The sequence below is a fragment of the Marinifilum sp. JC120 genome, assembly GCA_004923195.1.
In the GTDB taxonomy this organism is placed as follows: domain Bacteria; phylum Desulfobacterota; class Desulfovibrionia; order Desulfovibrionales; family Desulfovibrionaceae; genus Maridesulfovibrio.
On sequence record RDSB01000015.1, the window covers coordinates 1 to 57,671 of the forward strand.

Sequence of the window (57,671 nt, forward strand, 5' to 3'; positions counted from 1 at the left end):
CTATTTCATAAATATCCGAGACTCTGATTGCCCCTTCGATCTGCCGTTTGCCCTGCTCCCAGCTACAACCCTCAAGATAGCACCAGTACCGGGCCATACCCTCAAAAGACTTTACGGCCTCCGGTGTCGCCTTTTTATACTGAATCTTTCCCTCTACCGGCGGGACCGTCAGCTTGGCTTCCATGGCGTTGAAGGCCTCAAGAAACTTGATTTTCCACTCCATAGCCTTCTTGCCAGTAAATCCCATGGCGAGAAGAGAGAAACCGTCACGGGTCATGTTAAACGAGGGCTGCTCTTTGTTCTGTTTATTCAAATATGAGGACGGCTCAAAATTGAGCTGTCGATAGTCATCAGGAATTTCTAGTTCATTTATGTCGCGAAGCACGTTCTTGTGCTGCTTTTCAAACAGTTCAGCCACAACTAAAGACGAAGCCATTGGCTGATTGTTTTCCATTACCAATTCTACAACAACTTGCACTTCATTGTTTTTACAAGCCTTTTTATTCATCTCATATACTCCACTTAGTTTGCAGTTAATGTCAGTCCAAAATTGAGCCGTCCTCAATTCCGTCAGCAACATACGTTGAGCCGAAGGCGAATAAGCCAACCTCAGCCGCATGGCTGTGCAGGACGTAAGGTCGACCACTTTGAAAAAGTGGGCCTACCTTACCTGTCCTGCCTTCGGACTCCGGGAGATTATATGTGATTTTCCGTTATTTCGGAACACCATTTGAAAAATATCCTATAATAACAGGTAGTAACGAATAGTAACCGATAATAACCAAAAGTAACCTATGATAACCTAAAAACCAGTTCGCAAACGTCACCACGACTGAGAAGAAAGACAAGCAGCCGTTGATTATTTCAGTATTAAGACTTAAACTAGCAGAATGAACTCTAAGTATATTTCACCATTCCCAACTCTAAATTTTCCAATCTACTCTGGCCCCAGAAAAACGGACAACTTAATATATGAAGCATGGCATGAATATATGTGTCTCTGGCTGGACTCTTCAAGAGAAAGCGAATTTCTGGCAAAACCGCATATCAATATTTACAGTGGGGCTGAAGGGCTCCCAGCTCAGGCACTAGCAACGCTGCATAGTGAGTCGCCGATAGCTCGAATTGATGGAACAGAAAGAGAGTCCTCTGGGACAGAGCATTGGGAAGATTACGATGATGTTGTTGTGCTAGCAGAACACTCATATACACTCTATGCGACTTCTGCCGTGGACAACCAAACCCCAATAGGTTTTATACAACTCAACCTAAGTATTCGGTATTACCCCTTGGAAAAGGATATTTCTGTCAATTGCTACATTGAAAGGATCTACGCTGCTAGAGACAAAAGGCGGCAACACGTTGGGGCCGCTCTGATTTTTGCTACTGCGGAAATTGTTCAAAAGCACTCTGGAGAAGTTCTATCCCAATGCAAACTAATGCCCGAGTCTTGCCCACTTGTGGAAGAATTAGAAATATATTTATACGCCGAGCTCCATTCTGAAGAAGGAGAAAATATGGTCAATTTACTAAAAAGTGAACTTGAAGTTTTTATAGATGATTACAAAATGGAGCATGAGGACGAGCAAATCAAAATTAAAGGAGTTGATTTGGAGGCGGGATATTAAAGCATAGGACAGCTAACTCGAAGGAATGTAAAAAAGCTTACTCCTAATTAAATGAAAAACGTTATTCACATTGACAGAACAATTCCGATAATTGCTTTCCAATTTGCCTATATGCGAACGGAAAAAGACAAGCCATTTAAAGATGATTACCCACAGCACCCAGATCTGACGCCTTGACCTTACTCCCATTGAAATGATCAACCGTAAGCATTTGTTACGTGCTGATGAGGCTGCTTATTGCCTGAGTGTCAGCATCAGACAAGTGTACAAGCTGGCTGAAGCCGGAAAGCTTAGCAGACATGAGGAATCGCCTTTCGGGTTACGGCTCAGAGTGTTAAGGAGCAGATGGAACGGGTTGAGATGAGTTAATTTTAAATTGTGCTTTTTTAGGGCTTTATTCACTCCTAAGATTTGTAGTATGAGACTTTTATCTTGAAGATAAGTTCAAATTTAGGAGTTGGGTATGGCTTGTTGTGTTGGGGTTAAACATGGGTATTGGTGTTCAGATAGAGATGCCTCCTATATTGATGGCGAGGGTAACGAATATTGTATTTTTCATGCACCCGCTGAGCATAAGTATTACGAAAAATATGTTGAAGGAGAAGAGCAGCAACTAGAGCGTATGCCCGACACAGAGTTTAATAATTTAGTCATTTCAAGAATCAATTCATGCATACAAGATGGTAAAGATGAATGGGAAGGCCGATCCACGTGGTGGGGAAAAAATCCTAGATGTAATCTATCTGGGACAATTTTCCCAACAGATATAAGCTTTGAATCAATTAAAAAATTTCCAGCCATAAAATTTGATCATTGTACATTCAAAGGGATAGTTGATTTTTCAGGTTGCGAGTTTGAGACTGAGACATCTTTTTTCTGTACTTTATTTGAGCTATACGTTGTATTTGCAGATAATATATTTGCAGGGAATGTTTCATTCGATGGTTCGATTTTCGACGACCGCGATTACCATCCTGAAGAAACCATAAACTGCTATAGTCTACCTATAGATTTTGAAGAATTAAATATGACTTGTGGTTGTTCATTTTACAGATGTACATTTCGAAACAACGTTTCATATAGAAACTGTAAATTTAAAAAGAAAATTAAGTTTGAAAAATGTAATTTCGAAAAAGGATGCACATTCCTTGATTACAACAGAACTACCTTTGATGATGAATTTTGTTTTATAGATAGTACAGTTAATGAAAGATTTGACCTTGGAAGGTGTGTTTTTAATAGCGCAATAGAGATTTCGAATTGCGATTTTTATGGAATTTCATCTTTTAAAAAAACTATATTTATTGAAGCAAGATTTTTAGGGTCGCAGTTTTATAAAAATGCTGCTTTTGCAAAAGCAACCATATCTAAGCACTTAACAATTGTAGATTGTAAGTTTGAAAAAGAAATTATGTTTGCAAACGCAAATATAAATTTTTTGAAAATTATATACAGCAATTTTAATTGTCCATCATATTTTTCCGGAATGTTTGGAACATGTCGTTTATATATTGGCCATTCTCATTTTGAAGATACAGTTAGATTCAATGGCCATACCTACAATGGATTTCAAATAACAGGTTGCTCCTTCAAAAAACTCGCAGATTTTTCGAGCACCACACACAACAAGATACCAGACCAGCTTTTCAAACATTATTGTTGTTCAATAAAAAACTGCACTTTTGATTCTTGGGCATATTTTAAAGACTGCTATTTCAACGGCATTGCCTCATTTGAAAACACAATATGTGGACAACACATCATTTTTGAACGAGCAGAATTATTCAATGTTTCAATGAAGAAAATGCATATTGAATCCTTCCAGTTTGTTGATTGCTTTTGGCATAAAAACAAAAAACAATATGGCCCCTTATATAATGAAAACCCTAAAAACGAAGTAGATAAACTCGATGACACAGCCTTAGAATCAACCTACAGACGGCTAAAAAAGATTGCTAAAGATGGTTCAGATGAAGTCCAAACTTCCTACTGGCACTTCAAAGAAAAGGAATGGCAAAGAAAAAGAGCAAAACCCAAGGGTTTTTATTATTTATTTTTTATTACCGCTTTGATTATCAATGCCTTCATCGCAGTGATGGCTCCACAAGAACCAACATATGTATACACAGCGATAACTGCAGTACTCCTTATTGTGGGGTTATTTATATATAAAAAAGATGTAAAAATTTTGAGTATAGAAAATGAGTTTGAAAAATTTTACCTACAAACATACTACTATATCAGTGGCTATGGTGAAAAACCTCTTCGGGCTTTTGGGGTCCTCGGATTACTAATCATTTTCCCCTTTTTATTAGATGGAGCTGCTTATATTGCAAATAAGCCAGAGATATTTAATGCTACAGGGTGCTTTCCACTGCTAGACCCAGTCGGAAAAAGTAAGCCATGGGAAGCCGCGTATAAGCTTATCATAACCCTCCAAGCAGCTCTCTTCGCCTTCGCCCTACGCAACAAACTACGTCGATAAAATCAAACACAATGCACATCTACTGACATACACCCAACTATCACCACCCAAATATCAGGAGCTAACACATGGCCTGCTGTACCGGAGAAGAACATAGCAATTGGTGCAAATATTATGATATTGTTTATGTCGATGCAGAAGGTAAGGAATATTGTATCTTTCATGCTCCAGCTGAGCATAAGTATTCCAAACCTTATGTTGAGGGGGAAGGAGAACGTCCTGGGTTGATGGCAGGAGATGCTTTTAATGAGTTGGTTTTTGCACATATTCTAAAATGTTTTGAACCTAACGACTATTTAGATATCCATATATGCAGCATAGCTGGAACTATTTTCCATGAATATATTTCATTCTCAACATTTAATGGCAAAGAAAACCCTAAAATGCCTAATATCCTTTTTAGTAATTGTAGATTTCCTGAGGGGGTCAGTTTTTCCGGCACAAAATTTAAAGAGCTTGCACATTTTACTGGATGTGTTTTTTCAAACAAAACAGATTTCGAGAAGTCTCAGTTTCATAGTGATGTTCTATTTAACGCTTGCTATTTCAAAAACAACTCTAATTTTAAAGGAGTACAGTTTCGTAACACAGTTACCTTTGTAGACAGCCAATTCCAAGACAAAACTAATTTTCAACTGACACAATTCAGAGGAAAGGCATACTTTCAAAGTACTCATTTTTGGAACACTACAGATTTTAGGGGTTGCCAGTTCCGTAGTAGAGCCTCTTTTCGAGGAAGCATTTTTCTAAGCGCAGCTACTTTTGTAGGTAGTCAATTTAGAAAAGATGTTGATTTTGCATTATGCCATTTTTCGACAGTATTATTCAATAATGCCAAGTCCAAGGGAATTTGTAATTTTCACTGCTCTACATTTGATGGAGTCTCATTTTTTGAAATGACTTTTGAAGATGCTGTTTTTTTTAATAATGTTGAATTTTATGAAAACGCTATATTCTCTAGAACCATTTTCAAACAAATTTCAAATTTTATTAAAACTAAATTTCATAAAAAAGCAGATTTTAAACAAACATTTTTTCAAGAATGGTCATATTTTAGAAAAGTTACTTTCAATAGCAAAACATCCTTTTCCGCTGCAATTACAAAAGAAAAAATTTTAATCGATTCAACGAACCTTTCCAACTTTCATTTCACAGAAGTTAATATTGAACTATTCAAATTCATTGATTGTAAATGGGGAGATGAAAAATTTGCCCCTGTTTATGATGAAACTCACCAAAAAGAACTTGAAACAACAGATGAGCAACTCGAAGAAATATATCGCCGTTTAAAAAAAGTTTCCCGAGACAGTTCCGATGAGATGCAAACTTCACACTGGCACTATAAAGAAAAAGAATTTCAAAGAAAAATAGTTAACGATAAAATTCCTTTTTCAACTCACTGGATTAGCTATATTATGGTCCCCGCATTGACTCTATTATCTTTTTGGGCACTAACTAAGTATAAACTGAGTATGCACGCGGCCTTTTTAATATACTTGACAGTACTCTCACCCTTTGTGTTTTTCTGCTATAACTCTCTCACTAATTCAGGAAAATGCTTTTCAAAACATTACTTGAATATATATAATTTAAGTAGCGGTTATGGGGAAAAGCCTGAAAAAGCCCTAGGAGTTCTTGCTCTAATTTTGGTTATCAATGCGATGATTGTAGCTACGCCTATTTTACCCTCCTTATCTCCCGTTAAACAGTCTATGCCTCCTGTTGACTTCATTAGTTCATGCCTATGGTACTTACCATTATCAAAAATTGAAGCTTACCCCACAAGCGGGTGGAACTCATTTTGGAGATTAATAATGAACCTAACCATAACCATCCAAGCCGCACTCTTCGCCTTCGCCCTACGCAATAAATTACGAAGATAAACACAATCACAATTCCTCGCAGCCCTCACACGCCGTCCCCGACATAGGACGCCCCATCAAATAAACTGACCTCCGTAACGCATGAATGCATACGGAGGTTTTTGTGAACTTAAAGAATGCATTTTAAAGACAATCACAAATAAATAACGCAAGATAAATTTAATGAGAAACAACAAGTAGACTGGCTTTACCTGGGCTACTTCAATTTACCAAAGACAAGAGCACTACACAGCTCAACACACATACACTCACCCTAAATCCCCCGATACTCCTCAGTCAGTACTCCAAGGATAAGCCGGGCTAGGCCTTTCTGGATATGCTCATCACTTAAGAACTGCATGGCCATATCTCTATGGGTTTCCATGCTGTCGATGACGGCCTCTTCTACTGCTACGGGAAAATCCCCTTTCATGGCCCATTCCGGTGTGTTGTTATCAAGCTGTGCCATTACCCGATCATTTTCCCGCAGTTTGTCCACAATAGTCCGTAAATAACTAAGCCCGTCACTATCTGTGAAATCTCCGCCGAAAAGTTCATTCATTCTGGCAATAATTTCTTCAAGACTCTCGGTTTTAGGGGCACGGGGTACGCGTGAACCAACGGCAGAAGTCGGTCTAATTTTGATACTTTCACCGGGCTGCAATTTTATTGTTTCTTCTCTTTGCTTGGACAGTCTGTAATGAGTCATGATCACATCAGAAAGATCAACATCTTCATCTAAATGCTGCTCTCTCAATAATGGTTGCAGGTGTCTTGCATAGATATTGAAAGATTCCAATTCACGATCCGCATAATCCAGGATCTGACTTGAAAATTCATAAAATCTGATAAAACTGAGTAAATCCTTTTTAAAAACATCCAGAACATCTTTTGCGATATGCGCTTGTTTAAGGCTGTGTTCCGCGTTTTTAATCATCACGGTGTGACCAGTTGCCTTGGCCTCACGCAACTCTTTATCTGCCCTGCGCAGAACCTCCATGGACTCACGGTAACGCATACGGTATCTTTCTAAAGCCGGACGGCAATGGGACATCAGAACATCTTGTCCTACCTTTTCATCAAAAAAAGCCCTGACAAAACCGTCCACCTCAGACTCCAGATAAATCATTTGGGAGTCTAGCTTTTCCTTAAGATCGCTAGCGAGATTTGGATCAGAAACATCAGCTAGCGCGGCAGTCTGATAAAAAGGCTTAAAAGCCAACAAGATCTCTTCCGGTTTGTTTACGAAATCGAGAACAAAGGTCTGATCTTTACCCGGAAAAATTCTATTCAATCTAGAAAGAGTCTGTACAGCATCAACACCTGACAACTTTTTATCCACATACATCGCGCAAAGTTTCGGCTGATCAAACCCAGTCTGAAATTTATTGGCTACTATCATGACCTGATATTCGGAAGTATCGAAGGCTTTGCGCATATCGCGCCCTCTGAGATCAGGATTCATATTTTTTTCATTAAACGAATCAACACCATTCTCTTCGTCTACAACCTCACCCGAAAAGGCAACCATTGCCTGAATACCTTCGCAATCCTCTCGGTTGGCAGCAATATACTTATCAAAAGCAAGTTTATAGCGCACAGCAGCTTTGCGGGAATCAGTAACCACCATGGCTTTGGCTTGACCATTAAGCATAGAAGCTACCCGTGATCTAAAATGCTCTATAATGACTTCCACTTTCTGACTGATATTGTACGGATGCAACCTTACCCATCTGGCAATTGTACTGGCTCCCTTTCGGGCATCCACTTCTTCAGCAATAGCTCCATCCTTAAGACCCAAACGACACGCCATGTCGTAGGTTGTATAGTTTTTAAGCACATCTAGAATAAAACCTTCTTCAATGGCTTGGCGCATACTATAAACATGAAATGGCTGCGGTATGTTTTCCTTAGAAGGCGGTAAGTCTGGATCAGGAGTACGACCAAAGGTTTCAAGAGTCTTAGATTTCGGAGTAGCAGTGAAAGCAAAATAACTTATATTTTCAGAAGCCTTACGCGACTCCACTGCCGCATCAAGCAAATCTTCAGTTGATAATTCATCACCTTCTTCTCGCTGTTTTACCCCAAGCACTTCCCGCAATTTACGGGCAGTACTTCCGGTCTGCGAGGAATGCGCTTCATCGGCAATAATTGCGTAATTATTTCCTTTTAAGGAAGTTCTCTCTCTTAGAAGTTCCAGCACGTAGGGAAATGTCTGAATGGTCACAATAATAATGCGGGTAGCACTCTCAAGGGCATTTGCAAGCTGTTCTGATTTTGATCCGTCGCCCAGCTCTCGGCTGATACGGCTGACTAGTCCGCTGGCGTGTTCAAACTGATAGATTGTATCCTGCAACTGAGCGTCAAGCACGGTCCGATCTGTAACCACAATAACGGAATCAAAGACCTTGCCACCTTCCCCGTCGTACAGAGAAGCTAGCTGATGGGCTGTCCAGGCTATTGAGTTGGATTTTCCTGAACCGGCACTATGCTGCACCAAATACTTATTACCCGCCCCTTCATAACTGGCTGCTTTGATCAGTCTGTTAACAACATCCCATTGATGGTAGCGGGGAAAAATCAAAGTTTCTTTTATGTACTTCCGTCCTTCCCAATCTTCTTTTTCCTCCTGCTGCAAATGCAGGAATCTACCGAGTATATGCAGCCAGTTATCCGGCAACATCACCCGTTCCCAAAGATAAGAAGTATCATAACCATCAGGATTCAAAGGATTGCCTTTGCCGCCGTCAGTGCTGCCCATATTAAAGGGCAGAAAAAAAGAATCCTTTCCGGCGAGTCGAGTGCACATCCAGGCTTCTTCCTGACTGACCGCAAAATGCACCAAGACCCTTTTACCGAAGGAAAGTAAAGGTTCAGCGCGTCTGGTGGCCGGGTCCACAGGAGGACGATCATGTTTATACTGGCGTATGGCAGCAGCAACAGGCTGCTTGAATTCAGACTTAAGCTCCAAAGTTGCCACCGGAATACCGTTCACAAACAGCACCAGATCCAAACGTCCGCCATATCCATGCGGCGAATAAGTAACCTCCGGCACAACACGTAAACGGTTACAGCCATATTGGCGCAAAGTTTCAGCATTCAAGCCGTGATCGGGTTTAAAACGGCATAGCCGGATACGCGCACCCCGGTCTTTATAGCCATGCCGCAAGACATCGAGTGACCCTTTTTTATCCAGCCGACGTGCCACACTACGAATTAAAGCCGCCTCAGTATCTTTAGGAAACATCTTACAGAACTTATCCCACTGATCCGGATGCGCTTCACGCATAAACCCGACAACGTCTTCATTATACAAAGCATGTTCACGATCATAATTTTCAGCCTTACCAACAATCCATCCATTAGCGGCAAGAGAATCAATAATATCCTGCTGGAACTGTTTTTCGCGTGCGTCTGCCATGTCAAAATCCTTTTTAGCTATTCTGGTAACTCATCTCGATAAGTGGCTTGGCCTTCGCAAGGTCATCAACGTTCCTCAAACGAACTTCAAGATTACCCGTTCCCAAATGCCCGACGTTAGTAACATCGCGGCTGAATCCTTCTTCGAGTTCAACTTCGTATGGATCGACGTTCATGGTCAAAACCAAGCAAGGATCGCCTTTCCCGGCATTTACCTGAACGCACAGAAAATTCTTTAATTTCTTGAAAGCGACATACCACTTCAGCTCTTTCTCCTGCACTTCATCGCCAAAATTCAAAATGAATTCCCGCAAAGATTCATAAAGCTCAGTCAGTTGCTTATTGGCTTGTTGCATATTGTGCTTATGCCCTTCAGACCTATCACCATTGGTCACAACAACGGGACGAGACGCCTTACTTTCCTCAGTACGGTTCACAAGTTCCAGCATCAAGTAATCTTCGCTAAACAGACGATAACGCAACAACTCAATATTGCGGTTAATCTGCTGGACGGCATATTCATCATACTTGGTAAAATCTCCGGCTATACACAACAGACGAGGCGCGGACCAATCAATCTTCCCAGCAACCTCCCGCCCAAGACGCTCCATGACCAGCAATTGGAAATCCGCTTGATGCTCCATAAGCCAGTCTAAATAAAACAGCCCCTGATTGATGACGTTCTCATTCAGATGTCTTTTATATTCGATGATCACAGGGCAATTGTTTTCATCAAGCCCCAGTGAATCAATACGCCCGCCATGGCTCTTGCTGGTGCTGAATTCTGTAGCGAGGAAGCGTACACCGAGAAAAGTCTCCATATTACTCTCAATGAGCTGCTGGAGCCACTTTTCCACCGGAGCGGCTTTGGGAGGCAGCTCAGTTACCTGCTGGGTGTTGTATTGAAATAGTCTGATGTCGGACATGTGCTTTATCCGTTTTGTTTTTTATACATTAAATCATACAATTTATTGGCAATAGATCTGATTTCATCAAGGGAAAAGTTTTGCTCCCAAGTGGTAATCCCCTGTCTATTTTTATTTTCAAATCTAATGCCTTCTATTTTGTCATTGCCTAACAACTGAATATTACAATGTGCAATTGCATTTCTGAATAATCTAATAAAATCATTTAAGTCTTCGCAGTCATCAAAGAGCGGCCAGTTTTTAAGTTCATCTAGAGGTTTATTGGGTATGATAGAATCTGTATGTTCTTTGGGGAAAATTATTAACCCAAGCAATGAATTAATTAGCTGCGTTGCTTCATAAACGGAGTCACCGTTTTGTTTTGCTTTTTCTATGTATTCTAAATTTGCGAAAGTCCTTTCAGAAAAAACTCTTACAAGTTCATCGCTCCCAATCATAACCATGCTAGACCTCCTTTTAATTCTCCGCCTTCCAATCCCGCACATCAATCTTCCCGGTCACAGCTGCTGAGATTAGGGCTGTGCGGCGTTCTTTGAGGAGGGTGATAGCTTTGTTAGCCTTTCCCTCTAGAGAATCGAGTTTGGACAATTTCAAATCAATATTTTCAAGAAGACTCTGCGCTTCATCTACTGGGGGTAATGGAAAGGGCATTTCGCGAATTGTGCTTTGTCCAATGTTCTGCATTGAACTACTTGCCCCAGTTGCTTCAATTTCTATACGTCCACGTGTCATATCTGTTCCCAGAAAGAAGGCTATAAGACGGGGACTAGCCTGACTATTTAATTTTATTCTGTACAGCTTGTCACAAAGAATAAGCTGTGGGTAGACATCCATCACAACAGCCGCACTCCCAACCAATTCTTTGGTATTCGCTCTAGAAATTAAAAGGTCATATTTTTCAAGTAAATACTCCTCACGCGGAGAAAGACTTGATGGTAATTTTTTATTTTCACTTGGGCTGAAAAGCCCTCCGTTTACGGCCCCTACTTTTAAAACTCCCCACTCACCAGCTTCTGCTGGAGTTGTTTCACATTGAGGACTCCAGCCTTGTTCCATTTTAGTGATCACATGCTTGAGTCGTTTAACTTCCCAATGCGCAGGAATCTCCCCCAGCCATTCAACCCCGCTATCCTTCATCTCGACATCAGAATCAAGCCCCTTGGTCACGGCATGAGATATTACCGCCTGCCGCTTTACCTTAAGCAGTTCTATGAGCTTTTCTTGTTTTTCGATTAGAAGGTCGATTTTGGCTGTTTCGTGATTGAGAAACGTAGCTATTTTGTCTTGTTCTATTAGTTGTGGAATTACAAAAGGAAGATTTTCAAATGTATCTTGGTACAAATGATTTATGGTGCTGCCAGTCTGGAAATAGTCGACAAAGTCTGTAAAAATATTTGACTTTAAAATCCAAAACAGAAATTTAATTGTCACATTTTGTCCGTCGGGCCGGATAACGAACACTCCACTATTCAAACAAGCCTTACCTTCAAGCCCGTTAACAATAGCAACCTTACCAATTGTGCCGTCCTTGGTAATCAATAAATCCCCATTTACGAGCTGAATATTGCAATCCTGCTCATATCTAAATTCAGAACAATGACGACATTTTTTCCAATTAATGTCACCATCAAGAAAATCTGTACCAGTAACCAGAAATGGACCTTGATCAGTAAACTCATTTGAATTTAATCCATGCCAGCCAACTCTTGCTTTCAAAAAAAAGTCGTATTTAATGCGTGAATTAATCCAACACTCTGGCACATCCCCCAACCACTCAACTCCAGAATCCTTGTAAGCCGGATACGGCTTATACTTACCCATTAGGAATGAACCTCCCTCAGAAGGTCCATGATCTCGGCACTTACTGCGTCAAGCTCAGCATCAATCTCTTCCAAAGGACGGGGCGGAACGTACTTGTAAAAATGGCGATTGAAAGGAATCTCATAGCCGACAATTCCGGGCTTCTTATCCTTTTCGTCAATCTTCTTCTCATCAATCCATGCATCAGGCACATGCGGCAACACCTCACGAGCGAAGTAATCTTCTACGGATTCAGAAAGAGGGACGTTCTCATAATCGCGAAGAGACGGATCTGGCTCAATCTTACCCTTGGTTTTGCAAACCTCGGCTTCTGGGTCATGTTTGGAAATATGTTTCTGGAGCAATTTAAACTGCGGAGGTGAAAGCTTCAGTCCAGCATCCTTGAGGGCTTTCTTAAACACATCGCGGGAAAGGTATTTCTCATCCAGATCGGCAAGAACATCCAGAGTGGACTCCTGCAACTCATCAGGCCACTTAGCCCATGGCTTGTCTTCAGTAAGCGCGGTAATCCGTGCTTCCTCATGGGGGTAAAAAGCAAGCTGTAAAGGACGCTCTACGGTAATACGGCGGTAGCCAAAGGCGGTGGAATCAAAAATTTTGCAGGTCTCACCAGCTTCAAAATGACCGAACAAACGGACTAATTCATCAATCTGATCATCATCAATCAACCTGCGCTTAGAACCAAGCGACCTACGCATAGGTACAAACATATCAGTAGCGTTAATAAGCTGCACCTTGCCCTTACGCTCTTCACTCTTCCGGTTGCAAAGAATCCAGATATAAGTGGCTATGCCCGTATTATAAAACATGTCTGTGGGTAGAGCGATGATGCCTTCGAGCAAATCACTTTCAAGAATGTGACGGCGAATCTCACTTTCACCGGAACCTGCACCGCCAGTAAACAGAGGTGATCCGTTCAGAATAATACCGATACGGGAACCGCCTTCTTCTGCGGGACGCATTTTGCTGACAAGATGCAGAAGAAACAGCAAAGAACCATCAGAAACACGGGGTAAGCCGGGTTCAAATCGTCCCTTGTCCTTTTCTTTATGTTCATCATTGATGACTTTCTGAACCTTTTTCCAATCCACGCCAAAAGGAGGGTTGGAAAGCATGTAATCAAATTTCTCATATGGCAACTGATCATCTGACAGAGTGTTACCTAGTTTAATCTGAGTAATGTCCTGAGCCTTGATAAGCATATCACCCTTACAAATGGCGTAAGACTCTGGGTTAAGCTCCTGACCGTACACGCGAATAAATGCGTTCTTGTTCATCTCTGACATAAGAGCAGTACCCTCGGAAAGAAAGCCTCCGGTTCCCGCAGTCGGATCATAAAGAGTGCGTACAGCTCCATCTTGAGTCAAACTTTCATCGTCATCCATGAAAACAAGATTTGTTGCCAGATGTACTATATCACGTGGTGTAAAATGCTCCCCGGCAGTTTCATTAGATGATTCAGCAAATTTCCGGATCAGTTCTTCAAATGCCAGCCCCATTTCAAAGTTGCTAATTTTTTGGGGGGAAAGGTCCATTTTAATGAATTCTTTCACCACCAGAAACAATAAGTTTGCCTGATCCAATTGCTCAAGAAAATCTGAAAAATGAAAATGCTCAAAAATTTCTCTGGCTTCGGAACTAAAGGACTGCACATAAGCTTCAAGGTTATCGAGAATCTGAGTTTCACCAAGCTTGCTGAGATTCATGGGAGAAGTATTATAAAATTGATGCTTAGATGCACGCTTAAGCATCTTCGGAAGAGCGTCTTGATCCTCTTTATATCGCTCGGCGGTTTTTAAAACATCCGCCTTTGTCGGCTCCAGAACACATTCAAGACGACGCAACAGAGTAAATGGCAAAATGATACGCCCATATTGAGATCTCTTAAAATCACCACGCAACAAATCCGCGACAGCCCAGATAAGATTCGCAGTAGCTGTGAAATTGACCATTGATAATCCTTATATAATTTAACTTAAAAAGCAGAGCTTTTTTATTTATGCTAATAATAGTATTGGTAATTCGGTACTAGAACTGCTTGTAATGGGAGAACTTGAAAAAAACAATTTTTTTGTTTCAAAACCGGGAGAGGACCGGGAGAGGATATGGAAAGGTATTTTTTAGAAAAAGTAAAAGGGTGCTAGACTAAACGTCTAACACCCTGTATTTACTGTGGTAGGCCACCAAGGACTTGAACCTTGAACCAACGGATTAAGAGTCCGCTGCTCTACCAATTGAGCCAGTGACCCGTGTCGTGAGAAAAGGGTTTAGATATATTCACTGCGGATGTCAATCGGTTTTTCATTTTTTTATTTAAAAAAGGCAACTAAATGCGTTTTAAGCTAATTTGTTTAATTTTATTGAGTTTCATTTCGACCTTTGCGCTTATCTGCCCACAAACGGCTGTTAGTGCCCAGAATCAGAATCCTAATATTGATACCAAATGGAAACTATACAGCCTCACTAAGGATGATCAAAAACAAACCGGACTGAAAACCAATATTCTGGCCGGACTGATGCTCGAGCCTAAAAACGGCTGGTACACATACTCCCATAATCCGGGCAAACTGGGCCAGCCAACAACTCTTAAAGTTACCCTGACCCCGGACAACACCATCCTTCCGCCCATCTACCTTCCGGGTAAGCTCAAGGATGATCCCTTTAACAAAGGGAAAAAAGTTGCCACCTACTCAGGGCCGACCCCGATTCTGGTTCCGGTGCCGCCCTCTTTAAAGTCATTCACCCTCAAGGCCAAGCTGTCCCTGCTCATGTGCTCCAAAACAGCCTGCCAGCCCTTTAAGACAGACTTAAACTTCTTCGGCATGGCTGTTTCCCCGGACAAACTACCGCAAGCGAGCCTGCAACCATGGTGGCCGGAATTCGTGAAGGTACGTAAGGGTGCCAAGACCATCAAAATTTCCCTAAAAGATATCGCTTCCAAGGTTGAAGGGAAGAATACGGCGAAGGCTGCTAAATCCCAGCCGCAAAAAACCGCCCCGCCCGTTCAGACTGTAGAAGAAAGCGGAGCAGAATCCGCATTCTCATTTGATTCCCTCAAGCCCCGCTCTTTTACTCCGGGCCTTGAAGTAACCAACCTGACTACCGCGATTTTATTTGGATTGCTGGCAGGATTTTTGCTCAACTTCATGCCCTGCGTGCTTCCGGTTATCAGCCTCAAGCTCTCCACTCTGCTTGCCGGGGCTGCACACGAAAGTGCGGAAGAACAGAAACGCGGATTCCGGGAACACAACATTTTCTTTGCGCTGGGCATCCTGCTCTACTTCGGTGTCTTAAGCGGAATCCTAGGCATGACCGGAATGGCTTGGGGGCAAATTTTCCAGAAGCCCCCGGTAGTAATCGGGCTGACCGGGGTTGTATTTGCGCTTAGCCTTAGTTTGTTTGGGCTATTCAACCTGCCCATAGTGGACCTAAAGCTCGGTTCTGAAAACAGCGGACCGCGCAGGCAGGCCCTTTTTACCGGAATTCTGGCTACCCTGCTGGCAACCCCTTGCAGCGGACCTTTTCTTGGCGGAGTACTCGGCTGGGCCATGGTTCAACAGCATTATGTGATCAGTTCAGTATTCTTAAGCGTAGGTGCAGGCATGGCTTTGCCTTATATATTGATGGCCTTCTTCCCGGCACTGGCGACACGTTTTCCCAAACCCGGAGCATGGACTATCTGGATCGAGCGGGCCGCAGGATTTTTCCTTGCCGGAACCTGCATCTACCTGTTCAGCATCCTGCCCGAAGATATGTATATCCCGACTATGATCTTTATGTGGTTCACCGCTGTAGGCGCGTGGATGTGGGGACTTTCGTCCGGCACAGATAAAAAATCATCCATGTACCTGCTGCGAATTGCTGCACTGGCAATCTGCATAACCGCCGGATTCTGGGCCGCGACTCCGCAGGAGCGCACCGCGCACTGGATCAGCTTTGAGCAGAAGGACTTTACCGAACGGATCGGACAGGAAGCCATGCTGGTGGAATTCACCGCCGACTGGTGCCCTTCCTGCAAAGTACTGGAACAAACAGTGCTGACCCCGGCTAACCTGAACCGCTGGCAGGAAAAATATAATCTGACCTTCATCAAGGTGGACATAACCGCCCCGGATAAGGTCGCAGATAAATTCCTGCGCGCGCTGGGCAGCCGTTCCATCCCGCTGGCAGCTATCTTCAAGCCCGGAGAGGATTCTTCGTCGCCCACAGTAATTCGCGATCTCTACACTACCGGGCAGATGGATGAAGCATTAGCGCAAACACTGAAATAAGGAAATCACATGCATAACAATTCATCATCACACGGTTTTTTCAGTTGGAACGAACTGCTTACAACCGACCTCGAAGCGGCCAAAAAATTCTATGGCGATCTTCTGGGCTGGACTTTCAAGGAATCGCAAACAATATACGGTGACACCTACCTGACAGCCTTCAAAGACGGGCGCTTGGCAGCAGGAATGATGCTCAAGCCCAAGGATACTCCTGAGCACATCAAAGGCTGCTGGGACCCTTATATCACTGTTGATGATGTGGACGCATCAGCCGCGCAGGTTGAAGAATCGGGCGGTAAAGTGGTGCTTCCGCCAACTAAAATTGAAAATGTCGGGCGGTTCTGCGTAATTCAGGACCCGCAGGGAATTTATTTAAATCTCATCACCTATGAGAAAAAAGACTAACAAAGCCTCAAGTAAGGATTCTCAATTGAACAAGGCGACCTTATATATCTTCTCTGGTTTACCGGGATCAGGAAAAAGTACTCTGGCTCAAAGCCTAAGTTCCGAATTAAACTCTGCCTATCTCAGGATAGATACGATAGAACAGGCAATACGCGACCTCTGCAACTTCAAAGTTGAAGGTGAGGGATACCGCCTTGCTTATCGGGTTGCCTCAGATAATCTTAGAGGTGGCATGAGTGTTGTCACCGATTCCTGTAATCCCATTGAGTTAACCCGCACGGAATGGCAAAATGTTGCTATTAATGCAGGTACAAAATTTATTAATATCGAAGTCATTTGTTCTGACAAAACAGAACACAGAAAGCGGGTTGAAAACCGCCCTTCATTCATAGAGGGATTAAAACTACCCACATGGGAGCAGGTCGAACAACGCGAGTACCACACTTGGAAGTCGGATAGAATTGTGCTTGATACGGCTGGCAAAACCCAAGATGAAAGCCTTCAGGAACTGATTTGGGCGATTAAAAAATGGCATAAAAAGATTTAGGTGGATGCCGCCCTTTACGACAGCTCCGCAGTCAGTTATCACGTGGCTCAACAGCAACATTAAAACAACATATATAAGGTAAGCGCATGCTCAACTTTCAGATATTTATCCCCACCCGCATTGTTTTCGGTCCCGGTAAACTTGCAGAACTGGGAACCCTGCCCCTGCCCAAAGGTAAAAAAGCCATGGTCGTCATCGGTGAATCCGGGGCCATGATTGAGAACGGCTATCTCGATAAAGTTCAGGTCGCACTTGCCAAGCAGGATGTTTCCACTGTTGTTTTTGATAATATTTCCCCCAACCCGAAATCAGATCAGGTTGACGAAGCCGCTAAAATAGCCCGTGAAAAAGAAATCGATTTCATAGTTGCCCTAGGCGGCGGTTCCACCATTGACGCTTCCAAGGCTATCGCCCTTTTGACCACCAACGTGGGCAAATGTTGGGATTACATGCAGGCCGGGTCCGGCGGCGGAGTTGCCCCGGAAAATCCCGCAGCTCCACTCATTGCCATTCCCACCACAGCGGGCACAGGCACTGAAGCAGATCAGTGGGCAGTGATCAACAAATCCGGCGGCATTGAAAAAATCAGCCTCGGTAATGATTCCACCTTCCCTGCAATTTCCATCGTTGATCCCGAACTCATGGTAAGCGTGCCCCCGCGCATGACCGCTTACACCGGGATCGATGCATTTTTCCATGCTGTGGAGACTTTCCTTTCCACTGCGCATCAGCCCATGAGCGACATGCTGGCTCTGGAAGCAGTACACCTGAGCAGCCACTACCTGCCCATGGCAATTGCCGAAGGCAACAACATCGAAGCCCGCACAGTCATGGCTTGGGCCAGCACTGCCGCAGGTATGTGCGAAACCCTTTCCCGCTGCATTTCCCAGCATTCTCTTGAACATGCTTTGAGTGCAAAATATCCTGAACTGCCGCACGGTCTCGGTCTTGCCAAACTTTCCGTGCCCTACTTCAAACGTTTGATCCCGGAAAGCCCGGAACGTTTCGAAGATCTGGCCATGGCTATGGGTTACGATACCCAGCAGTTTGATGAGAACATGCGCGCTACTGTATTTCTTGAAGGTTTGCGTTCCCTGCTCGAACGGGCCGGATTCAACGAGGAATCGCTCAAAGATTACGGTGCAAAAGAAGAAGATGTTGCCGAGCTGGTAGATATAGCCGAGCAGACCATGGGCAAGCTTTTCGAGTTCACTCCCGCAAAGATGGAACGCGAAGATCTCGAATGCATCATGTCCGAAGCTATTGCGGGCTAGCAGCCTTCGGCGACCCTGCCGGGGGCCTTAAACCCTTTTGCATAAGGGTTTAAGAATCCCAAAACCTTTTATTAAGCTTCGCGCTGCTAAACTTAATTATTCAGGGGGAACTCACCTTGTGGGTTCCCCTTAATTTATAAGTAACTGCTGATTGACATTTGAGTGTGGTCTTTTATAAGTATAACCACAGACAATTAAAGAATTTTGGTTAGATCAAAAGTGTAGGTAGATGGGGATCGGAGGAATATACCGCACAATGGCTAAAAAGCAGAAAGCAATAGTTCAATGCCCGTTTTGTGACAGCAACCGCCTATACTTCAGGCGGGGGCTGGTTTCTGACGTGCTTATTTCCCTGCTCGTTCCGGTCAGGTCTTATACCTGTGGCTCATGCAGCCGCAGCTTCCGCCGCTATGGTAACTATTTTACCAGCAAGCAGGCCCTGATCCATATTTTCGGCGTGCTGGCAATTCTCGCCTTTATCAATCCGCAACTACTGCTCCCGGAAAGCTGGCTTCTTCAGGAAGAACAGAAAATGGTAGAGCCTGTTGAACAAACAGAGATAGAACTTATCGAAACTGAGCCGGAGAACGAACTTCCCCTGCTGTCCATGGCTATTGCCAATGCCACCAACAGTTCGGTTATGGTTGAAAACGGGACTGTTGCCATTGTAGCTGCTAACGCGACAGCCAATGCCACACTGAACAATGCAACGCAGGCCAACGCAACTTCGAAGACTATTCTGGCCTTTAACGGCACAGAAGTAGGCAACGCAACCTCTTCAGCTAAGGCTGTAGTGGAAGTCAAAAAGCCAAAAAAAGAAAAGCACGGTTTGCAGGAAGGCAAACTAAGGTCCATCTATTTCAAGGAAGTGGACAACAAAACCAGAATCAGTCTTGATCTCGGCGGTTCACCCCTTTCCTACACATCATTTTTCCTGAAAGATCCCAACCGCCTTGTGGTCGATATTCAGGGCAAGTGGGATTACTTCGGCCCCACCGTCCTCAAGCCGGAGAATCCAATCTTCTCAAGATTCAGGATCGGCATCTACGATGATAAAATCCGCATGGTCATGGATCTCAAAGGCCAGACCCCGGCCCCGGTCATCAACAAAACCGGAAGCGGACTTGATATTGATGTGAAGTAATATTTGTTAAGACTAAGACTTAATAAAATCCCCCGAAACCATTTGGTTCCGGGGGATTTTTTAATTGGTTGGCGTAGCCCGCAGTGATAGGCTAAACTAGCTTGAAAACTTCCAGACAATATTCATACAATTAATAATTTTGAATCTTTAAATGGAGATAAATATGAATCACCCTGTCATCAAAGACCTTAACTTCCGCTATGCCTGTAAAAAATATGATGCAGCCAAACGCATTCCTGCCGACAAGATGGCAATCATCAAAGAAGCCATGCGCTTGTCGCCTTCATCCGTTAACTCACAGCCATGGAAATTTATTATTATCGAAAGTAATGAAGCAAAACAGCGTTTTCACGACACATTCGCCAATAAATTTGAATTTAACCAGCATCATGCCAAAGCGGCATCACATATTATTTTATTTGCCTACAATCCCTACTTCACAGCAGAGCAATACAAAAAAGTTGTAGATGCCGAGGTCAAATCAGGCCATCTGCCTGCGGATAAATATGACGAAATGATGGAGAAAGGCATGTTCTTTGCCGGACTGAATACCGATGAAACCGGATTCAACGGCTGCTGGACCAAAGCCCAGACATACCTCGCACTAGGCAATACCATGCATACAGTTGCAAGACTGGATATCGACTCCACTCCTATGGAAGGTGTTGATTCTGAACTGATCGGCGAGATTTTCAAAGAAGAACTTGGCGGATACATATGCGAAACAGCACTGGCACTGGGATATCATCTGGAAGGCGGAGATTACAATTACGGTCAGCCTAAAGCACGACTGGCGCTGAAAGATATCATAACGGTCCTATAAACCCAAAATCCCCGTAACCATCAGGCTACGGGGATTTTTATTTATAACTTCCGTTCAAATCTACTCAATACAAATAATATCGAAATCATCTCCGGTAATGCACTCTGCCCCATTTGCAGTAACTTCGAAGGTGTTTTCCACCCCGACCATCCCCACTCCGGGGATGCCCTGCTTCGGTTCAAGGGCGAAGACCATACCTTCTTCGATGGGCAGGTCAAAACCCTTGGCAATGGGCGGAAAGCCGTCCACGGTTAAGCCGATGCCGTGTCCGATGAACGGGACCTTGCATTCGCCGATACCCATGAAGCCTTCCGTAAAACCTTCCTTTTCGACCTGTTCCATAACCTTGGCGTAAACTTCGCTGACAGGAGTTCCGGGCATGAGATGATCAGCTGCCAGAGCCTGCATATCCTGACAAAAATATTGGGCGTCCAGAACCTCTTTGGGAATGGAGCTTTTGGGACCGGACCAGTAAACCTGAGTCTTATCAGTATGGTATCCTTCCATCACAAATCCGCAATCAACGGAAAGAGGCGCGTTCTTATCCCAAAATTTATCGCCGCTACCCATGAAAGGTGAAACAGGATGCGCCCCGCGCAGACCAAGTGGACCATTAAAGGAACTGGGGTAGATGCCGGAATCACCTGCTGAGACATGACCCAAGAAAATCTCCTCGTTAAAAGTCTGCATACGCATGTGACCTTCATGGCCAAGTTCAAAGAATATATTCCAGATGTACTTGGAAATCTCCATTTCGCTCATGCCCGTCTGGATTAACTCCGGCAGAACTTCAAACATCGCGGTGTTATGCAGATGTCCCACTTCGCGCATAATTTCCAATTCCCATTCTGACTTCACTGCACGAGACAGGGCCAGCACCTTGTCACCGGGAACAAATTTATATTCGGACATCCGGGAAGTAAGCATCTCCCCTAGTTGCCACGTGAGACCTGCGGTCTCCGCACCCATCACTTCAGTAAGCGGCTGCCCGACCTGTTTGGCAAGTGGTGCGAGATCCTTAAATGACTTGAAGCGAACAATATTTTTGATGGAGCTTTCAATTTTGGCCCGATCATATGATTTACGCACAAAAAGAACAGGCTCACCTTCCAGCGGAAGCCATACTGCGCCGTTGACAAAGGAGCCTGAGAGGTAATAAATCTGCAAACGCGAAAAGCAGAGCATGCCTCCTGCTTGCGGAGCTATTTCGGGCAGGAAACGACGGCACTTTGCCCAGCGGGCTTCAAGCTCACTACGCGGTACAACTACATTGGAATCTAAATCGGACATGAGATTTACTCCTTGGATGTATCGGGTTCATATAAAAAAGATTCTTGGGAAAATAAAAAACCCGCTCGCCGGGTAAAAGAGAACTTTGCAAGTAACCGGGCTTTACTGTAGCATGCTGAAATCAATTGCCCGGAGAGATCAATATATGCTTATCTTTGACGAAAAAAAATTAGCCGTACTTCTTGAAGAGGTCAAGGTCATAGCCGTAATCGGCGCGGTGGATAAACCCGGACGTCCAGTGGACAGGGTCTGCCGCTATATGATTGATGCGGGCTACGAAGTCATACCTGTACATCCCAAAAGAGAGAATGTCTGGGGACTTAAGACCTATAAATCCGTTACAGACATTCCCGTTCCGGTTGATCTTGTAAACCTTTTCAGGGCCTCCCAGTTCTGCGCAGACCATGCTCGCGAAGTTCTTGAACTTGAATCCATGCCCAAATGCTTCTGGATGCAGGAAGGAATTTTCAGCCCAGAGGCGCGTGAACTGCTCTCCGGCAAAGATATCACTGTAATCGAAGACCGTTGTATAATGGTTGACCATAAAAATTTAGCAGGCAAAATATAATGAGTAAGGCTTTTGAATGCCAAATGTGCGGCCACTGCTGCCAAGGCGAAGGCGGCATCATCATGACCGCAAAAGACCGCAATCGTCTCGCCGATCATCTCGGCATCAACGAACAGGAACTGATTGAAAAACACAGCGAAACCGTAAACGGAAAAATCCGCCTTCAGTCACGTGAAGACGGGTACTGTGTATTTTATAATGAAGGTTGTGGAATACATCCCGGTCGCCCTGATATCTGTAGGGCATGGCCTTTTTTCCGGGGCAACCTCGTGGATGAAATGAGCTGGGAAATGATTCAGGATTACTGTCCCGGCGTTAAAAAGGAAGCCGGACACGCCAAATTCGTTGAAGAAGGCAAAGAGTACATCCGCACCGAAGGCTTACGCCAGCACGACCCCGATGTTGCACCCAACGCACTCATTACTGAAGATTAAATTTCGCTATGAATACAAGACAGGCACAGAGCATTCTAAAAGTCGGACATAACGCCAGCGAGGAGGACATCAAACGTTCTTTCCGCAAGCTGGCCTTCAGCATGCACCCGGACTTGAACCCCAGCCCTGATGCCGCCCAAAAATTCCGAGAACTGAACGAAGCTTACGTCTTTCTCAAGAATGTCGCAGGCAACAGCTCAGCAGGTAAAACTTCAGCCGGCAAGCGTTCATACACCCGCCAGAAATCTAACTTCAAATCGCAATCAGACCGCAAGACAGCCAGTGAAGGCGCAAACGCATACCGGGCACAGCAGTCTAAAGCCAAAGCCGAAACTCGCAGCAGCGGAACCTCCAAGGCCCAGCAAAGCCGTTACTTTTTCCAAAAAGAAGAAGACGTACTCAAGGATATTTTAAACGATCCTTTTGCCCGGCAGGTATTTGAGGATATCTACAGCCAGATCAGCAAGGATAAGCCTTTCCAGAAGCCCAGTGCCCCCATTAAAGAACGTAAGCTGAATGTCAACTGGGGAGATAAAACCGCCTCGGTTGATGTTTCATCCGGTATTGGTTCAGGAGTCAAGTCGTGGTTTAAGGGCCAGCTGGATGACGAGCAGACTGTTTACTTCCCTGCTTCAGCTCTGCATCCGGGCCGCAGTGTGCGCATCACCCTGCAACAGGGTATCCGTAAAAAAAGCAAAACCCTTGAGATTACCCTGCCCCGCGACTTCGTCATCGGGCGGCCTATCCGCTTAAAAGGCCAAGGCAGAAAGCTCGGCCCCTTCAAGGGTGATCTTTACTTGCGAATTCTGGCAAAGTAATTTTTCACGCTCTACTTAGTTCCTTTTTTTTAAAAAAAATTACCCGAATTACATTTTCACTTGTTTTCCTTCGCTTTTTTGACTAGCTCCTATAGTTAGAACAGAACCGTAATGCACTGCCTGTATAGGCAGCCATTCTTCCGGATTCAACTCTGCATTCGGAAAATATACCCTCATTAAAGTTACAGACTTCTGCGGTTCAATAAGTATTTAACAAACACAAGGGGGCCCCTCTCATGCTGGCTATTCTTGACTACAAGGCCGGAAACCAGACCAGTGTGCAGCGCGCACTGAACAAACTCGGCATTCCAAACCAGATCACCGCCGACAAGGAAGTCCTGTCCAAGGCCACAGGCATCATATTCCCCGGTGTCGGAGCGGCCGGTCAGGCCATGGATGAACTCACATCCGGCGGACTGGACGAACTGCTCAAAGAACTCGTGCAGCAGAAAAAACCGCTGCTCGGTATCTGTGTCGGCTGCCAGATCCTTCTGGACTACAGCGAAGAAAACGACACCAAGGCACTTTCCGTAATTCCCGGTGAATGCCGCCTCTTCAACCCTTCATGGGAAGATTATGAAGGCGTGCCCATCCGCGTGCCCCACATGGGCTGGAATACAATTGAACTCAAGCAGGATTGCGTTCTCTTCAAAGATATCGATCCCGAAGCACATTTCTACTTCGTACACAGCTACTACCCGGCTCCCGAAGAAAAACACATCATCGGTGAAACCACTTACGGACGTCCCTTCTGCTCCCTGCACGGGCGTGAGGGGCTCTGGGCTGTACAGTTCCACCCCGAAAAAAGTGGTAATCCCGGCCTGAAGCTGCTTTCCAATTTCTACGAATACTGCAAGGAGGCTTCCGATGCTTAGTAAAAGAATCATCCCTTGCCTCGATGTAAGGAACGGAATCCTCACCAAGGGTATCAAGTTCAAAGGCAACGTTGATATCGGTGATCCAGTTGAGACCGCCCGCCTCTACTATGAACAGGGTGCGGACGAAATTGTCTTTTACGACATCACCGCATCTTCCGAAGGACGCGGAATTTTTCTCGACGTGGTCGAACGCGTTGCTTCTGAAATTTTCATCCCCTTCTCCGTTGGCGGAGGCATCAATTCCGTACAGGATATGCGCGACGTACTTCTCGCCGGAGCAGAAAAGGTTTCCGTTAACTCCGGCGCGGTCAAGAATCCCGACATCATCAGCGAAGGTGCTGCTGCATTCGGTTCCCAGTGCATCGTGCTCGGCATGGACGTTAAACGAGTTGAAAAATCCGAGAAGATTCCTTCCGGTTTTGAAATCGTCATCAACGGTGGCCGCAAATTCATGGGCATCGATGCTCTCGAATGGGCTAAAACAGGTGAAGCACTCGGCGCAGGCGAAATCTGCCTCAACTCTATTGATGCGGACGGCGTTAAGACCGGGTACGACCTTGAGTTGACCCGTCTGGTAGCCGAAAGTGTACGCATTCCAGTAATTGCATCCGGTGGAGCGGGAAATCCGCAGCACATGGTCGAGGCCGTAACTGAAGGCCGCGCCACTGCCGCGCTCATCGCTTCCATCGTCCATTACGGCGATTACACCATCCCGCAGCTCAAAGAACACATGACTTCCAAAGGTGTACGGGTTCGTAGCAGCTGGTAAAGACATGCCTCCGGCGGCTCTACCGAGTGCCAAAGAAACTTTTGCAAAAGTTTCTCTGGACTCTTCAAAACCTTTTAGTGTTTGAGAAGTTGCCAGCCTGAAAAATAGTATTATTAAAAATTCAAAAAAGGCGAAGTTGATATTTCAACTTCGCCTTTTTCTATTTATTCAAAGACTCTTCTACTAATTCCAGATACGGCTCAATCCCGCATGGCACATCATCAGGCCACTCAAAGGCTTTCCCGCTCTCCTTCTCTGTAGCAACACGAATCATTGCAGCTAAATTCAAATAATCAGACGGATCATCAATAATCTGCTCTTCGGGCAGGAAGTAGCTGCTCCCATTATCGCGTGAACTGAGAACTGAGACTCCGCAGGCTAAGGCTTCAAGTACAGAATTTGAGCAGGCATCGTAAAACGAGGGAAGTACAAAGATGTCTGACCTACCGTAGAGCGCAGGCATGTCTTTCACTTTACCAAGAAAACGCACTCGCTTGGCTACGCCTAATTCTTCGGCAAGCTTGATGTACTTGGACGGATTACGGCCTCCTGCAATTTGCAAATGGTAATTAGCGGGCAGTTCGGCAAGAGCTTTGATTAGGAACGAAACGCCCTTGAGCGCGAAGTTTGTGGTGGCAGTAGAAATGAGGAAATCTTTCTCAGACAGAGAAAATTCTGCGCGGGACTTTGCTCTTTCCTCTTCGGACAAAGGGCTAAACAAGGACAAGTCCGGCTTGTTGTAGACCACATCGATTTTGCGTCCGGCAAGGGAAGGATGGGAATCAATCATCCAGTCACGCACCCGGTGCGAAACGCAGACCATGCGGCAATCAGATCCGGCCTGTTTGCGCTCAATGTATTTGATGATCATATTGACCAGCGCAGTGCGACGGCGAAACATCTTAAAGGAACGGGCAAAACCAGCAGACCACGCCCGCTGCGAAAGGGACCAGAAGGATTCAAGCGGCCCGCCGCCAATACGCAGGATGTCCTGATTCAAAGATTTACCTAGGCTGATGGTCAAGTCGTAGTTGCCGTTCTTGCGCGCCTTTTCAGCAGCCAGCACAAACCAAAGCAATTTCCCGGCCCGACAGAATCCATAACGACCTACTTTAATGATATTCATACCCTGCGGGGGCGTATCTTCGGCACGGGCGCAGATAAAATCAACGGAATATCCGGCATCGACAAGGGCAGTGCTCAAATTATATCCAAACCGCTCCACCCCGCCGTAGCGGCCGAAACGGGGCAGGATTAAGGCAATTCTTTTCATATTCATCTATGTGAAGTCTCTTGCGGGCTTTTATTTATATTGATACTCGCAAAACATAGTGCGGAAGCGTTAAAGCCGCCTGAAATTTAAATTACGAGCTTAGAATTATTGCAACGGACGGGGATGTTATTCGGAAACAATCGTCTTGCCAAGGAAAACGCTCACACAGGAGAAATAAGTGCCGTTTCTTACTCAACCGCTGGATATGCAGATCTTCATTCTGGTCAACCAGATATTCCGCAAGCACTGGATGGACATTGCCATGCCCCTGCTTTCCTCCGCAGCTCTGCTCTGGGCCATCATCACGGTGGTCACCATTTTCGGGGTCTGGAAAAAGGGAGCCAAATTTCTGGTTATCATCCTGCTCATTTCCGCCACCATGGGACTGGCCGACTTTTCCACTAATCTGATCAAAAAATCCATCGGCAGGGTCCGTCCGCTCAACTCCATTGCCCTGACCTATCTCAAGGAAGACGGAGTCTGGCAGCGCAGGCCGCTGGATTACCAGCAGACCAAAGAGCGCGGCAACTCCTACCCTTCCGCCCATGCCGCAAACTCCATGGCCTTTGCGGTGATGCTCATGTTCTTTTTCCGCCAGCTGCGCCCATGGATGCTCTTCCTACCCATCGGGGTCGGCTATTCGCGCCTCTATCTGGGTAAACACTTCCCCACCGATGTAATGGCAGGCTGGGCCTTTGGGGCATGTGTGGCTATTTCAGTCTGGCTGCTTTGGAGCCACTGGCTGAAGTATAAATTACCTGAAAAGTTTAGGCCGTAAAAACTGAATCCCCCTTGGAAAATTCCGAGGGGGATTTTAAATTTTTCAGCTTCAGTATAAGCTTTGAAGGCAACCTACTGGTTATACCATACGCTCAACCGCCATGTATTTGCATCCGTTTGATAGAACATGTGCCTATTCATTTTAGCAATAGGCACAGGAGATTTAATCTCCAACCTGATAAACGAGGAACTACACATTACGGTTCTAACATCACACGTTCCAGCAGCTTGACCTTGATTGCCAAACATTGTGCCTAGAAAAAAACCGATCCCCAAAACCAATGCGAACACTGCCGCCCGCAGCACTTTCCCTTTCATTGCCCTGCTCCTTGATTGACTGTTTCTCCTATTTACAATGGTACAGAAAAAACAACCTTTGCTCCATATATTAAAAAATCGACTTGATCCTTATGAATCAAGTCGATTTTTTTTAGGGGATGGGGTGATGAAAAATTACCGGGCTGGCTAAAAAAGTTGTTACCCACAAGACAATTTACAATAAAATTTTCAGCCAGCTCCGGTGAGAAATATTTGTCCGGGATTCCCGGGGATGATGGAAATCCCGGACACATTGGAAGGAAGGAGTTTTCAGCTAGATTCCCGGAACCGGAAACCTTGAACAGAAAGATTCAATTTCCGACCGGGTGGTAACGGCCAGATTTTTGTCTTCAGGATTTTGGAGGATGGTGGTCATCCAACCCGCCAACTTGACCATATCGGATTCCTTCATGCCGCGGGAGGTGGCTGCGGGAGTACCGATCCTGATGCCGCTGGGCTTCAGGGGCGGATTGGGGTCATCAGGGATTATCTGCTTGTTGGTGGTGATGGAAACCTCATCGAGCAGCTCCTCGGCAACTTTGCCGTTGATGCCGTAGCTCTTCTCGGTATCGAGGACCATCATGTGATTGTCTGTTCCACCGGTGACCAGGGAAGCACCGGATTTCAGCAGTTCATCCGCGAGTGTTTTGGCATTAAGCAGCACCTGTTTGCCGTATTCTTTGAATTCCGGCTCAAGTGCTTTCTTGAGAGTAACCGCGATACCGGCAATGGTGTTCATGTGCGGTCCGCCCTGCAAACCGGGGAAGACGGCCTTATCGATCTTGGGCGCGAATTCCTTTTTGCAAAGAATCATTCCGCCACGGGGACCGCGCAGGGACTTATGGGAGGTGGAAGTGACTACATCAAAGCCGAAATCAAAGGGATTGCGAAGGACATCGGAGGCAATGAGTCCGCCGTAGTGTGAGGCATCGGTCATGGTGATGGCCCCTACTTCATCTGCAATTTTCTTGAAGGCGGCGTAATCCAGATCGCGGGGATAGGAGGTGTATCCGCAAAGGATCATTTTCGGTTTGTGCTCAAGGGCGGTTTTGCGCAGCTCATCAAAATCAATCGCCCCGTCAACCGGATCGGTTTTGTAGCGGATGAAATTGAAAAGCTTGCCCATGAAGGAAACCGGGGCACCGTGAGTGAGATGCCCGCCATGGGAGAGGTCCATAGCCAGAATAGTATCGCCAGGTTCAAGGAGTCCGAGGTATACAGCCTGATTCATGGGAGAACCGGAGAGCGGCTGCACATTAGCGTGCTCACAGCGAAAGACCTGTTTCGCCCTATCGCGGGCAATATCTTCGATGGTGTCGGTAAATTCCTGACCGCCGTAGTAGCGTCTGCCGGGATATCCTTCGGAGTATTTGTTAGTGAAAACACTGCCAAGGGTACAGAGCACTTCGGGGTAGGTGTAATTTTCAGAAGGGATCAGTTCAATACCGACTTTCTGGCGGGATTCCTCGCCTGAAAGAGCATTAAAAATGTCGGGATCATTTGATTGGAGAAGATTTCGATATTCCTGCATGGGCACTCCTTGTAGATCGCCTCATGAAGAGGCAAGGAAGCACGTCTTGAAAAAGACGAGGCCCAGGCGAGCGGCAGGTAAAATAAATTCCGTGTTTCCCTGTGGTTAATTCCACATTACATCGCCAGTTACACGGAATGTGTGTTCAAAAACTGACCTATAACTAGCAACAGATTCAGCCTCTGTAAACAACTTTTTCAAATTGTACTTAAATTTCAGGTTCACCAAGCTTGTAGCGGATGCGCAGAACACCGTCATCAAAGCTGTGTGAAACCATCTTGAACCCACCGATTTCATTACTATTATCTACATGCTCACCAATACAGGGGCAGGCGTCAAAATCGCCAATATTCACCACCCGCACCTCGGTCACTCCTTCAGGAAGCCGGGTCAGATTGAAGCGTTCGTCGGCCTCTTTAAGACTGATCATCTGTTCAGTCACAACCAATTCTGAAGAAATGGCTTCGTTAACACCCTGCTCGATCTCACCAGCTTCGGCGTCAGTCAAACCGCGTTCAAAATTATAATCACACTTGGATTTCTTCTTGTTGATATGCGCGCTGAAACAACGGTCACAATCAAACTTACGCACCATCACCTGATTCAAAATATGCTCCGCAGAATGCATGCGGGGCTGGTAGTGTTTTGCCATGTTTGGAGGTTCCTTTATTTGCTCGTTAAATTACTCTTGCGCCACCGTATTCCAATTGGACGCACATCTCAAGCTCCGACAAGCAGAGAATTACTCCAGACGCGACATTTGCCGCCAGCACCGGGCAACAGGATAAAGACTTCTTCACACTTGCCCAAAACAAAAAGCCGGAACCACGACCTTAATTCAGATCACGATTCCGGCTTGAATATTTATAATTTAAGTTAAAACTTAAAAGAATCTACGCTTCACGAATCCAACCACGCCCAGCCCGCCGAGCATCAGAAATGCAGCACCCGGAATGGGTGTGGGAGCGACGTTAGAGATATTTGTAACGGTAACAGTGTTTAAATCAATCTTGGAATATCCCCAAGTATTACTATAAGATACTTCATACAGACTGTTAATGGTTGAACCGACATTAAGATTCTGCAAATCCGAAGACCAGTTCTGCCATGCTATTGCAGATTGCTCATTGCCACTCTGCGAATAGAAACCGCTGTAATATGGATTTAAATAATTACTATCACCAGTGGTCATACCACCGAGCACACCGGAATAAAGGGAAGTATAATAAGACCCCTTAACTTCCTTGTTCTTGCCGTTGGGCTTTGTATAAAATCCGGTCCGGTCAGTATCAATCTCAACTACATATCTGACCGTATCTCCAACGTTAATTCCAGCGGCGCTGACCAACCCGCCGCTATCGCTGATAGAACCTACACTACCCTCGAGGGTAAGATAATAGGAAGAAGCAAAGGCCTGTGCCGGAAGGACTAAAATTACCAGCAAAGCCAGAATGCTTAAAATATTCTTCATTAGGACCACCTCCACCGATTTTCCTAGACTGAAAATAACTTCTATAAGAAATCCAGTCAAGAAATCCCGGGAAAACCGCACCAGGTCTACGATAAGCCAACCTGCTAATATTTCGAAACTTTAAATATGCGCAAAAAGACATATATTATATATTATGTATTACTTTCAAAAAAACAAGTCCTCACTGCCATAATACCGACAACCACTAGCTGCATTTATTCGTGCACAAGCTCAATGCCATAAACGGATGACGCAAAAAAATCCCGGCTGAAAAAATCCAGCCGGGACCCTGATGCAAACTTCAAAAATGAAGGCTAACTTAAATCTGAAATTCCCCAGATTTATAGATAATAACTTCACTGCCATCCTTCAATTTTGCATAAACGGTTTTATCCTGAGTATTTACCAGATCCCAGTGCAGAGCGGAGGTGTTGTAGCCCAACTCTTCTTTCATCTGGCTGTTAAGCTCAGCCTGATCTCCGGCATAGGTATCCGGATAAGACGCCCCTACGGCAACGTGGCAGTTACCGAACTCGCCACCGTAGTTCTCATCATAAAGAGTATTAGCCATAAATTTGTCAATGCGGGAAAAACGGCGGTCAGTCAGGGAAAACTCGCCAAGCCGAGATGCACCTTCATCCATGGTCAGCTGTTTTTTAACGAACTCCTCGCCTTCCTTGGCACTAATTTCTTTGACAATGCCATCTTCAAAAACAAGACGCACACCTTCTACGTAATTACCGGAACGATAAGAAGGCTGGTCAGCGTAATAAACGCCGGAAGTTCCCCGCCAGTCAGGAGAAATAAACAATTCAAAGCTGGGAATATTGTGCCCGGAAACGCCGATCCACTGGCGCAGCTCACCGTGTTCCACGGTTAAATCCATATCATCGGTCACAACACGGTAAGATTCTATACCCAGACCGTTGAGCCAGTTCTTAACTTCGGAAGCTTTGTCGAAAACACCTTCCCAACAAGCTGCTGGATCATCTTCATCAAGGTAACAGGCTTTCACAATCTGATCGGTGAATTCCTTGATGGTAAGGCCAGCAGATTCAGCAAGAGCCCTTGTGGGATAGGAACAAAGTGTCCAGCCCAATTCGCCCTTCTGCTCCTTTCTTTCCATTATATCGCGCAGGAATTTACGGGCCACCGCGCATTTTCCCATACGGGAAGGCTCAACCCCGGCCAGATGGGTCAAGGAAGAAGGAGCAAGCAGGACGATCAATCCATTAAGTCCTTCGGTAAATTCCTTTTCACCCGGAGCAATGTAGCTAAGCTGGTCATCATTGCCGCTACCGTAGAAACTCTTCTCCATTTCCGGGGTCAAGGTCATTCTGGGCACAGGATTAAGACCTTCATCAATAAGCCGTTTGAATACAGCTTCGGCGAGAGGCAAAGCTTCCGCTTCATAGCGAACCATGATCACGTCGCCCTTTTCATAAGGCTTTGTACGGGCGGTGCTCAGGCCCCACCACAGAGCATCAACATATTTATCCAGCTGTTCATCAGTCAGCATAAAAACTCCTAAAATTATAACATCTATTATTGTCAGATAAAGCCACCTATTAATTCAATGTTCAGTCAATGTCATCCTCTATAAAATAAAACTTCACCCTGCTGGATTGAAAATCATAATCCGCACTTGAAAATCATAATCTAGATAATTAAGATGTTTCTTGTACTTTTTCGTACGGTCTTCTTGACATGCGGATAGCTTGTGGCTATCCACATTTCAATAGCCCTGAGTCGGGGTCAAAGCTGGAGTAAATCCAGCCCAATCCTAATTGTTGAAAGACTGCGTAGCCTGTGGGCTTTTGTGCGCAGGCTACCAGAGGCTAAAAAATCAATCTTTTTGGAGGGTAACTCTATGAGCTACATTATTACCATTGATAATGACAAATGTAACGGTGACGGCGAATGTGTTGATGTCTGTCCTACCGAAGTTTACGAACTTCAGGACGGCAAAGCAGTAGCTGTTAACGAAGACGAATGCCTCGGTTGTGAGTCCTGTATCGAAGTTTGCGAACAGGATGCTATCACCATCGAAGAGCAGTAGAAAATTCTTCATTAGCGAAGTTTACAAGGCGGGAATCAGGGTCTAGCCCAGATTCCCGCCTGCTCTTTAATTAAGGGTCAGCGAACATTAATTTTGTTCAGTGGACCAGCCTGCCGGAGCCGGATTTCTTTTTTCTCCTCCCCCCTCTCCTTTTCCATTTTTTTAAGCGCCATCCCCGGCATGCTCACTGTGCCGATTTCTGAAACCGCCGCGCGGGTGATGTTTCAAAAAATCAGTAATTATTTTCAAGCAAACGATTGACTGCTGAACAATAAGACTTAGCTTATACGAGTTTACGCGGACATGTCCGCCAAGGCTCTGACACATATTTTTTTACGGAGGTTTTGCTTTGGAGTTCAAAGAAATTTTTAAAAAATATGAAGATCTTGTCGCTGAAGTTGACAAGACTTTCAAGAAGATATCCGATCAGACTGAAGACGGCATCAAATGCGCCAAGGGATGCAGCGACTGTTGTCATGCCCTCTTTGATCTGACCCTTGTGGAAGCTATTTACCTCAACCGCAAGTTCAACGAAATATATAAAGGTATGGAACGTTCCGAGATCATGCATGAAGCAGATGCTTCGGATAGACATATCCACAAGATCAAAAGAAGAGCATTCAAGGCCAGCCAGTCCGGAGCATCCACTGCTGAAATCCTCAAGGAAGTGTCCCTCGCAAGAGTAAAGTGTCCGCTCCTTAAGGAAAGCAACCTCTGTGCCCTCTATGATTTCAGGCCGCTGACCTGCCGCATTTACGGTGTTCCCATGAACATCGGTGGACAGGCTCATTCATGCCAGAAATCAGGATTCACTCCCGGTAAGGCCTACCCGACCATCAATATGGACACATTGCAGTCCAAACTGATGCAGCTCAGTGAAGAACTTGCCGCTTCTGTCAACTCTTCCCTCAAGGAACTGCCTGGAGTACTTGTTCCTGTTTCCATGGCTCTGGTTACCGAATACACTGCGGAATACCTCGGCGCCAACACCGGAAAAAAAGAAGAAGCCCCGGCTGAAAAAGCAGCTCCTTCCGAAGAATGCGGAACTTGTGACAAGGACAAATCCGCATGTGCCACATGCAACTACTCTGTTGAACTCGGCGCAATGCCCGAGCAATAGCAAAATAGGAGACGTAAAGTGGGCACCCTTACTCCGGAAGAATTGGAAGAACAAAAAAAATACATGTACGAAAAACTTTCGCCGCGCAGGCGCAGGTTTGTCGACAAAATCGGTTATGACGAGTGGGAACCATTCGCAAAGCCTTTCGATCCCATTGACCTTCGGCAGGACATTACCGGACGGACCTCACAGCAGTTATGCGAAGAGTTCATCAAGGATGTCCATGTAAGCCGCAACTCGGAATACGCTCAGGCTGCCGCCGAGTTCGGAGTAATGTTGGTTATGAACTTTGAAAAAGTTCGCCCCATTTTCGACTTTTGCGTCTGGTACGATGAGTTGCTGAAAAAAGAAGGCAAGAATCCTTAGCCTTAATTTCGCAGTTAACCGCCAACAAAGACAAACTTTTTTGTAAATATAAGAGGTTTTTTCCATGCAGAAATTTGACAATATCGACGACTACATCGAAGATCTTAAAAAGAAAAAAGAAGCCAGCCCCACCTGTAGTAACACCCGCTACAACCTCGGTGTTGCACACCTCTCCAAAAGAGAGTTCATGGAAGCTGAGCGTGAATTCCTCGTGGCTATCGACGAATCTCCCAAAATGGCAGAAGCATACGTACAGCTCGGCGGTATCGCCATGCAGCGCGGTGACTTTGAAGGCTGTCTGCGCTACAACATCACTGCCACCCAGCAGCGTCCTTTCTTCGCAGTGCCCTGGGGCAACATAGGGTACGTCTACATGGAGCAGGGTGAAACCGACAAGGCAATCAAAGCCCTGAAACGCGCCATCAAGTACGATCCCAACTTCGTACAGGCTCTCTCCACCCTCGGAGCTGCATACTTCAACGAAGGCGAAGTCGACGACTGCATTGAAGTATGCGAAAAAGCCCTTAAGCTGGCTGACAACTTCGGCCCGGCTTGGAACAACCTTGCCCTCTGCTACACTGAAAAAGAAGATTACAAGAAAGCAATCGAATGTGTAGACAAAGCCGTTGAAACCGGATTTGACGTAGCTGATGATTTTCTCAAGGAACTCGAAAAGCATCGTTAGAAATCTTCTTTGCAAACAGAATTTATCAAGCTCCCCGGTCAGTATGGCCGGGGAGCTTTTGTTTTTTACATGTCCAAAATCAAGCCAACACTTACTCTCGTAAACAAAAATAAATTGTGCTAACATTGCAGAAAAGAAATTAAATGAGAAAAATAAGGCACACGACACACGTCTGCCACCTGCGACACATTCCCTAACTGCACAACCGGATTCATATGCATAACGCAGCTGACTTACTTACCTTCAGTGGCATTGTTTGCTTTCTGATCGCCATTCTGCACATAGTAATAATAATTGTCGGCCCTAAAGCTTACCGATACTTCGGTGCTGGAGAGGATCTGACTTCCCTTGCGGAAAAACACTCACCAATTCCCCCGCTTGTAACAGCTTTTATAGCCACAGTGATTGCTGTGTTCGGACTTTACGCTTTTTCCGGAGCTGGAAAATTTGCCCAGCTCCCTCTTCTGGGGCCTATCCTGATCATCATAGGAACCATTTTTAGTATTCGTGGATTTTTCCTGCCCGTGCAACTTTTCCAACTCCTCAAGGCCCCCCACAAAATTGAAATAAAAGAAATATTCTTCTCCATGATAGTGCTGCTGACTGGAGTCTGCATGCTCTACGGGACAGTTCTGAATTGGGATTTTATATTCCGCCCTTAAATTAATTCTATAATTTTCCACCCGCTAACCCAAAAAAGCATCGCCTTTATAAGCCGCTAAACCAGAGCACAAGCTATAAACTAAATCACGACCATACCTGCCGAGAATTATGGACAAAGGGATAATCAACCTGTTAATTGTACAAACAGATTCCTGCTGTAAGGTAGGTTACAATCAGCTGAAAAAGAACTGATAACTATTGTTTTTTTATATTTCTTTGATATTCTTCAGCGGTACACATTAATTCGGAGGATTAAATGGCACTCAGCAAATTAGCAGGACAACCGGCACCAGCCGAAATCCTTGAAAACATCCCCAGACTAGTATCTGCATATTACACCATAAAACCAGATCCTTCCGTTGACTCTCATCTTGTAGCCTTCGGAACTTCCGGACACAGAGGCTCGGCCCTTGACGGCTCATTCAACGAAGCCCACATTTTCGCGATAGCACAGGCCATCAGCGAATACAGAAAATCCAAAGGATTTACAGGTCCGCTCTTCATGGGCAAAGACCCCCACGCCCTTTCTGAGCCAGCCCAGATTTCTGCGCTGGAAGTGTTCGCTGCCAACGGCGTTACCGTGCTGCTCAATGACAAAGGATACACCCCCACCCCGGCTATCTCCCACGCCATCCTCGCCTACAACAAAGGCAGGAAAGACGGTTTTGCAGACGGAGTGGTAATTACCCCGTCACACAACCCCCCGCGCGATGGCGGTTTCAAATACAATCCGCCCAGTGCCGGACCTGCCGGAACAAGAATCACCAGCACCATCCAGAACCGGGCCAATGAAATTCTGAAAGACGGACTCAAAGACGTTAAGCGTATCCCGTTCAACCGTGCGCTGGCTGCTGACACCACTCAAGAATTTGATTTCACCACCCCGTATGTGAACGACCTTGAAAACATCGTTGACATGCAGGCTATTGCCTCAGCGGGCCTGAGCATCGGAGTTGATCCCCTCGGTGGTGCGGCTATAGATTTCTGGGAACCCATTGCCGAAAAATACGGCCTGAACATGAGCGTGGTGAATAAGAAAATCGACCCGGCCTACGCATTCATGCATGTGGATAAGGACGGCAAAATCCGCATGGATTGCTCATCGCCCTACGCCATGGCCGGACTCATTGAGTTGAAAGACAAATACGATATTTCTTTCTCCAACGACCCGGATACTGACAGGCACGGCATTGTTACCAAAAGCCGGGGACTAATGAACCCCAACCACTATCTGGCCGTTGCCATTGAATATCTTTACAAGCACAGGCCGCAGTGGAGTGATAAACTCACCGTCGGCAAAACCCTTGTTTCCAGCTCCATGATCAACAGGGTGGCTAAATCCATCAACCGTCCGCTCATGGAAGTTCCAGTCGGTTTCAAATGGTTTGTGGAACCGCTTCTGGACGGAACCTGCGGTTTCGGCGGTGAAGAAAGTGCAGGCGCATCCTTCCTCAGAAAAGACGGTACAGTATGGACTACCGACAAAGACGGAATTATCATGAACCTGCTGGCAGCAGAAATCACCGCCATCACCGAGAAAGACCCGGGTGAGCACTATACTGCATTGGAAAAACAGTTCGGGCACCCAGTATACAAACGCATCGATACTCCAGCCACTGAAGAACAGAAAAAAGCCTTCAGTATCCTGACCCCGGATATGGTCAAGGCCAAGACACTTGCCGGTGAAACAATTGAAGAACGCCTCACAGCCGCTCCCGGTAACGGTGAAGCTATCGGCGGACTCAAGATCGTCACTGAAAACGGCTGGTTCGCTGCCCGTCCTTCAGGAACAGAGTCGATTTACAAAATCTATGCTGAATCTTTTAAAGGATTGGCCCATCTCGTCGCTATTCAGGAAGAAGCAGGCAAAATAGTCAATGCCGCCTTTGAGGTTGCATTAAAGTAAGCAAATCTCTCATAAAAAAAGAAAAGAGCGGTAGGCATAATGCGTACCGCTCTTTTTTATGATCAAAAATTTAAAAAAGCTAATCAGTCAGTTTTTTACACACCAAGGACGCCTCATCTTCAAATCTGGCGAGAAACTCTTCAACAGCTTGGGAATCTTCCTTTATCAAAGCCTTTTCAAGCAAGACAGCGGCATCACGTGCCCGAGGGGCGCAAATAGCCGCACAGCTGCTTTTCAGGGTATGCACTATTCTTCTGGCAACAGAATCCTTATTACTTTCACGGGCCTGCTTGAACTTTACGATATCATCAGCCACATCATTCATGAACAAACCGCACAACTCATTATATAATGAACTGTCCCCCTGATACATAGCTTGCGCTTTCTCAGGGTCTATTACTTTTCCTGCCGGAGGTGCAGCCTCGGGGGCAGAAACGGACATTCTGGAACAACCGTTCATTGTCCTGAAAACGACTTCCCGCAAAGCAACATACTGCACAGGCTTGGCAATATAATCATTCATTCCAGACCTGGCACACTTATCTTTGACCCCGGCCATAGCATGAGCTGACATTGCAACAATCGGAACATTGCGTGCAGCATCGCCTGCTTTGCCATTTCGGATGCTGATCGAAGCATTAAACCCGTCCATTTCAGGCATTTCCAGATCCATAAGCACAAGGTCGACATCAATTCCTGAAAGCATGCTTACCGCTTCCAAACCATTGGAGGCAACCTCCACGGAATGTCCCATCCTCTCAAGCAGACTCGAAGCCACAAGCACGTTAATAGGATTATCCTCGACCAATAGAATTGAATATACAGCAGAGGCTGTTGAAGCCTCAGCAAGATTATCGACACAATTCTCAATTGCAAGCCTGCTGGAATCCCCACACTTCAAAGTCACATGAAAGGTAAAAACACTGCCGTAGCCTTCAGAACTTTTTACCCCTATCTGGCCACCCATCATCTCCACAAGCTCGCGGGAAATTGCAAGGCCCAGCCCGGTTCCGCCAAACTTTCGGGTAGTGGAATCATCAGCCTGCCGGAAACTTTTGAAAACTATTTCCTGTTTCTCTTCAGGAATTCCGACCCCGGTATCACGCACAGAAACCTGAATAACAACCTCGCCGGAAACCTTGCGGTCCTCAAGCTTACTGACCTGAACAAAAACACCACCATGCTCGGTAAATTTAATGGAGTTACCAATCAGGTTATACAAAATTTGCTTCAACCGCCCCTGATCACCACAGACAGCAACAGGAACATCATCAGCGACATCAATACTCAGAGCCAACCCTTTATCCTTGGCCTGCTGTTCCATACTTCGGACCACACTACGCATAGCCTCACCCAGACTGAAATCAATTTCTTCCAGTGTGAGCATTCTGGCCTCAACCTTGGAAAGATCGAGAATATCATTAATCAAGGTCAACAACTGGTCAGCTGAGATTTTCACCAGCTCAAGATCTTCGGTCTGCTTTGTAGAAAGCTCAGAACGCAAGGTAAGGTCAGTCATGCCGATTATGGCATTAAGAGGAGTGCGGATTTCATGACTCATGGAAGCTAAAAAACGAGATTTAAAACGGTTGGCCTTTTCTGCGGTATCACGTGCTTCGATAATTTCCCGCTCCATCTCCTTGCGCTCTGTAATCTCTATAAAAGAAGCCACTGCTCCGCCGGATTCTCCCTGCATAGGCGTAACTTCCAGCAAGTACCAGCTGGGCAGGCCATCTTGGTCAAATGAATATTCGTAAGAAAATTTTCTGCTCTTTCCTTCCACCACTGAACGCACGCCGTCCACCAGTTCATTTAGGGAGCCACGTAAACAACCAGATGAAAATATAGCACTTTTGAAATCAAGCCCACCCAAAACTTCCTCGCTTGTACCGGGTATGAAAATTTCCCGCCACGATTCATTTGCGGCGATGATCTTCATATCCGTATCCAGCACAGCAATTTTTGCAGACATGGAAGCCAACACGGAACTCAACTGCTCTTCACGGGCAAGCAATTTCCGGTTGGCAACGTCAAGCTGACGAGATTGCAGGAGTGTATTTTCATAGGTTGCAAGCAGCAAATGGAAAACCTGACTGAAATCAGCCTTGAGGACATGCTTGACCCCCTGAAATTCAAAATCCACTTCCTGCACAGTAGAGCTTTCAGCATCAAAATATTTATGTTTAAGGACAGACTCGATACGGGCGAGAAGAAAACCTTCATCATAAGGTTTGGTTACGAAGTTAGTCGCCCCGCTTTTGAGCCCCCGGATAATATCTCCGGGTTCGGAAAGACTGGTCAGCAAGATAACCGGAACATCATTGTACCGGGAGTTCATCCTGATCTTTTCACACAGTTCATAGCCGTCCATTCCGGGCATGACCACATCACTGATGACCAGATCAACTTCTTTTTCCTCCAAAAACTGGAGAGCATTTTCGCCGTTGGACGCAAGGGAAACTTTAAATCCCTTTTCAAATAGGATATATTCCAGTTTAACTGCCTGAGTAAGGCTGTCCTCCACGACCAGAATATGACTACTTTCCACTACTTATCCTCCAGCAATCCCAAAAAAATTCTGCAAAGCTCCCCACCTATACTATCGAGAGGCAGAACAGAAACAGCACCACCGATTTTTACAGCCTCTCCAGGCATACCAAAAACGATTGAGCTCTCTTCGTCCTGAGCGATAGTGTAGCCACCATTGCGCCTAATCTCAAGCAATCCATCAGCACCGTCCCGGCCCATCCCCGTCAACAAGACCCCCACGGCGGACCGTCCCAGATTACGAGAAGCGGAATTGAAAAGTACCGAAGCAGAAGGCTTAATACCATTAACATTGGGTGCGTCTGTGAGAACGATGCGCCTATTGGCTGAAATTTCCATATGGACGCCTTCCGGTGCAAAATAGATCACTCCGGGCTTCAAGTCCTCGTTATGCGAAGCAATTCTGATATCGTGGCCGGTATTGTTCTTCAGCCAGTTAACCATACCTTTGGTGAAGCCATCTGACATATGCTGAACAATCAGTATGGGAGTCGAAAAACCTTGCGGAAGCGCCATAAGAATCTGCTTAATTGCCTGCGGACCTCCGGTAGATGCACCAATGCAAATCACCTTCCCTTTACCGGATGAAGGCTCCGGGTGGGAACCGAATTGAGCAGAAACAACATTTTCAACGACTTCTTCCCTTCTGAAGCGTGTCTTACGGCGTACAACTCTAACCTCAGACATCAGGCGTGCAGATAGGATAATCTCCTGCATCTGCTCTTCGAAATTTTCACTTTTCAATGCAGGCTTATTATGAAAAGCAAGGGCACCGGTATCAATAAGACGAAACCCGATTTCAGCATCTGAGGCCCGGTAGATGGCACTGACAACTACAATGGGGACCGGAGTATCTTCCATAATCATCCGGGTAACCCTGAATCCATCGCAATCAGGAAGGTTAACATCCATGGTGACCACGTCCGGTTTCAAATCCCGGACCATACGCAAAGCAGAGTAGCCGTCCTCAGCACAGCCGACCACTTCAAAATCATCCTCGCGCTTAAACATCTCCGCAAACAATGTGCGCACAGATGCCGAGTCGTCCACTATCAGAACCTTAATCACTTCCTTCCAACTCCATTCCGCCCCAATTAATACATTCGCATGTGAATGTGTCCCCTACACTCTAATTATCCCGCATGCAAAAACGCTGATATTACTTTAAAAATAAAAAAAACCACTTACCTAATTTTGACGACAAAACTATCCCGCCAACCTATCGATAACCTCTAGTAGATTACCTTGATCAAAGCTAGACTTAATAATGTAGGCATCTGCTCCAGCTTCAACCCCACGCTCCCGGTCCTCAGCTGAACCAAGAGAGGTCACCAAAATAATTGGTAAACTGGCACAACTATCCATCTTACGAACCCTTGCAGTCAAGGTAAACCCATCCATCTGCGGCATTTCCACATCAGAAACAAGAATATCCGGCGGCGATGATTCAATTTTTTGCAAAGCGTCCAGACCATTGACAGCTGTGACCACATTGTAACCAGCTGCTTCCAAAACATTTTTAAGCAACATGCGCGAAGTTATGGAATCCTCGGTAACAAGCACTGTTTTCAATTCCTTGATGCCCTGCCTGTGCTGAACTGAACGAACCTTCCCTTCAGCATGCAGACTCAATGCAGTACGAGCCATGTCCGGGGTATGCAAAATGGGAGCGAGTTCACCCGAACCGAGCATGGAAAAACCAGAAACATTACGAACACGTTTCAACAGCGGCCCCATACCTTTAGCCATCACATCCTGTTCACCGGACAAACCGTCGACACTTATAGCCACAGCTTTACGCCCTTTGCCGACAATCAGAACAGGGAAAGCACCATCTTGCTTTTCCTTACTTTTCAGCTCAAGAATCTCAGCAAGGCTGACCAGAGGCAGTGGTCTGCCGAAAACAAAAACAGTCTCATTGCCCCCGACTGAAGCAATATCATCCTGCCGGACCAACATGACTTTGCGGACACTTGATTTAGGCACGACAAAACATTTCCCGGCAGATTCGACAACAATGCCTCTAAATGATGTCAAGGCAACCGGAATATTCAGGACAATCCGGAAACCTTTACCTTGCGGACTGGCTACCACAACACTTCCCCCGAGGGACTCCACCTTGTCACGGACAATAGCCATACCCAAGCCGCGCCCGGAGATATCGGTTATAATTTTGCTGCTGGACATGCCGGAAATAAAAACCAAATCCAGCGCAGAACGGCGGTCCATACTCTCCGCCTCCTCCGCTGAAATAACACCACTGCTGACCGCAACAGCTTTTAATCGCTCAAGATCAATCCCCCGACCATCATCACCATAAATAATTTTGACCACGTCACGATCGATCTGGGTAATGGAAAAAAATATCCGCCCAACAGTTTTCTTGCCCTGAGCAATTCTCTCATCCCTACTCTCAATGCCGTGGTCAATGGAGTTACGCACCATATGCATAAGCGGATCGTGAAGCATTTCGAGGATTCTGCGGTCAATGCGCACATTATCCCCACTACTTTCCATGCGGCACTCTTTGCCTTGCTCCATGCTCAAAGTACGTACCATCCGCGGAAACACGTCCAACAAGGAAGAAAACGGCAAGAGCATGGAATTTTTAAAGTCACCTAACAGGGAATCAATTTTGGAAGTAAACTCACGCTCTGCCTTACGGGCCAACACACCCAGCGCGCTGAATCTTCTAAAAAAATCATCCAATTTTTTGCCCATTAACAAATTCTGTTTAAGCTCTTCACCGGAAAAAGAAGCCCCCCCCTCATTTGCGCCATGATAAAAATTAGTAAATTCAGCCAGCAGCTTATCAAGCTCTGAGATTTCCTGAATTCGGCTGCGCTGCGCATTTCGTGAAGAAATAAGTTCTTCTGTCTGCAAAAGAAGTCCGGTCAGAAAAGAGGAGCTAACCCGGACACTGTCACCCATGGAAGACGGATTCAAGCTACCATCATGCTTACTCTGTCCGGCTTCATCACCCTGCTCAAAGTCACCGGAATCACTTTTATTGACAGCACCGCCCGCCTGAGTAGCGGACTCTGCATTATCCTCAGTTCCCGGCAGTTTACTATCAAGTACCGGATGATCGCCCCCGCTCTCAATCAACTGCGGGGAATCCACAAATTCCTGCATCCGGGAAATAGCCAAAACAATCGAAGGAGAAACCTTAGCCTCCACGGAATCATCTTCCTCGCGGAGCATATCTTCCAGCAGATCCAGCCACCCCAGCATCATGGAACAGGTCTTTCCGGAAGGAATCAACTGCAACTGTTTCAGCACGGCAAAAAAAGATTCAAATGCCTGACAAAATTCTTCAACAACTCCAAGGCCAACAGCCCTTGCAGCCCCTTTAAGACTATGAAGTTCACGGTATGAAGATTCAACAACTACGGCAAGATCTTCGCTACCACACCCTTTTTCCAGCCGTAAAAAATCCGACGAAAGCACCCGCATACGGTCGGAACTTTCCCCCCTGAACGCAGCCTGCAGTCTTTGCTTGAGATCACCGTCAATCATGGGCATATCAACTTCTCCGTGTTCTCCGTTAAGACAGACCGTGCTGGTTGCTGCCTACAAATTCATTGACCATGAGAGATTCATCCCGCAGCAATTCAGCCCCGTTGAGCACTGTCCTACGGTCAGCGGTTATTCCGCGACAAAAACTGGAAAGACGGCTTTCTCCATCAGGCAGGGACTTAATCTCATCATCAGGTACAGGAATAACCCCGACAATCTCATCGACAGCAATTCCGAATTCTGATTCATCGTCCTCCAGAAGAACCACACCGGGAGTATCTGATTCAAGTTTTTCTCCGGTTCCAAGAAAAGCACACAGATCAATCACTGCCCAAAGGTGCCCGCGCACACTCATTAACCCAAGATGAAAATCGGGAGTACAAGGAACGGAGACTATCTCTTCCGGAATCATGACCTCTTTAACCACAGATGTGTCAAAACCATAAACATTGGTTCCCATACGAACAAAAACATATTCCCGTGCACCGGACTCTTTTTCTCGTCCGCTTGTCTCATCGGAAACTTTAAAGGCTAACTTTTCCGCCCTCTTGCGAAGAAGCTCCCTGTCACTTTCCCTTTTAAAATAATCCAAGGTATTGCTTTCCATTCTCACACCTCTGGTCAGATTTCGCTAAGCCAGCTTCTTTTGGACCAACCCCACCATTTCCTTCAGCCGCCCGGCAGTTGTACTATCAGAGCAGGGCACAGGTTCATCCTGATCCATTTTTTCCAACTCCTGCATGGAGATACGAAAATGTCTCAAAGCTCCGTTACTATCGCCGCTCTCCATATATATATTCCCAAGAAGCACATGTGCCATGATAAATTCGCTTTCCAGAAAAACTGCGTTACGCATCTGGGCAAGGGCCTTATCCGGGTTCCCCTGTTGCAGACTGATCTGCCCAAGCAAAAAATGAGCGCGAGCGGAAACCCGATCCAGCTCAAGAACCTTAGCGCACCACAGAGCAGCTTCATCCGCTAAGCCGGAATCTGCCTTGATCCCGGCAATACCCAAAAACGCGTCAGCCCTGAATTCATAATAAATATCCTGCTCAGCAATTACTTCATACTGAGCGAGAGCACCGGCGGTATCACCCAGTTCACGCAGCTTTTCAGCCTGCTCAAAAAGCGCGGCTCCATCACTCTCGTCCATCAAGCTAAAATCCGGTTCAGGATCAGCCGGAACGTTATCGGGCAGCCCAATTGATTCTTCAAATCGAAAATCATCTTCCAACGCAGCTGCTTCGTCCTGCGATTTAAAATCAAGCGGCTCCTCAGTGAAAAAGTCAGGAACTTCCGTCTCACTCTGAAATCGGAATTCATCAAACAAGAATTGGCACTGCGGCTCATAATCTTCATTTTTGCGGTAGAACAGAATCCCATCAACATTGACAGGTTCAAACCTACCATGACTGCTGAGCAAACCGGATTCACTGGGCGTAGCAACCAGCCATCCGCCGGGAGTGAGGCAATCCCAAAGTTTATCCAATACGGAATTCACACCAGCAGATGAAAAATACATGAGAACATTTCGACAGAAAATGACATCCATATCTCTGAAAGAAGCAGGGACAGAAGCGTCCATGAGATTCAAGCGGGAAAGATTGACCATCCTTTTTATGGTTGGTTCAAGAATATATGAATTGGAACCGACTTTGCGGAAAAAGATATCTCTAAAAACTGTATCATCAGAACGAAATGACCATTTGCGGTAACAGCCCTCGCGCGCTTTGATCAAGGCCTTGCTGTCTATATCTGTCCCGAAAATTTCAGAATTAACTCCTGCCCGGCGGCAGATCATGGCAAGAGTATAAGGTTCTTCCCCGGTAGCACAGGCCGTGGACCAGATTCTGACAGCACCGTTAAGCCCGCTCCCCATGCCACTTAATTTACGCAAAATTTCATGTTCGATTACTCTGAGGGCATTTGCATCGCGAAAGAAAAAAGTCTCACCAATAGTCAGCCGATTTATAAATTGCTCCAGATCATTATTCCCAACTGTGGGAGACATAATATAGTCAAGACATTCGGCAGCGGTGGACAATGAAGAGTCTTCCCTATGAAAACGAAGTACTGCACTACGCAAATCCTTCCACCTCTCTGAAGCAAAATCCAACCCGAATTTTACACGGACCATATCCGCAAGTTCGCCTATCCTGCCTTCAGTCAAGTAATTACTCATCAGCTGCGGAATCCTTCTCTTCATTCATGGCAGCGATAGCAGCAAGCAAATTCCGATCTTGATCGGGATCAAGCAATTCTCCCATATCCTGCACCAGCACTATATCAGCACCAAGCCCTGCAAATGACTTCAAAAGAGAAATTCCGGGCCAGATTTCATCTGCATCACGCGCTGCATCGTTATCAATTTCAACGACATCGCCGATGCGGTCCGTGAGCAGGGCCATGGGCCGTCCGTTGGCTGTGCTGAAAACAAGTCTGTCACTGAGGATGATGCCGCGCTCCTCTGCGCCTATCCTACCTCGCAAACCAAGCACCGGGACAATTTCTCCTCCGCGGTTGACAACTCCCAGAACCGGAGCAGGCGCATCAGGCACCGGAGTAAGCATAACCGCACGTTCAACCCGGTCCACAGCGACAGAAGGCAGGGCGAACTTGCAGGAATCAACCTCAAAAATAACGTATTCATTATTCGGCATAAAAATTTACTTCCCGGCCCTTGCGGATTGTTCCATCAGCGCATTGTATTTCTTCATCACCTTAACTGCATAAGCCCGTGACCGTCCCGGAAGATTCTTGGGCGAACCAGTATGATAGGCACCGATTGCCCGCCAGTTGTAACCATAGCGATCAAGGCAATAACGCAGTATCCATGCCCCCAGCCGCAAATTTTCTTCCGGTTCAAGGGCCTCCGCAGGACTAAGCTCAAATTTCCTGATCCAGAAAGAATTTACCTGCATCAGCCCCACATCATAACTCTTACCCCTATATTTCTCAATGATGGCAAGAGCTTCTTCACGGGATTTAGGGTACACGCTGCGTCCCTCAATATTCAAAGCCCATGGATTGTAACCGCTCTCATGATCCGCAATGGCATTCAAAATTTCCGGGTGCAGAGAAAACTCTTCAGCAACCTGCCCGAACAGCGGAGGCACTGGAACCCGTTCACGGTCCGCAACCTTTATGCGCTGCTGAACCTCACGCCGCTGCGAAGGTGAGAACTCACGCTCCGCATCAAAAGGAATGATCATACGGAATACGATAGCTCCGCTGAGAATGAGATACAAGGCAACAATGAATCTGGACATTAATGATCAAAATCCTAAAATCTTGAACGAACCTGTTCAGCTTCATCAAATTTTTCCTGCACTTCAAGAGCCTTGGCCAATGTTTCCCAAAACTGATCTTTGGCAGGCTTGAGTGCAGCACTCTGACGGGCCAAAACCTCTGCAACCTGCGGATCTTCTCCGCTTTCAAGATAAATTCTGGCCAGCATATTCATGGCTGCGGCATCGTTGTGGTTGGCATTCAGAGCCTGATGCAAATATTCACGGGCCTTGTCCATATCCTTGCGGACATAAGAAATGCGAGCCAAATGACGCATGGTCAAGGCATCCCCGCCCTTGAGTTTAGCGGCCTTGAGGTAATACTGTTCGGCCTCGTCCAGCCCCTTGTCCTGCTCGGAAAGCACTCCGAGACGCACGAGGGAAAAGACGTTTTCCGGCTCCAGTTCAAGACACATTTCATAGGCTTCGCGGGCCTTATCCATACTGCCCAACATCTGACAGGTCCAACCAAGGTTGTATAAGGCCATAATATTCTTGGGAGTAATATCGAGAACATCCTCAAACTGCTTACGGGCCTGCTCGGGTTTGCCGACCTGCGCATAACAGATACCAAGTGAATTACGGGCAAGGATGTTATCGGAATCGGCCAGCAAAGCGAGACGGAATTCTTCGATTGCACCGTAGATATCACCATCCACGTAAAAACGGTCAGCTGAAATGTTCAGCGAAACCGAATCAAACTGGGCTACCATGGGCTTTTCCAACATAAGTGAATGATCCAGACCCTTCCGGCAGTTATCAAGAATTTCACTGCGCCGATAATTAAGGAAGGGGAAGGATGCCACCCCGGCAGAAAGCTCTATTTCAAAATCGTCCGAACACTCACGCACCAGCCGCAGAACATTTTCCATTACTGCATCGGATTCACCATCCGGGAAAAAATAGATCAGGCTGTTCAGACTATAACGCCCGCCCATGCAGGATTCATCAAAAAATGTCTCCGCCCTTGAAGCCACCTTCTGGACCTGTGCATCGGTAAGCTTCTGAAAATTACCGCCCTGCTCCGCCGGATTAGCGGCAAGACGCAGCACAGCTACAGAAAATTTATCCAGATTCTGGCGCATACGGCTGTAGCGTCCGATAAACTCTTTGTAACGGTACAGCCCGGTAACCATATCCCGCTGCGGGGAAGCATTGGCTTCCGGTCCGGCCTGCGCATCAAAAAAGCTATCCTTTTCATTAAGCAGGGTCAGCCTGTCACCCGCAGTTACGGGCCATGCCGGATCGCTTAAGTGCAGAATTTCAGCAAAGGCAATTTCCTCCTGCACCTCAATGATGACCACCTCAGCCTTGTACATGGTAGGATAGGTACCGGAAATACGTTCATCCTCGGTAAGCCGGGCCTGCGTGCCAGCTTGATAGTCCGGGGACCAGACCAGAAAACGCGCACCCTCGCGAGCATCAACGCTCTGCCCGATAGACAGGGCCAGACGCTGCAAAGGCAGCACTTCCAAAACCTTAGCACCCTTTTGAAGGATGTCGGAATAAGCAAAAACGCAGTTACGCCCGAAATCTTTAGCCGTTGCCACTGCCTTAGCGGCCTTACGCATAAGGATGCGGGCCTGCTCATCTGCGGAACGCTTGAAATGGGGACCGGAAAGGGATTGCGGATAGTTGGCGTATCCGGCACTGACGCTGACTTTAATCACATCTCCGGTAACCGGATCTTCAACCGGGAAATTCTCCACCAATACCCGCAACTCTTCAGCCAGCTTAGCGCAGGCTTTAGGCCGTCCGTCCGGGATCAGAAAGGCAAACTTATCATCAAAGATTCGGGCGCAGATTACAGACTCGACCACCACTTCATTAATACGCGCGGAAAGGTCGGCAATGATGTTATCGCCCAGCCCGTAACCGTAGCGGTCATTGATGCGCTGGAAATAGTCCATATCGAGGACAACCACGCCCACAGAACCGCTAAAAGTGGGGATACCGGGGTCCTTGCACCCTCCGGTAGTAGGCATCATGCAGTTCTGGATCAGGTCCAATTCTTTATTCAACTTGGACATGAAATAGTCGCGGGTAGCCATGCCGGTCAGTCTGTCAGTAATGGAACCTTTATAAAGTAAAATCTTTTCCAGCGAGCAGGCAGCCAAGGCCTCAAGGTAAGGAGGTAAAGCTTCCGGGGCTTCCAGCTGCACACCTCTGGCAATAAAATAGCAGAGATCACGCCCGCGCAAACGCAAGGGAAGCATAAGCTGGGCTTCCTCGGCATTGTAACGGGCTTCAAGTTTGGCCCGAAACTGCCCTTTTGCGGGCTTGGGAAAATAGAGGCTGTAAGATTCGAAGGGCAGGAATTCCTGAATGAGGTCCTTGAGAGTATGCTCGTAGAGGATCAAATCCTGCGGGGAAAGACTGATTCCGGCGGTAAAGAGGTTGTCCTTGTTCATAAGCAGGGACATAACCCGCATAGGGATTCAAGACAAGCGGGGAGTTGGAGAGTGTGACTGATTAATTAGGTTCTGAAGAGAAACTATCTCTTCTTTTACAAATTATACATTTTTGCAAATCAAACCCAACAACCCTAGCACTTAAAGACAGAATTGCGATTTTTTGTATTATATCTTCAGATATTCTCCACTTTTTTCCATTTATCCAGCCTCAAATTTTTCTTACTCTTACTACTCACGCAATCATTAAATACATTTTTGAACTTTACAAAGGTGCGACATGCTCTCATTTGCACACTAATTGCAAATATCAATCACAAAATACAATTCTGCAGAACAATTTTATACAATTTTGAAATTTATTTTTCAAAACAAGACTCACAAGCGAGATTTCAATGAACCCTACTCTGATCGAAAAACACTCAAAACAGCTATTACAGGCAATGCCTGCTACTTCCAGTTGTATGTCAAGACTGACCCGGCTGGACAGACAGTGGACAATGGCTACCATGACCGGAAAAATCAATTGCAGCCGGATTGCGCAGACACTCATTGATTTTATTATCAAAACTCAAGAGAACTTTTCCGGTCTCAAACAGAACCTGATTGAAATCCTGATCAAGGAAAACACTCATAAAGTAGTGCAGGAAATTTCTGCGGTCGCACAGGTCGTCATCGATATTCTTAAACGAAACCTCTTCGAAAGAACTGCTGATGTAGGCTTCCTCGCCACCGACGATGACCTTGTCCGCTTTTTATCCAACCCTGAAAAGACGCACCATGATGTCTCCCGAATTGAAGACAGACTTCGCGAGTACAGGGACAAATACACAGTTTACAACGAGATTATCATTCTGGATACAAAAGGCCGGGTCTGCGCTCATCTTGATCAGAAAAACAACATCACAACTTCGAAAGATCCGCTCATTTATGAAACCTTTGAAGCCAAAGATTATGTCGAAACTTACAGGGCCAGTGACTTGGCCCCGGACGCAGGCGATGTCCTTATATATTCTCAGACCATCAAATCCCCGGAAACAGGAGCAAACCTTGGCGTCCTATGCCTGATATTTGATTTTGCAGGTGAAATGGATGGAATTTTCAACCACCTGAGTACATTTTCTAAAGACACAATCCTCATTGTGCTGGATAAACAGGGCCGTGCAATTACTTCCAGCGACATTGACTCTGTGCCGACAGGCAGAAAGCTCAACATGAATTTGGAAAATGACTTTCAGATCATCAATATTAATGGAACCCCATACCTTTCCAAAACAGTCAAGACCAAAGGATATCAGGGCTTTTTCGGTTTGACATGGTATGGTCATGTTTTAAAGAAGCTGGACACAGCCTTCAGCGACGACAGTGATAATTCATTTGATGCAGCAGCCATTCGAACTAAAGCACACTTCTCAGGACGACTGACCCATGTAGAAGAGTCATCAGAAAATGTGCTTTCAGACCTTGAGCTGGTGGTTCAGAACGGCGAAATAATGGCTGCAAAAAAATGCATTTCCCCCAGTCCGGTTGAGCAAATGGAAGGTAGAGCTTTGCCCCACATCCTCAATGAAATAAAAAAAATTGGAGATCAGGTCCAGAGCGTTTTTCAGCATTCCACCGATGAACTCCTTCAGCTTGTAACTGCATCAAGACTTCATGACACCCAGTTTCTTGCTCAACTCGCCATCGATATAATGGACCGCAACCTCTACGAACGGGCCAATGACTGCCGCTGGTGGGCACTGACGTCTGACTTCAAAAGTATTCTCGAAAAGCAGAGTATCGACGAAGAAGACCGTGACCAGATGCGGAAAATTCTTGGTTATATCAACAGCCTTTACACGGTCTACACCAATCTGTTCATCTACGACAGATCAGGAAAAATATTAGCCTGCTCCAATCCCGGTGAGTACGACAAGGAAGACCGGATACTGAACACCGGATATGTGGGCCAAACGATCAGAATTACAGAAACGCAGCTCTACTGCGTTTCTGACTTCTTCAAGACGGATCTTTACGCCACGGACGGACAGAACCGATACACGTACATATATAATGCATCCATCACCGCACACGAGGATTCATCCCACGTACTGGGCGGCATCGGCATTGTTTTTGATTCGGAACCGGAATTTGAGGCCATGCTAAGCGACGTACTACCCCAAGACGGACAGGGAAGAATTATTAATGGCGCAGAAGGTATGTTCGTAGAACCAAGCGGCAAACTTATTTCTTCCACCAACCCAAAACGCAAAACAGGAGAAACCATAAATCTCGATCTCGATTTCACCCAGCTTGACGAAGGAGAATCCACCGTAAAACTGGTAGAAGAAAACGGATCACTCTACGCAATAGGCTGCGCCCATTCCGCCGGGTATCGTGAATACAAGCGGGACGGCAGTTATAAAAACGATGTGCTTTGTGTGGTGCGGGTGCTGATTTAAGACGAACGTCCGCACCACCGCCCGTTACGGTAATAATAAATATGATGACCCAACAATGCCCCGGCAAACCTGACGGTAATAAGTGCCACCTGCAATGAATCCATAAACCCCAGCCATCGGGTAGCAGAGTAGATAATGAGAACCTCCGCTAACCAGACAAGAAATGAGGCACCCCATATCTCGTTCCACAGAAACCAGAATTCGGGCATGAACAACCCACCCCAGCAGATCAGCGGCCCCCGCTCTTTCGGGGAATGGACGACTTTTGGCGTATTGCCTCCTTCAAGGGGATAAATCAGAAAGCGGAAGAACGAATCTTTCCAGCTAAGTTTCTCCCGAGGCTGTGGTTCACGTTTTAGCGGTTCATCGCTGAACGGAGTATCACCGAGCATAATCCGGTCATCGAACTTATCAGTATCGAGCCTTTCATCTACTTCATCAACATCAAAACCAAAGGCCTCGCTGTCCCCGTGAGGAAAAACATTGAAATCCTGTACATCCTTCCATCTTCTGGCAACGGATTTCTCCATTGCATGAAAAGAAAATTCCGGCGGTCTTAATGCAGCTCTGACAATTCTTGGGGCAGCTTCAATTCTATCAAATGTAAATTTCTCCAATACATCATTCAGCTTTTCAAGATCGAAATAAGCAATTTTTTTTTCATCAGAAACATAGTTGGCATCATAAAGAACTGAAAAAGCAGCCTTGCTGTTTTCCGCAGGCCAGTAATACTTATGGAGTTTTCGGAAAGTTGAGCCGAATCTGCGAAAAATATTAAAAAGAGACTTCTTTCCGGTAAGATAAAACTCACAAGAAGGACATTTCTGCACACGAATACCATCTGCTACATAGGTAAGTTTATTGCTTTTATCACCGCAATTCACGCACTCCAACCCCTCCTCTTCAACAGGGTTCTCATATCCCTCAACAAAATCTTTAAAAGTAATCCTGTGTGGGGAAACAGCAGCACAATAACCTGCAAGTGAAAACGACCATGCATGACTCATATAAATCAGGAAGAAGAACACAACAGAACTTAAATCTTCAAAAATAATCAAGTCATAGAGCCCATGAGTCAACACTGCGTATAAAAAGGCAATAGCCAGCAATCCCCAGCCTTGCCTGTTTTTGATGAGCGAATAAACAGCCATCCCCATAAACAAACTGAAACTGATATGCATGGGAGTTGAAAGCAGCAATCTTATGCCCATTGTGACATATGGCTGATTGCTTTCGGCAATATAAAAATAGTTTTCGATCAATGAAAAACCTAGCGCAACACAGGCCATATAAATCATACCATCTGTGGGTTCGTTCATTCTCTTACGAATAAAAATCAAACACAGCAGCATTGCCACAAGTTTTGAAAATTCCTCCACAGGACCAATCACCGCCAGCGCGCCAAATCCGCTTTCGATCTCATTTATCCCAAACGATTCCAAAAAAATGTATAAAAAAACCGCAAGACAAAAAGAAATGACTCCGCCCACAATAGTAATCAAGGCCATTCTGCCGAAAGGCTCTTTCTCATGAACGTCATATGATTGCAGGAAATGAATGTAGGAAAAACCGGAAACAAAAGACAAAATCAAGAGAAGTTGTTGGGACATCGCTTTTACTACCTTTAAATTTATGAAGACGAGCAAACACCCTCATAATCACTTCTAAAAACAACATTTACCATATCTAAAATCAGCTAATCTATGAAGAATAGACTTACAACTAAACAATTGCTTTAGCAAGCATCTATTCATAATTTCAGAACTCAATCCACTCCCCCAGTCGACAACAATTTCCCCACCATGCTATAGACAGCGAATACTGATCAGCGTAAATGGACTTCCCCGCCTTCCATATAGTAATGATGGTCTCAGGCCATCAAAACCAATTATCAGGGTTTATAAAAATGGAAACAATCAGCAATCCACAAGAACTTCAGAATCTTTGCCTTATGCTTCGTGCTGAAGGTAAAAAAATAGGCCTCGTGCCGACCATGGGCTACTTTCATGAAGGGCATCTCAGCCTCATGGACGCCGCCCGCAAGCAATGCGATGTGCTCATCGTCAGCTTATTCGTGAACCCCACCCAGTTCGGGGAGAACGAAGACCTCGATGCCTATCCCCATGATCTGGAACGAGACTCCAAGCTTGCCGAAGAACGCGGCGTGGATATACTTTTTACCCCAGTGCGCGATGACATGTATTTTGACGACCACTCAACTTGGGTGGAGGTGCCTAATCTGGCAACAAACCTGTGCGGCCAATCACGTCCGGCCCATTTCCGGGGCGTAGCCACTGTGGTTACCAAGCTTTTCATGGCCGCCCAGCCTCACGTGGCAGTGTTCGGACAAAAAGATTGGCAGCAACTGGCAATCATTAAAAGAATGGTCCGCGACCTGAATATCCCCGTGGATGTACAAGGCCATGAAATCGTGCGTGAGGAATCCGGGTTGGCCCTGAGTTCCCGCAACGTATACCTGACTGATGAAGAAAAGCTTACGGCCCCCAACATCCAAAAAGGATTGCAAAAAATGAGGGACTGGGTTGCAGCCGGAGAATCAGATGTGGCAAAATTAAAATCGGACCTTACTGAATTCTATACTAAAACAATTCCATCCGGCCAGATTGACTATATCGAAATTGTACACCCGGATAACATCAATATTCTTAAAAAAGTAGACGAATCTGCACTTTGTGCGGTGGCAGTGCAAGTTGGTAAGGCAAGATTGATAGACAATTTACTCATAAAAGTGTAAGGTGCTTTTATTCTTATATGCAAATTTATTTATATAGCGATTTACAGCTATACATTTCGGGGAGTTACCGAAAAATGGTTTCGGAATAACACTTACCCCGCCAATTAATTCTAGGAGGAACTTTTAAATGATCAGCAGCAAAGGCAAGTACTTTTTTACCTCTGAATCAGTAACTGAAGGTCACCCCGACAAAGTGGCTGACCAGATTTCTGACGCCATTCTTGACGCCATTCTTACCCAAGATAAAGATGCCCGTGTAGCATGTGAAACACTGGTAACTACCGGTATGGCATTCATCGCTGGTGAAATCTCCACCACCGGTTATGCAGACTTTCAGGCAATCGTTCGCGACACCATCCGCGAAATCGGCTACGTACATTCCGATATGGGTTTTGACGCTGATACTTGTGCTGTTATTTCTTCCATCGACAAACAGTCTGTAGACATCGCACAGGGTGTTGACCGCAATACCCCTGAAAGTCAGGGTGCTGGCGACCAGGGTATGATGTTCGGTTTCGCATGCAAAGAAACTGAAACCCTCATGCCTGCTCCCATTCACTATGCACACCAGCTGTCCCGCAAACTGACTGAAGTTCGTAAAAATGCGACTCTCGATTACCTCCGTCCTGACGGAAAAACCGAAGTTGCTTTCGAATACCTCGATGGTAAGCCCATCCGCATCGCCGACGTTGTTATCGCTGCCCAGCACGATGACGGCATTGAGCAGGAACAGATTTACGAAGACATCAAACGTGAAGTTGTTCTGGCTACCCTGCCTAAAGAAATGATTGACGATGCTACCAAAATCTACATCAACACCACTGGTCGTTTCGTAATCGGCGGCCCCATGGGTGACTGCGGCCTGACTGGTCGTAAGATCATCAACGATACCTACGGCGGTATGGGTAACCACGGCGGTGGTGCTTTCTCCGGTAAGGACCCGTCCAAAGTTGACCGCTCCGGCGCATACATGGCCCGTTACATCGCCAAGAACATCGTAGCTGCCGGTCTTGCCGAACGCGCAGAAGTTCAGGTTGCATACGCAATCGGTGTTGCAGAGCCCGTATCCGTTCTGGCTACCTCCCACGGTACCGGCGAAGTATCCGATGAAACCCTGACCGCAGCGGTCAAGGAAGTATTCGACCTGCGCCCCTGGTACATCTCCGAGCGTCTCGACCTTCGTCGTCCCATCTACAAGCCTTCCGCTTGTTACGGTCACTTCGGTCGCAACAACCCCAACTTCACTTGGGAAAAGACCGACGCTGTAGACGATCTCAGAACTGCCTGCAAAATCTAAGCAGTCCTGAATCACACAGACTTGAAAGTCCCCGGAAGTTTCGACTTCCGGGGACTTTTTTACACTTGAGACAAAACGTTTTAGCGGGTAAAGAAACTGTTCACCAACCAGAACGCAAGTCAGGAGATATAGAATATGAGTGCTTTTAAAATTGTCGAAGCAAAACCGACCCCGGATTTCAATATTTTTTATTTTGCGGAACTGAACGGTTCCACCCGCATCGAGCATTCCCTTATGGAAAGCCTCGAAAAATACTGGAACGAATGGCTGCCCCATCTTAAGGCTTACACCTTGAAACAGCCTGAAGGCGGCAAGGGAACCGACTTCCTGCTGCTCTTCCTTGAAAAGGAAGTAGAAGATGCAGTTGAAGAGATCTGGCAGGAAACCCCCACTGAGGGTCTTGCGCATCACAACCTCGCCATCACCATGGTAATGTCCGCTGCCCAGTCCTTGATTCCTGAGTTGGAAGAAGGCAAGTGTGCTCCGCTGCCCAAGCCGGGTGAAGAGGTTCTCAAAGCTTTCGAATCCCTCAACCTGACTTGGAATCAGGAAGGTACCGTAAACCGCCAGTACGCGGTATTCACCCCCTTCCCGTACTCCGGCGGATGTGAAGTCTGTTATCTGGAAGACACCTGTCCTAAGAGCCAGACCCGTCCGCAATAGAATTTCAGGTATATAAAATTTAGAAATCCCGCCGGAGCACTTGCTCTGGCGGGATTTTTCATGGATTTCCTAAAATTATTTTCCCCTGACGGCTTCATCCGCACGTGACTCAATTGCCTCCGCATACACCGACATTATTCGTTCAAAAATATTGCCCCAAGCATAAGCAGCAGTCAGCTGTTCAATGTCCTCAGAATTCGGTCTAACGCCGGATTGTATGTCACAAATAGCATCCCTAAGCACCACTGTTAACCGTTTGTCCAGTTCAGGCTCATCTTCAGACCGGGGAGTATCTATAGTCTGCAATGGAAGCAGATGAACGGTGCGCACAACATCGGCAGGGTAACTGGAAAGCAATTCATTTACACCGGGCAAATCAGTGGCTACGATCATACAACCGCAAGCCAACGCTTCCAGCAAAACAAGAGGAAGTCCCTCGAAAAACGAAGGCAGTACAAAGATATGCGCACGTCGCATCAAATCTCCCAGTTCCTGATGCGAAAGGATACCATGTACTGTGACCCGATCATCAAGTTCAGAGGCCAGTTCCAGACATTCCTGCATTTCCGGCCCACTGCCCCCGCCCACCAGATGCAGATGAAAATTATTTATATCAAGTCCCGCCAGACACCGGAGCATCCAAGGAACGCCCTTGGCCCGATTGAGTTTACCCGCATACAGGATATGCACTGTGTCCTGATCAGGCTTGCAAAAATCTGCATAAAAACATTCGCTATTAAACCCGCCACTGATTGTCGCCACTCGCTCTTCGGGCAAGTCCAGCAGGGTTGAAATTTCCTGCTTCTGCCGTCCGAACAGGGCAATTACTCTGTCAATTCCCGACAGATCATCCAGCAGCGACCGACCCAACTCCGGGCACAAATTATGCTGCCGTAAACATGTACCGTGACACGTAGCGACCAGCGGAATATGGGGGGCCGCCCTTCTGGCTGCGGCAGTAGCCATCCAAAGATGATTGGAATGGATCAAGTCCGGGGAAAACCGTTCAACAGCCTGCCCGACCACCCTCTCAAAAGCCGCAAGGTAAGCCGAGACATCCTCTGCATCCAGATGAGAGCAGACCGTGCTGGGATAAGGCATGACATCACTCATCCCCACTACTTTAAATTCAAGATCCCGATCTTCAAAACGTACAAAAAAACAATGCTCGGGCGCAATTATCCCGGCAAGCGGCGTATCTTTCAGATCAAAC

At 46.1% G+C, this 57,671-nt stretch carries 48 protein-coding genes and 1 tRNA gene (1 of these 49 running past the window's edge); 25 read left to right on the forward strand and 24 right to left on the reverse strand.

What is annotated here, in order from left to right; translation table 11 throughout:
- Positions 1-508 (reverse strand): hypothetical protein (locus tag D0S45_14375; GenBank protein TIH13496.1); only part of this gene is annotated, 508 nt, incomplete at its 3' end.
- A 382-nt stretch (positions 509-890) separates the two neighbouring features.
- Here D0S45_14375 and D0S45_14380 point away from each other — a divergent pair.
- From D0S45_14380 to D0S45_14390, 3 genes are all read left to right on the forward strand, one after another.
- Positions 891-1,628, forward strand: coding sequence for a GNAT family N-acetyltransferase (locus D0S45_14380; protein ID TIH13497.1), 738 nt, complete (start codon positions 891-893; stop codon positions 1,626-1,628).
- Between the two features lie 463 nt (positions 1,629-2,091).
- Positions 2,092-4,113 carry a hypothetical protein gene (locus D0S45_14385; GenBank protein ID TIH13498.1) on the forward strand — a complete coding sequence of 674 codons (2,022 nt, stop codon included), beginning with the start codon at positions 2,092-2,094 and terminating at the stop codon, positions 4,111-4,113.
- 68 nt (positions 4,114-4,181) lie between these two features.
- The gene (locus D0S45_14390; protein TIH13499.1) at positions 4,182-5,996 is read left to right on the forward strand and encodes a hypothetical protein; all 1,815 of its coding nucleotides are present in this window, start codon (positions 4,182-4,184) and stop codon (positions 5,994-5,996) included.
- Between the two features lie 253 nt (positions 5,997-6,249).
- Here the strand turns inward: D0S45_14390 and D0S45_14395 are convergent, their stop codons facing one another.
- From D0S45_14395 to D0S45_14420, 6 genes are all read right to left on the reverse strand, one after another.
- Positions 6,250-9,396: a type I restriction endonuclease subunit R gene (locus D0S45_14395; GenBank protein TIH13500.1), complete on the reverse strand. Its 3,147-nt coding sequence runs from the start codon at positions 9,394-9,396 to the stop codon at positions 6,250-6,252.
- A 13-nt stretch (positions 9,397-9,409) separates the two neighbouring features.
- Positions 9,410-10,321 (reverse strand): DUF91 domain-containing protein, encoded by a 912-nt coding sequence (locus tag D0S45_14400; protein ID TIH13501.1) that lies wholly within the window; start codon positions 10,319-10,321, stop codon positions 9,410-9,412.
- A gap of 5 nt (positions 10,322-10,326) precedes the next feature.
- A complete protein-coding gene (locus D0S45_14405; GenBank protein TIH13502.1) occupies positions 10,327-10,764 on the reverse strand; it encodes a hypothetical protein in 438 nt (145 codons plus the stop codon).
- Between the two features lie 13 nt (positions 10,765-10,777).
- Positions 10,778-12,142, reverse strand: a complete 1,365-nt coding sequence (locus D0S45_14410) for a restriction endonuclease subunit S (protein TIH13503.1) — start codon at positions 12,140-12,142, stop codon at positions 10,778-10,780.
- Positions 12,142-14,094 carry an SAM-dependent DNA methyltransferase gene (locus D0S45_14415; protein ID TIH13504.1) on the reverse strand — a complete coding sequence of 651 codons (1,953 nt, stop codon included), beginning with the start codon at positions 14,092-14,094 and terminating at the stop codon, positions 12,142-12,144. Before D0S45_14415 ends, D0S45_14410 begins: the two co-directional genes overlap by 1 nt.
- 221 nt (positions 14,095-14,315) lie before the next feature.
- Positions 14,316-14,391 (reverse strand) — tRNA-Lys (locus D0S45_14420).
- Positions 14,392-14,472: 81 nt separating this feature from the next.
- Here D0S45_14420 and D0S45_14425 point away from each other — a divergent pair.
- From D0S45_14425 to D0S45_14450, 6 genes are all read left to right on the forward strand, one after another.
- The gene (locus D0S45_14425; GenBank protein TIH13505.1) at positions 14,473-16,413 is read left to right on the forward strand and encodes a cytochrome C biogenesis protein; all 1,941 of its coding nucleotides are present in this window, start codon (positions 14,473-14,475) and stop codon (positions 16,411-16,413) included.
- Between the two features lie 9 nt (positions 16,414-16,422).
- Positions 16,423-16,818 carry a VOC family protein gene (locus D0S45_14430; protein TIH13506.1) on the forward strand — a complete coding sequence of 132 codons (396 nt, stop codon included), beginning with the start codon at positions 16,423-16,425 and terminating at the stop codon, positions 16,816-16,818.
- A gap of 25 nt (positions 16,819-16,843) precedes the next feature.
- On the forward strand, positions 16,844-17,365 hold the full coding sequence (locus tag D0S45_14435; protein ID TIH13594.1) for an ATP-binding protein: 522 nt from the start codon (positions 16,844-16,846) through the stop codon (positions 17,363-17,365).
- 86 nt (positions 17,366-17,451) lie between these two features.
- Positions 17,452-18,639: an iron-containing alcohol dehydrogenase gene (locus D0S45_14440; protein ID TIH13507.1), complete on the forward strand. Its 1,188-nt coding sequence runs from the start codon at positions 17,452-17,454 to the stop codon at positions 18,637-18,639.
- 256 nt (positions 18,640-18,895) lie between these two features.
- Entirely contained in the window at positions 18,896-19,783 is an 888-nt protein-coding gene (locus D0S45_14445; GenBank protein TIH13508.1) for an AMIN domain-containing protein, read from the forward strand.
- A 163-nt stretch (positions 19,784-19,946) separates the two neighbouring features.
- A complete protein-coding gene (locus D0S45_14450; GenBank protein ID TIH13509.1) occupies positions 19,947-20,606 on the forward strand; it encodes an NAD(P)H-dependent oxidoreductase in 660 nt (219 codons plus the stop codon).
- Between the two features lie 60 nt (positions 20,607-20,666).
- Here D0S45_14450 and D0S45_14455 read toward each other — a convergent pair whose 3' ends face one another.
- Positions 20,667-21,896: an aminopeptidase P family protein gene (locus D0S45_14455; GenBank protein ID TIH13510.1), complete on the reverse strand. Its 1,230-nt coding sequence runs from the start codon at positions 21,894-21,896 to the stop codon at positions 20,667-20,669.
- Positions 21,897-22,041: 145 nt separating this feature from the next.
- Here D0S45_14455 and D0S45_14460 point away from each other — a divergent pair, with 145 nt between their 5' ends.
- From D0S45_14460 to hisF, 5 genes are all read left to right on the forward strand, one after another.
- On the forward strand, positions 22,042-22,464 hold the full coding sequence (locus D0S45_14460; GenBank protein TIH13511.1) for a CoA-binding protein: 423 nt from the start codon (positions 22,042-22,044) through the stop codon (positions 22,462-22,464).
- Positions 22,464-22,898 carry a YkgJ family cysteine cluster protein gene (locus tag D0S45_14465; protein ID TIH13512.1) on the forward strand — a complete coding sequence of 145 codons (435 nt, stop codon included), beginning with the start codon at positions 22,464-22,466 and terminating at the stop codon, positions 22,896-22,898. The genes D0S45_14460 and D0S45_14465 overlap by 1 nt, the downstream gene beginning before the upstream one ends.
- A gap of 8 nt (positions 22,899-22,906) precedes the next feature.
- Positions 22,907-23,716 (forward strand): molecular chaperone DnaJ, encoded by an 810-nt coding sequence (locus D0S45_14470; protein TIH13513.1) that lies wholly within the window; start codon positions 22,907-22,909, stop codon positions 23,714-23,716.
- A gap of 236 nt (positions 23,717-23,952) precedes the next feature.
- Positions 23,953-24,591 (forward strand): imidazole glycerol phosphate synthase subunit HisH, encoded by a 639-nt coding sequence (hisH, locus tag D0S45_14475; protein ID TIH13514.1) that lies wholly within the window; start codon positions 23,953-23,955, stop codon positions 24,589-24,591.
- Positions 24,584-25,363 (forward strand): imidazole glycerol phosphate synthase subunit HisF, encoded by a 780-nt coding sequence (gene hisF / locus D0S45_14480; GenBank protein ID TIH13515.1) that lies wholly within the window; start codon positions 24,584-24,586, stop codon positions 25,361-25,363. The genes hisH and hisF overlap by 8 nt, the downstream gene beginning before the upstream one ends.
- Positions 25,364-25,523: 160 nt before the next feature.
- Here the strand turns inward: hisF and D0S45_14485 are convergent, their stop codons facing one another.
- Positions 25,524-26,642, reverse strand: a complete 1,119-nt coding sequence (locus D0S45_14485) for a glycosyltransferase family 1 protein (protein TIH13516.1) — start codon at positions 26,640-26,642, stop codon at positions 25,524-25,526.
- Positions 26,643-26,814: 172 nt separating this feature from the next.
- Here D0S45_14485 and D0S45_14490 point away from each other — a divergent pair, with 172 nt between their 5' ends.
- On the forward strand, positions 26,815-27,414 hold the full coding sequence (locus D0S45_14490) for a phosphatase PAP2 family protein (GenBank protein TIH13517.1): 600 nt from the start codon (positions 26,815-26,817) through the stop codon (positions 27,412-27,414).
- Between the two features lie 74 nt (positions 27,415-27,488).
- Here the strand turns inward: D0S45_14490 and D0S45_14495 are convergent, their stop codons facing one another.
- From D0S45_14495 to D0S45_14515, 5 genes are all read right to left on the reverse strand, one after another.
- Positions 27,489-27,734, reverse strand: a complete 246-nt coding sequence (locus tag D0S45_14495; GenBank protein ID TIH13518.1) for a hypothetical protein — start codon at positions 27,732-27,734, stop codon at positions 27,489-27,491.
- Between the two features lie 274 nt (positions 27,735-28,008).
- Entirely contained in the window at positions 28,009-29,265 is a 1,257-nt protein-coding gene (locus tag D0S45_14500; GenBank protein TIH13519.1) for a serine hydroxymethyltransferase, read from the reverse strand.
- Positions 29,266-29,473: 208 nt separating this feature from the next.
- Entirely contained in the window at positions 29,474-29,917 is a 444-nt protein-coding gene (locus D0S45_14505; GenBank protein ID TIH13520.1) for a hypothetical protein, read from the reverse strand.
- 231 nt (positions 29,918-30,148) lie between these two features.
- The gene (locus D0S45_14510) at positions 30,149-30,736 is read right to left on the reverse strand and encodes a hypothetical protein (GenBank protein TIH13521.1); all 588 of its coding nucleotides are present in this window, start codon (positions 30,734-30,736) and stop codon (positions 30,149-30,151) included.
- 319 nt (positions 30,737-31,055) lie between these two features.
- The gene (locus tag D0S45_14515; protein ID TIH13522.1) at positions 31,056-32,255 is read right to left on the reverse strand and encodes an aminopeptidase; all 1,200 of its coding nucleotides are present in this window, start codon (positions 32,253-32,255) and stop codon (positions 31,056-31,058) included.
- Between the two features lie 351 nt (positions 32,256-32,606).
- Here D0S45_14515 and D0S45_14520 point away from each other — a divergent pair, with 351 nt between their 5' ends.
- The 6 genes from D0S45_14520 (at position 32,607) to D0S45_14545 (ending at position 37,535) form a co-directional block, all read left to right on the forward strand.
- On the forward strand, positions 32,607-32,795 hold the full coding sequence (locus D0S45_14520) for a 4Fe-4S dicluster domain-containing protein (GenBank protein ID TIH13523.1): 189 nt from the start codon (positions 32,607-32,609) through the stop codon (positions 32,793-32,795).
- Between the two features lie 349 nt (positions 32,796-33,144).
- Entirely contained in the window at positions 33,145-33,915 is a 771-nt protein-coding gene (locus D0S45_14525; GenBank protein ID TIH13524.1) for a YkgJ family cysteine cluster protein, read from the forward strand.
- Positions 33,916-33,933: 18 nt separating this feature from the next.
- Positions 33,934-34,281, forward strand: a complete 348-nt coding sequence (locus D0S45_14530) for a hypothetical protein (protein ID TIH13525.1) — start codon at positions 33,934-33,936, stop codon at positions 34,279-34,281.
- A gap of 64 nt (positions 34,282-34,345) precedes the next feature.
- Entirely contained in the window at positions 34,346-34,966 is a 621-nt protein-coding gene (locus tag D0S45_14535) for a tetratricopeptide repeat protein (GenBank protein ID TIH13526.1), read from the forward strand.
- Between the two features lie 215 nt (positions 34,967-35,181).
- Positions 35,182-35,628: a hypothetical protein gene (locus D0S45_14540; protein ID TIH13527.1), complete on the forward strand. Its 447-nt coding sequence runs from the start codon at positions 35,182-35,184 to the stop codon at positions 35,626-35,628.
- A 257-nt stretch (positions 35,629-35,885) separates the two neighbouring features.
- Positions 35,886-37,535 carry an alpha-D-glucose phosphate-specific phosphoglucomutase gene (locus tag D0S45_14545; GenBank protein ID TIH13528.1) on the forward strand — a complete coding sequence of 550 codons (1,650 nt, stop codon included), beginning with the start codon at positions 35,886-35,888 and terminating at the stop codon, positions 37,533-37,535.
- A 79-nt stretch (positions 37,536-37,614) separates the two neighbouring features.
- Here the strand turns inward: D0S45_14545 and D0S45_14550 are convergent, their stop codons facing one another.
- From D0S45_14550 to D0S45_14585, 8 genes are all read right to left on the reverse strand, one after another.
- Positions 37,615-40,083 (reverse strand): hybrid sensor histidine kinase/response regulator, encoded by a 2,469-nt coding sequence (locus D0S45_14550; GenBank protein TIH13529.1) that lies wholly within the window; start codon positions 40,081-40,083, stop codon positions 37,615-37,617.
- Positions 40,083-41,150: a chemotaxis-specific protein-glutamate methyltransferase CheB gene (gene cheB, locus D0S45_14555; protein TIH13530.1), complete on the reverse strand. Its 1,068-nt coding sequence runs from the start codon at positions 41,148-41,150 to the stop codon at positions 40,083-40,085. The genes D0S45_14550 and cheB overlap by 1 nt, the downstream gene beginning before the upstream one ends.
- A 138-nt stretch (positions 41,151-41,288) precedes the next feature.
- Entirely contained in the window at positions 41,289-43,607 is a 2,319-nt protein-coding gene (locus D0S45_14560) for a response regulator (protein TIH13531.1), read from the reverse strand.
- Between the two features lie 22 nt (positions 43,608-43,629).
- Entirely contained in the window at positions 43,630-44,208 is a 579-nt protein-coding gene (locus tag D0S45_14565; GenBank protein TIH13532.1) for a chemotaxis protein CheW, read from the reverse strand.
- A gap of 24 nt (positions 44,209-44,232) precedes the next feature.
- On the reverse strand, positions 44,233-45,783 hold the full coding sequence (locus D0S45_14570; protein ID TIH13533.1) for a chemotaxis protein CheR: 1,551 nt from the start codon (positions 45,781-45,783) through the stop codon (positions 44,233-44,235).
- On the reverse strand, positions 45,776-46,261 hold the full coding sequence (locus D0S45_14575) for a chemotaxis protein CheW (protein TIH13534.1): 486 nt from the start codon (positions 46,259-46,261) through the stop codon (positions 45,776-45,778). Before D0S45_14575 ends, D0S45_14570 begins: the two co-directional genes overlap by 8 nt.
- A 6-nt stretch (positions 46,262-46,267) precedes the next feature.
- The gene (locus D0S45_14580) at positions 46,268-46,870 is read right to left on the reverse strand and encodes a lytic transglycosylase (GenBank protein ID TIH13535.1); all 603 of its coding nucleotides are present in this window, start codon (positions 46,868-46,870) and stop codon (positions 46,268-46,270) included.
- A gap of 14 nt (positions 46,871-46,884) precedes the next feature.
- Positions 46,885-49,320: a diguanylate cyclase gene (locus D0S45_14585; GenBank protein ID TIH13536.1), complete on the reverse strand. Its 2,436-nt coding sequence runs from the start codon at positions 49,318-49,320 to the stop codon at positions 46,885-46,887.
- 374 nt (positions 49,321-49,694) lie between these two features.
- On the opposite strand from D0S45_14585, the gene D0S45_14590 reads away from it, so the two are divergent.
- A complete protein-coding gene (locus D0S45_14590) occupies positions 49,695-51,743 on the forward strand; it encodes a chemotaxis protein CheW (protein ID TIH13537.1) in 2,049 nt (682 codons plus the stop codon).
- Here D0S45_14590 and D0S45_14595 read toward each other — a convergent pair.
- Positions 51,740-53,353 carry a protease PrsW gene (locus tag D0S45_14595; GenBank protein ID TIH13538.1) on the reverse strand — a complete coding sequence of 538 codons (1,614 nt, stop codon included), beginning with the start codon at positions 53,351-53,353 and terminating at the stop codon, positions 51,740-51,742. The two genes, D0S45_14590 and D0S45_14595, sit on opposite strands and share 4 nt — an antisense overlap.
- A 296-nt stretch (positions 53,354-53,649) precedes the next feature.
- Between D0S45_14595 and D0S45_14600 the strand changes: the two genes are divergently transcribed.
- The 3 genes from D0S45_14600 to D0S45_14610 all read left to right on the forward strand — a co-directional run bounded on the left by D0S45_14600 (position 53,650) and on the right by D0S45_14610 (position 56,458).
- Positions 53,650-54,498 carry a pantoate--beta-alanine ligase gene (locus D0S45_14600; protein TIH13539.1) on the forward strand — a complete coding sequence of 283 codons (849 nt, stop codon included), beginning with the start codon at positions 53,650-53,652 and terminating at the stop codon, positions 54,496-54,498.
- A 127-nt stretch (positions 54,499-54,625) separates the two neighbouring features.
- Entirely contained in the window at positions 54,626-55,795 is a 1,170-nt protein-coding gene (locus tag D0S45_14605) for a methionine adenosyltransferase (protein TIH13540.1), read from the forward strand.
- 135 nt (positions 55,796-55,930) lie between these two features.
- Positions 55,931-56,458 carry a hypothetical protein gene (locus tag D0S45_14610; GenBank protein TIH13541.1) on the forward strand — a complete coding sequence of 176 codons (528 nt, stop codon included), beginning with the start codon at positions 55,931-55,933 and terminating at the stop codon, positions 56,456-56,458.
- Positions 56,459-56,533: 75 nt separating this feature from the next.
- Here D0S45_14610 and D0S45_14615 read toward each other — a convergent pair whose 3' ends face one another.
- Positions 56,534-57,671: the 3' portion of a glycosyltransferase gene (locus D0S45_14615; protein ID TIH13542.1), read on the reverse strand. Its footprint extends 128 nt past the window's final position; 1,138 of the gene's 1,266 nt are visible here — the last part of the coding sequence; its start codon lies beyond the right edge, outside the window; it ends in the stop codon at positions 56,534-56,536.

Bases quoted from the DNA above. Each gene is read 5' to 3' on its own strand.
- D0S45_14580 (TIH13535.1), bottom strand. From the start codon at position 46,870: ATGTCCAGATTCATTGTTGCCTTGTATCTCATTCTCAGCGGAGCTATC.
- D0S45_14540 (TIH13527.1), top strand. From the start codon at position 35,182: ATGCATAACGCAGCTGACTTACTTACCTTCAGTGGCATTGTTTGCTTT.
- D0S45_14470 (TIH13513.1), top strand. From the start codon at position 22,907: ATGAATACAAGACAGGCACAGAGCATTCTAAAAGTCGGACATAACGCC.
- D0S45_14610 (TIH13541.1), top strand. From the start codon at position 55,931: ATGAGTGCTTTTAAAATTGTCGAAGCAAAACCGACCCCGGATTTCAAT.
- hisF (TIH13515.1), top strand. From the start codon at position 24,584: ATGCTTAGTAAAAGAATCATCCCTTGCCTCGATGTAAGGAACGGAATC.
- D0S45_14485 (TIH13516.1), bottom strand. From the start codon at position 26,642: ATGAATATGAAAAGAATTGCCTTAATCCTGCCCCGTTTCGGCCGCTAC.
- D0S45_14590 (TIH13537.1), top strand. From the start codon at position 49,695: ATGAACCCTACTCTGATCGAAAAACACTCAAAACAGCTATTACAGGCA.
- D0S45_14510 (TIH13521.1), bottom strand. From the start codon at position 30,736: ATGAAGAATATTTTAAGCATTCTGGCTTTGCTGGTAATTTTAGTCCTT.
- D0S45_14545 (TIH13528.1), top strand. From the start codon at position 35,886: ATGGCACTCAGCAAATTAGCAGGACAACCGGCACCAGCCGAAATCCTT.
- D0S45_14430 (TIH13506.1), top strand. From the start codon at position 16,423: ATGCATAACAATTCATCATCACACGGTTTTTTCAGTTGGAACGAACTG.
- D0S45_14440 (TIH13507.1), top strand. From the start codon at position 17,452: ATGCTCAACTTTCAGATATTTATCCCCACCCGCATTGTTTTCGGTCCC.
- D0S45_14585 (TIH13536.1), bottom strand. From the start codon at position 49,320: ATGCGGGTTATGTCCCTGCTTATGAACAAGGACAACCTCTTTACCGCC.
- D0S45_14460 (TIH13511.1), top strand. From the start codon at position 22,042: ATGCTTATCTTTGACGAAAAAAAATTAGCCGTACTTCTTGAAGAGGTC.
- D0S45_14410 (TIH13503.1), bottom strand. From the start codon at position 12,142: ATGGGTAAGTATAAGCCGTATCCGGCTTACAAGGATTCTGGAGTTGAG.
- D0S45_14605 (TIH13540.1), top strand. From the start codon at position 54,626: ATGATCAGCAGCAAAGGCAAGTACTTTTTTACCTCTGAATCAGTAACT.
- D0S45_14495 (TIH13518.1), bottom strand. From the start codon at position 27,734: ATGAAAGGGAAAGTGCTGCGGGCGGCAGTGTTCGCATTGGTTTTGGGG.
- D0S45_14445 (TIH13508.1), top strand. From the start codon at position 18,896: ATGGCTAAAAAGCAGAAAGCAATAGTTCAATGCCCGTTTTGTGACAGC.
- D0S45_14570 (TIH13533.1), bottom strand. From the start codon at position 45,783: ATGAGTAATTACTTGACTGAAGGCAGGATAGGCGAACTTGCGGATATG.
- D0S45_14415 (TIH13504.1), bottom strand. From the start codon at position 14,094: ATGGTCAATTTCACAGCTACTGCGAATCTTATCTGGGCTGTCGCGGAT.
- D0S45_14565 (TIH13532.1), bottom strand. From the start codon at position 44,208: ATGGAAAGCAATACCTTGGATTATTTTAAAAGGGAAAGTGACAGGGAG.
- D0S45_14450 (TIH13509.1), top strand. From the start codon at position 19,947: ATGAATCACCCTGTCATCAAAGACCTTAACTTCCGCTATGCCTGTAAA.
- D0S45_14405 (TIH13502.1), bottom strand. From the start codon at position 10,764: ATGGTTATGATTGGGAGCGATGAACTTGTAAGAGTTTTTTCTGAAAGG.
- D0S45_14560 (TIH13531.1), bottom strand. From the start codon at position 43,607: ATGCCCATGATTGACGGTGATCTCAAGCAAAGACTGCAGGCTGCGTTC.
- D0S45_14390 (TIH13499.1), top strand. From the start codon at position 4,182: ATGGCCTGCTGTACCGGAGAAGAACATAGCAATTGGTGCAAATATTAT.
- D0S45_14520 (TIH13523.1), top strand. From the start codon at position 32,607: ATGAGCTACATTATTACCATTGATAATGACAAATGTAACGGTGACGGC.
- D0S45_14400 (TIH13501.1), bottom strand. From the start codon at position 10,321: ATGTCCGACATCAGACTATTTCAATACAACACCCAGCAGGTAACTGAG.
- D0S45_14575 (TIH13534.1), bottom strand. From the start codon at position 46,261: ATGCCGAATAATGAATACGTTATTTTTGAGGTTGATTCCTGCAAGTTC.
- D0S45_14595 (TIH13538.1), bottom strand. From the start codon at position 53,353: ATGTCCCAACAACTTCTCTTGATTTTGTCTTTTGTTTCCGGTTTTTCC.
- D0S45_14455 (TIH13510.1), bottom strand. From the start codon at position 21,896: ATGTCCGATTTAGATTCCAATGTAGTTGTACCGCGTAGTGAGCTTGAA.
- D0S45_14600 (TIH13539.1), top strand. From the start codon at position 53,650: ATGGAAACAATCAGCAATCCACAAGAACTTCAGAATCTTTGCCTTATG.
- D0S45_14395 (TIH13500.1), bottom strand. From the start codon at position 9,396: ATGGCAGACGCACGCGAAAAACAGTTCCAGCAGGATATTATTGATTCT.
- D0S45_14380 (TIH13497.1), top strand. From the start codon at position 891: ATGAACTCTAAGTATATTTCACCATTCCCAACTCTAAATTTTCCAATC.
- D0S45_14465 (TIH13512.1), top strand. From the start codon at position 22,464: ATGAGTAAGGCTTTTGAATGCCAAATGTGCGGCCACTGCTGCCAAGGC.
- D0S45_14500 (TIH13519.1), bottom strand. From the start codon at position 29,265: ATGCAGGAATATCGAAATCTTCTCCAATCAAATGATCCCGACATTTTT.
- D0S45_14535 (TIH13526.1), top strand. From the start codon at position 34,346: ATGCAGAAATTTGACAATATCGACGACTACATCGAAGATCTTAAAAAG.
- hisH (TIH13514.1), top strand. From the start codon at position 23,953: ATGCTGGCTATTCTTGACTACAAGGCCGGAAACCAGACCAGTGTGCAG.
- D0S45_14505 (TIH13520.1), bottom strand. From the start codon at position 29,917: ATGGCAAAACACTACCAGCCCCGCATGCATTCTGCGGAGCATATTTTG.
- D0S45_14425 (TIH13505.1), top strand. From the start codon at position 14,473: ATGCGTTTTAAGCTAATTTGTTTAATTTTATTGAGTTTCATTTCGACC.
- D0S45_14515 (TIH13522.1), bottom strand. From the start codon at position 32,255: ATGCTGACTGATGAACAGCTGGATAAATATGTTGATGCTCTGTGGTGG.
- D0S45_14385 (TIH13498.1), top strand. From the start codon at position 2,092: ATGGCTTGTTGTGTTGGGGTTAAACATGGGTATTGGTGTTCAGATAGA.